Annotated in this window: 54 protein-coding genes (2 of these 54 cut by a window edge); 34 read left to right on the forward strand and 20 right to left on the reverse strand. The window is 70.4% G+C overall.

Features of this window, described 5'->3' with window-relative positions; genetic code table 11:
- On the reverse strand, positions 1–913 hold the 5' portion of the coding sequence (locus ABZT04_RS03835) for a pyridoxal phosphate-dependent aminotransferase (RefSeq protein WP_356052581.1). It extends 281 nt beyond the left edge of the window; the window shows 913 of its 1194 coding nt (coding positions 1–913); its start codon is at positions 911–913; the stop codon falls past the left edge of the window.
- A 129-nt stretch (positions 914–1042) separates the two neighbouring features.
- Between ABZT04_RS03835 and ABZT04_RS03840 the strand changes: the two genes are divergently transcribed.
- The 11 genes from ABZT04_RS03840 (at position 1043) to kynU (ending at position 12604) form a co-directional block, all read left to right on the forward strand.
- Positions 1043–1342 (forward strand): hypothetical protein, encoded by a 300-nt coding sequence (locus ABZT04_RS03840; protein ID WP_356052584.1) that lies wholly within the window; start codon positions 1043–1045, stop codon positions 1340–1342.
- A gap of 333 nt (positions 1343–1675) precedes the next feature.
- Positions 1676–2212 (forward strand): DUF2617 family protein, encoded by a 537-nt coding sequence (locus tag ABZT04_RS03845; RefSeq protein ID WP_356052586.1) that lies wholly within the window; start codon positions 1676–1678, stop codon positions 2210–2212.
- A 103-nt stretch (positions 2213–2315) separates the two neighbouring features.
- Complete coding sequence (locus tag ABZT04_RS03850) at positions 2316–3956, forward strand: polyamine aminopropyltransferase (RefSeq protein WP_356052588.1); 1641 nt, start codon at positions 2316–2318, stop codon at positions 3954–3956.
- A 68-nt stretch (positions 3957–4024) separates the two neighbouring features.
- Positions 4025–4810 (forward strand): SRPBCC domain-containing protein, encoded by a 786-nt coding sequence (locus ABZT04_RS03855; protein WP_356052590.1) that lies wholly within the window; start codon positions 4025–4027, stop codon positions 4808–4810.
- Positions 4811–4831: 21 nt separating this feature from the next.
- Positions 4832–5620, forward strand: coding sequence for an aldose 1-epimerase (locus ABZT04_RS03860; protein WP_356052592.1), 789 nt, complete (start codon positions 4832–4834; stop codon positions 5618–5620).
- Between the two features lie 10 nt (positions 5621–5630).
- Positions 5631–6179, forward strand: coding sequence for an orotate phosphoribosyltransferase (gene pyrE, locus ABZT04_RS03865; RefSeq protein ID WP_356052594.1), 549 nt, complete (start codon positions 5631–5633; stop codon positions 6177–6179).
- A gap of 184 nt (positions 6180–6363) precedes the next feature.
- A complete protein-coding gene (gene fbaA / locus ABZT04_RS03870; RefSeq protein WP_356052596.1) occupies positions 6364–7395 on the forward strand; it encodes a class II fructose-bisphosphate aldolase in 1032 nt (343 codons plus the stop codon).
- Between the two features lie 61 nt (positions 7396–7456).
- Positions 7457–8935 carry an MFS transporter gene (locus ABZT04_RS03875; protein ID WP_356052598.1) on the forward strand — a complete coding sequence of 493 codons (1479 nt, stop codon included), beginning with the start codon at positions 7457–7459 and terminating at the stop codon, positions 8933–8935.
- A 1070-nt stretch (positions 8936–10005) separates the two neighbouring features.
- Positions 10006–10419, forward strand: a complete 414-nt coding sequence (locus tag ABZT04_RS03880; protein WP_355917830.1) for a DUF3151 domain-containing protein — start codon at positions 10006–10008, stop codon at positions 10417–10419.
- Positions 10420–10575: 156 nt separating this feature from the next.
- Positions 10576–11415 (forward strand): tryptophan 2,3-dioxygenase family protein, encoded by an 840-nt coding sequence (locus ABZT04_RS03885; protein WP_356052600.1) that lies wholly within the window; start codon positions 10576–10578, stop codon positions 11413–11415.
- Positions 11408–12604, forward strand: a complete 1197-nt coding sequence (gene kynU, locus ABZT04_RS03890; RefSeq protein ID WP_356052602.1) for a kynureninase — start codon at positions 11408–11410, stop codon at positions 12602–12604. The genes ABZT04_RS03885 and kynU overlap by 8 nt, the downstream gene beginning before the upstream one ends.
- On the opposite strand, the gene ABZT04_RS03895 is transcribed toward kynU, so the two are convergent.
- Complete coding sequence (locus tag ABZT04_RS03895) at positions 12593–13225, reverse strand: TetR/AcrR family transcriptional regulator (RefSeq protein WP_356052604.1); 633 nt, start codon at positions 13223–13225, stop codon at positions 12593–12595. The two genes, kynU and ABZT04_RS03895, sit on opposite strands and share 12 nt — an antisense overlap.
- A 210-nt stretch (positions 13226–13435) precedes the next feature.
- Here ABZT04_RS03895 and ABZT04_RS03900 point away from each other — a divergent pair, with 210 nt between their 5' ends.
- The 3 genes from ABZT04_RS03900 to ABZT04_RS03910 all read left to right on the forward strand — a co-directional run bounded on the left by ABZT04_RS03900 (position 13436) and on the right by ABZT04_RS03910 (position 16472).
- Complete coding sequence (locus tag ABZT04_RS03900; protein WP_356052606.1) at positions 13436–14320, forward strand: alpha/beta hydrolase; 885 nt, start codon at positions 13436–13438, stop codon at positions 14318–14320.
- 119 nt (positions 14321–14439) lie between these two features.
- Complete coding sequence (locus ABZT04_RS03905) at positions 14440–15807, forward strand: histidine kinase (protein WP_356052608.1); 1368 nt, start codon at positions 14440–14442, stop codon at positions 15805–15807.
- Complete coding sequence (locus ABZT04_RS03910; RefSeq protein ID WP_356052610.1) at positions 15804–16472, forward strand: response regulator transcription factor; 669 nt, start codon at positions 15804–15806, stop codon at positions 16470–16472. Before ABZT04_RS03905 ends, ABZT04_RS03910 begins: the two co-directional genes overlap by 4 nt.
- Positions 16473–16501: 29 nt before the next feature.
- Here ABZT04_RS03910 and ABZT04_RS03915 read toward each other — a convergent pair whose 3' ends face one another.
- From ABZT04_RS03915 to ABZT04_RS03925, 3 genes are all read right to left on the reverse strand, one after another.
- Positions 16502–16816, reverse strand: a complete 315-nt coding sequence (locus tag ABZT04_RS03915; RefSeq protein ID WP_356052612.1) for a hypothetical protein — start codon at positions 16814–16816, stop codon at positions 16502–16504.
- The gene (locus ABZT04_RS03920; RefSeq protein WP_356052614.1) at positions 16813–17103 is read right to left on the reverse strand and encodes a hypothetical protein; all 291 of its coding nucleotides are present in this window, start codon (positions 17101–17103) and stop codon (positions 16813–16815) included. The genes ABZT04_RS03915 and ABZT04_RS03920 overlap by 4 nt, the downstream gene beginning before the upstream one ends.
- A 65-nt stretch (positions 17104–17168) precedes the next feature.
- Positions 17169–17567, reverse strand: coding sequence for an ATP-binding protein (locus tag ABZT04_RS03925; RefSeq protein ID WP_356053055.1), 399 nt, complete (start codon positions 17565–17567; stop codon positions 17169–17171).
- 201 nt (positions 17568–17768) lie between these two features.
- Between ABZT04_RS03925 and ABZT04_RS03930 the strand changes: the two genes are divergently transcribed.
- On the forward strand, positions 17769–18620 hold the full coding sequence (locus tag ABZT04_RS03930) for a helix-turn-helix transcriptional regulator (RefSeq protein ID WP_356052616.1): 852 nt from the start codon (positions 17769–17771) through the stop codon (positions 18618–18620).
- Complete coding sequence (locus ABZT04_RS03935; RefSeq protein ID WP_356052618.1) at positions 18620–18823, forward strand: DUF397 domain-containing protein; 204 nt, start codon at positions 18620–18622, stop codon at positions 18821–18823. The genes ABZT04_RS03930 and ABZT04_RS03935 overlap by 1 nt, the downstream gene beginning before the upstream one ends.
- Here ABZT04_RS03935 and ABZT04_RS03940 read toward each other — a convergent pair.
- Positions 18805–19701 (reverse strand): LD-carboxypeptidase, encoded by an 897-nt coding sequence (locus ABZT04_RS03940; protein WP_356052620.1) that lies wholly within the window; start codon positions 19699–19701, stop codon positions 18805–18807. The two genes, ABZT04_RS03935 and ABZT04_RS03940, sit on opposite strands and share 19 nt — an antisense overlap.
- Positions 19702–19849: 148 nt before the next feature.
- Between ABZT04_RS03940 and ABZT04_RS03945 the strand changes: the two genes are divergently transcribed.
- Positions 19850–21052, forward strand: a complete 1203-nt coding sequence (locus ABZT04_RS03945) for a cytochrome P450 (protein ID WP_356052622.1) — start codon at positions 19850–19852, stop codon at positions 21050–21052.
- Positions 21053–21399: 347 nt separating this feature from the next.
- On the opposite strand, the gene ABZT04_RS03950 is transcribed toward ABZT04_RS03945, so the two are convergent.
- Together ABZT04_RS03950 and ABZT04_RS03955 are read right to left on the reverse strand one after the other, a co-directional pair.
- A complete protein-coding gene (locus ABZT04_RS03950; protein WP_356052624.1) occupies positions 21400–23004 on the reverse strand; it encodes an ABC transporter permease in 1605 nt (534 codons plus the stop codon).
- Positions 23001–23924, reverse strand: coding sequence for an ABC transporter ATP-binding protein (locus ABZT04_RS03955; RefSeq protein WP_356052626.1), 924 nt, complete (start codon positions 23922–23924; stop codon positions 23001–23003). Before ABZT04_RS03955 ends, ABZT04_RS03950 begins: the two co-directional genes overlap by 4 nt.
- A 73-nt stretch (positions 23925–23997) precedes the next feature.
- On the opposite strand from ABZT04_RS03955, the gene ABZT04_RS03960 reads away from it, so the two are divergent.
- The 3 genes from ABZT04_RS03960 to ABZT04_RS03970 are packed head-to-tail and all read left to right on the forward strand — an operon-like array spanning position 23998 to position 25910.
- Complete coding sequence (locus tag ABZT04_RS03960) at positions 23998–24492, forward strand: MarR family transcriptional regulator (RefSeq protein ID WP_356052628.1); 495 nt, start codon at positions 23998–24000, stop codon at positions 24490–24492.
- A 60-nt stretch (positions 24493–24552) separates the two neighbouring features.
- Positions 24553–25179 (forward strand): SMI1/KNR4 family protein, encoded by a 627-nt coding sequence (locus tag ABZT04_RS03965; RefSeq protein WP_356052630.1) that lies wholly within the window; start codon positions 24553–24555, stop codon positions 25177–25179.
- Positions 25180–25223: 44 nt separating this feature from the next.
- Positions 25224–25910: an SDR family oxidoreductase gene (locus tag ABZT04_RS03970; RefSeq protein WP_356052632.1), complete on the forward strand. Its 687-nt coding sequence runs from the start codon at positions 25224–25226 to the stop codon at positions 25908–25910.
- A gap of 3 nt (positions 25911–25913) precedes the next feature.
- Here the strand turns inward: ABZT04_RS03970 and ABZT04_RS03975 are convergent, their stop codons facing one another.
- Complete coding sequence (locus ABZT04_RS03975) at positions 25914–26759, reverse strand: helix-turn-helix transcriptional regulator (protein ID WP_356052634.1); 846 nt, start codon at positions 26757–26759, stop codon at positions 25914–25916.
- Between the two features lie 101 nt (positions 26760–26860).
- Positions 26861–28372, reverse strand: a complete 1512-nt coding sequence (locus ABZT04_RS03980) for an APC family permease (RefSeq protein ID WP_356052636.1) — start codon at positions 28370–28372, stop codon at positions 26861–26863.
- A gap of 159 nt (positions 28373–28531) precedes the next feature.
- Between ABZT04_RS03980 and ABZT04_RS03985 the strand changes: the two genes are divergently transcribed.
- The 3 genes from ABZT04_RS03985 (at position 28532) to ABZT04_RS03995 (ending at position 31493) form a co-directional block, all read left to right on the forward strand.
- Complete coding sequence (locus ABZT04_RS03985) at positions 28532–29920, forward strand: ethanolamine ammonia-lyase subunit EutB (protein WP_356052638.1); 1389 nt, start codon at positions 28532–28534, stop codon at positions 29918–29920.
- Positions 29917–30726, forward strand: a complete 810-nt coding sequence (eutC, locus tag ABZT04_RS03990; protein WP_356052640.1) for an ethanolamine ammonia-lyase subunit EutC — start codon at positions 29917–29919, stop codon at positions 30724–30726. The genes ABZT04_RS03985 and eutC overlap by 4 nt, the downstream gene beginning before the upstream one ends.
- 101 nt (positions 30727–30827) lie before the next feature.
- Positions 30828–31493, forward strand: coding sequence for a DUF4232 domain-containing protein (locus tag ABZT04_RS03995; RefSeq protein ID WP_356052642.1), 666 nt, complete (start codon positions 30828–30830; stop codon positions 31491–31493).
- Positions 31494–31503: 10 nt separating this feature from the next.
- Here ABZT04_RS03995 and ABZT04_RS04000 read toward each other — a convergent pair whose 3' ends face one another.
- Entirely contained in the window at positions 31504–32382 is an 879-nt protein-coding gene (locus tag ABZT04_RS04000) for a diacylglycerol kinase (RefSeq protein WP_356052644.1), read from the reverse strand.
- A gap of 187 nt (positions 32383–32569) precedes the next feature.
- Here ABZT04_RS04000 and ABZT04_RS04005 point away from each other — a divergent pair, with 187 nt between their 5' ends.
- Positions 32570–33853 (forward strand): adenylosuccinate synthase, encoded by a 1284-nt coding sequence (locus ABZT04_RS04005; RefSeq protein WP_356052646.1) that lies wholly within the window; start codon positions 32570–32572, stop codon positions 33851–33853.
- A 162-nt stretch (positions 33854–34015) separates the two neighbouring features.
- Complete coding sequence (locus ABZT04_RS04010; protein ID WP_356052648.1) at positions 34016–35842, forward strand: 5'-nucleotidase C-terminal domain-containing protein; 1827 nt, start codon at positions 34016–34018, stop codon at positions 35840–35842.
- Here the strand turns inward: ABZT04_RS04010 and ABZT04_RS04015 are convergent.
- Together ABZT04_RS04015 and ABZT04_RS04020 are read right to left on the reverse strand one after the other, a co-directional pair.
- The gene (locus tag ABZT04_RS04015; RefSeq protein WP_356052650.1) at positions 35839–36072 is read right to left on the reverse strand and encodes a DUF397 domain-containing protein; all 234 of its coding nucleotides are present in this window, start codon (positions 36070–36072) and stop codon (positions 35839–35841) included. The two genes, ABZT04_RS04010 and ABZT04_RS04015, sit on opposite strands and share 4 nt — an antisense overlap.
- A complete protein-coding gene (locus ABZT04_RS04020) occupies positions 36069–36908 on the reverse strand; it encodes a helix-turn-helix transcriptional regulator (RefSeq protein ID WP_356053057.1) in 840 nt (279 codons plus the stop codon). Before ABZT04_RS04020 ends, ABZT04_RS04015 begins: the two co-directional genes overlap by 4 nt.
- Before the next feature lie 125 nt (positions 36909–37033).
- Between ABZT04_RS04020 and ABZT04_RS04025 the strand changes: the two genes are divergently transcribed.
- On the forward strand, positions 37034–37435 hold the full coding sequence (locus tag ABZT04_RS04025; protein ID WP_356052652.1) for a hypothetical protein: 402 nt from the start codon (positions 37034–37036) through the stop codon (positions 37433–37435).
- Positions 37436–37508: 73 nt separating this feature from the next.
- On the forward strand, positions 37509–37799 hold the full coding sequence (locus ABZT04_RS04030; protein WP_356052654.1) for a hypothetical protein: 291 nt from the start codon (positions 37509–37511) through the stop codon (positions 37797–37799).
- Here the strand turns inward: ABZT04_RS04030 and ABZT04_RS04035 are convergent.
- From ABZT04_RS04035 to ABZT04_RS04050, 4 genes are all read right to left on the reverse strand, one after another.
- Positions 37796–38446 (reverse strand): hypothetical protein, encoded by a 651-nt coding sequence (locus ABZT04_RS04035; RefSeq protein WP_356052656.1) that lies wholly within the window; start codon positions 38444–38446, stop codon positions 37796–37798. The two genes, ABZT04_RS04030 and ABZT04_RS04035, sit on opposite strands and share 4 nt — an antisense overlap.
- Before the next feature lie 65 nt (positions 38447–38511).
- On the reverse strand, positions 38512–40950 hold the full coding sequence (locus tag ABZT04_RS04040; protein WP_356052657.1) for a dolichyl-phosphate beta-glucosyltransferase: 2439 nt from the start codon (positions 40948–40950) through the stop codon (positions 38512–38514).
- A gap of 26 nt (positions 40951–40976) precedes the next feature.
- Positions 40977–41678, reverse strand: a complete 702-nt coding sequence (locus ABZT04_RS04045) for a GntR family transcriptional regulator (protein WP_356053059.1) — start codon at positions 41676–41678, stop codon at positions 40977–40979.
- Positions 41679–41819: 141 nt separating this feature from the next.
- The gene (locus ABZT04_RS04050) at positions 41820–43175 is read right to left on the reverse strand and encodes an aspartate aminotransferase family protein (RefSeq protein ID WP_356052658.1); all 1356 of its coding nucleotides are present in this window, start codon (positions 43173–43175) and stop codon (positions 41820–41822) included.
- Between the two features lie 200 nt (positions 43176–43375).
- On the opposite strand from ABZT04_RS04050, the gene ABZT04_RS04055 reads away from it, so the two are divergent.
- Together ABZT04_RS04055 and ABZT04_RS04060 are read left to right on the forward strand one after the other, a co-directional pair.
- Entirely contained in the window at positions 43376–45856 is a 2481-nt protein-coding gene (locus tag ABZT04_RS04055; protein ID WP_356052659.1) for a protein kinase, read from the forward strand.
- A gap of 95 nt (positions 45857–45951) precedes the next feature.
- On the forward strand, positions 45952–47484 hold the full coding sequence (locus ABZT04_RS04060) for a substrate-binding domain-containing protein (protein ID WP_356052661.1): 1533 nt from the start codon (positions 45952–45954) through the stop codon (positions 47482–47484).
- A gap of 27 nt (positions 47485–47511) precedes the next feature.
- Here ABZT04_RS04060 and ABZT04_RS04065 read toward each other — a convergent pair whose 3' ends face one another.
- Positions 47512–50289, reverse strand: coding sequence for an ABC transporter substrate-binding protein (locus tag ABZT04_RS04065; RefSeq protein ID WP_356052663.1), 2778 nt, complete (start codon positions 50287–50289; stop codon positions 47512–47514).
- 211 nt (positions 50290–50500) lie between these two features.
- Complete coding sequence (locus ABZT04_RS04070) at positions 50501–51217, reverse strand: SLATT domain-containing protein (RefSeq protein ID WP_356052665.1); 717 nt, start codon at positions 51215–51217, stop codon at positions 50501–50503.
- A 261-nt stretch (positions 51218–51478) separates the two neighbouring features.
- Between ABZT04_RS04070 and ABZT04_RS04075 the strand changes: the two genes are divergently transcribed.
- The 4 genes from ABZT04_RS04075 (at position 51479) to ABZT04_RS04090 (ending at position 54520) form a co-directional block, all read left to right on the forward strand.
- Positions 51479–51823 (forward strand): YbaB/EbfC family nucleoid-associated protein, encoded by a 345-nt coding sequence (locus ABZT04_RS04075; RefSeq protein ID WP_356053061.1) that lies wholly within the window; start codon positions 51479–51481, stop codon positions 51821–51823.
- Positions 51824–51894: 71 nt separating this feature from the next.
- Entirely contained in the window at positions 51895–52494 is a 600-nt protein-coding gene (gene recR, locus ABZT04_RS04080) for a recombination mediator RecR (RefSeq protein ID WP_356052668.1), read from the forward strand.
- A complete protein-coding gene (locus ABZT04_RS04085) occupies positions 52487–53149 on the forward strand; it encodes a DUF5063 domain-containing protein (protein WP_356052670.1) in 663 nt (220 codons plus the stop codon). The genes recR and ABZT04_RS04085 overlap by 8 nt, the downstream gene beginning before the upstream one ends.
- Before the next feature lie 1029 nt (positions 53150–54178).
- Positions 54179–54520 (forward strand): peptidoglycan-binding domain-containing protein, encoded by a 342-nt coding sequence (locus ABZT04_RS04090; protein WP_356052673.1) that lies wholly within the window; start codon positions 54179–54181, stop codon positions 54518–54520.
- A gap of 75 nt (positions 54521–54595) precedes the next feature.
- On the opposite strand, the gene ABZT04_RS04095 is transcribed toward ABZT04_RS04090, so the two are convergent.
- Positions 54596–55327, reverse strand: coding sequence for a sulfite exporter TauE/SafE family protein (locus ABZT04_RS04095; RefSeq protein WP_356052675.1), 732 nt, complete (start codon positions 55325–55327; stop codon positions 54596–54598).
- A 142-nt stretch (positions 55328–55469) separates the two neighbouring features.
- On the opposite strand from ABZT04_RS04095, the gene ABZT04_RS04100 reads away from it, so the two are divergent.
- Positions 55470–55569, forward strand: the beginning of a protein-coding gene (locus ABZT04_RS04100; protein ID WP_356052677.1) for an SgcJ/EcaC family oxidoreductase. 401 nt of this gene lie beyond the right edge of the window; 100 of the gene's 501 nt are visible here — the first part of the coding sequence; its start codon is at positions 55470–55472; the stop codon falls past the right edge of the window.

Raw genomic sequence — 55569 nt, forward strand, 5'->3', positions numbered from 1 at the left:
TGGTCAGCATGTCCGCGCGGAAGGCGTCGAAGTAGGAGTCGGGGAGGGATAGCGCTTCCGCCACCGCGTACTGGAACGGGCCCGAGGCGACGTAGGTCAGGAACTGCTTCGCCGACCGGACCGCCGTCACCAGCGCGGGCGTTCCCGTCACCCAGCCCACCTTCCAGCCCGTGAACGAGAACGTCTTGCCCGCCGAACCGATCGACACCGTGCGCTCCCGCATCCCCGGGAAGGTGGCGAGCGGGATGTGCTCGGCCGCGTCGAAGACCAGGTGCTCGTAGACCTCGTCGGTGATCACCAACAGGTCGCGTTCGACGGCCAGTTCGGCGATCGCGGCGAGTTCCTCGCGGGTGAGGACGGTGCCGGTGGGGTTGTGCGGGGTGTTGATCAGAAGGAGGCGGGTGCGGGGTGTGATCGCGGTGCGGAGTTCGTCGAGGTCGAGGCGGAACGTATCACCGTGCGGGCGCAGGGTGACCGGTACCCGGGTGCCGCCCGCCATCGCGATGCAGGCGGCGTAGGAGTCGTAGTACGGCTCCAGGGCGACGACCTCGTCACCGGGTTCCAGCAACGCCAGCAGGGCCGCCGCGATCGCCTCCGTCGCGCCCGCCGTGACCAGGACCTCGGTGTCGGGGTCGTAGGACAGGCCGTAGCGGCGCTCCTGGTGGGCGGTGATCGCGGCGCGGAGTTCGGGGACGCCGGGGCCCGGTGGGTACTGGTTGCCACGTCCGTCGCGCAGCGCGCGCACCGCCGCCTCGCGGATCTCCTCGGGGCCGTCCGTGTCGGGGAAACCCTGGCCGAGGTTGATCGACCCGGTGGTCAGCGCCAGGGCGGACATCTCGGCGAAGATCGTCGTCCCGAACTCGGCGAGCCGGCGGTTGAGGAGGGGGCGTGCGCTGGAGGTCATGCCCGTCATCCTGCGCCCAAGCTCTGGACTTGCTCAACTCTGCTTTGGCGGACGAACGGGCCGGGCATCCCTGCTTCACGCACCAACCGGGGCGCCCACGGGGGGCCGCTTCGGGGGAATCGGAAGGAGGGTGACGTCATGTTCTTCTTCGTCATCCTGGCGGTGATCGCGGTTGTCTTCGTGGGGGCCATCGCCTCCGCGGGCCGTAAGAGCAGGATCAGCAAGGGTTCGGGCCGGCGGGGCGGGGCGTTCGGGGGAAGCGCCGCCGGCACGAGCAGCAGTTGGTGGGCCGGGGACGGCGGTTCGTCGTCCGGGGGTGGGCACCATGGGGGCGGCCACCACTCCTGCGGCGGCGGGCACTCGTCCTGCGGAGGCGGCTCGTCGTGTGGTGGAGGGTCGTCCTGCGGGGGCGGAGGCGGCTGCGGCGGGGGCAACTGAGCACCGGGGAAAGGCCCGTGACCGGGGTCGCGACGCCCGCCGGGAGAGCTTTCCCGGCGGGCGCTCCGGCGCGCGCCTGACCCTCCTGGGCGTACGCCCTGGTTGAACAGTTGAGCTGTGGAGCCCCCTGAGGGATGGAAACCCCACGAAGTTGGGTAAAAACGCTGTGGTGGCGCCACCGCTCATGATTCCCTCTACATCACCAACGCGGCCCCTCGGACGTCCTGCGGACACTGTCTCCTGACTGGGCTGACCAGGCCGAACTCCCGGTGTCGACCGGGGTGCGCCGGACCCCCACACTCCCCTTTCTTTGCGTGCCTGCGGAGCCGATCCATGCTCACGACCCTGAAGACCTGTTACACCGATACGCGCGCGGCCGACCTCGCCTGGACCCTGGGGCGCGAGCCGCTTCCCGCCCTGGCCACGCTCGACCTCGAACTGACGGGTGCGAAGCTCCAGTTGAGACTGCTCGGTGCGTCCCACCAGGTACTCCTGGACGAGGAGCGGGGCGGTTGTTCGGAGACGGTCGCGTGCATCCCGGGTTCCAGCACACCGCTGCCGCTCGGGGTCGCCAAGCGGATCGGCGACTGGGAGTACGAGTTCGCGGCCCGGGTCGAGGTGCTGTCCCCGGGGCAGTTCGCGGGCCGCGCCCAGGAACTGCTCGCTCTGGTCGCCGACCATCCCAACGGACTGGCCGGGGTCTTCCCCGGCAGCCCGCACGCCTTCACCGCGATGCTCGCCCAGCGGCACGAGGGCCAGGTGCACTGGCGCACCTGGCACGCCTATCCACAGGACGGCCAACTGGTGGCGACCCGGACACGGGTGGGGGTACGGGTGCCGGCGGGGCGCTCGATGCTGTCCCCCGCCTGAGCCGCACGCGCCACCACAGGACGACACCGCCCCGGGCCGGTGTAAACACATTCCACACGTGTGGGTGACGAAGCGTGCCCGTTGTGTGACGTAACGTCGCAGCGTGATCGAACCGCACGCGCCGGCCCGGCCGGGCACCCAGCCGCCGTGGACAGCCCCCGCGCGGCTGCCCGTACGGCCGGACACGGGCCGGTTCCTGGTGCTCGCGGGTGTCTTCGTCTGCGCCGCCTGCGGACTCGTGTACGAACTCGAACTCGTCGCCCTCGCCTCGTACTTGATCGGCGACTCGGTCACCCAGGCGTCCGTCGTCCTGTCCGTGATGGTCTTCGCGATGGGCATCGGCTCGCTCGCCGCGAAGCGGCTGCGCCGGCACGCGGCGGCCGGTTTCGGCGCGGTCGAGGCGGCCCTCGCGCTGATCGGCGGATGCAGCGCGATGGCGTTGTACGCGGTCTTCGCCTGGACCGGGGACTGGGGCGGGCCGTGGGCGCAGGGCCCGCGCTGTCTCCTGGTCGCCTTCTCCCTCGCCATCGGCCTGCTGATCGGCGCCGAGGTCCCGCTGCTGATGGAGCTGATCCAGCGCATCCGCCGCCAGGACGCGGGCGGCGCGGTCGCCGACCTCTTCGCGGCGGACTACGTCGGCGCCCTGGTCGGCGGTCTCGCGTTCCCCTTCCTGCTCCTCCCCTTCCTCGGCCAGTTGACCGGCACCCTGCTCACCGGCACCGTCAACGTGGTGGCCGGCGGCTGTCTGGTCCTCGGCCTGTTCCGCCGCGACCTCAGCCGCCGGGGCCGCTGGCTCCTGGTGATCGCCAACCTCGCGGTCCTCGGCCTGCTCGCCTCCGCGGCCGTCCTGGTCGACGACTTCGAGCGGGCCGCGCGGCAGGCGGTCTACGGCGAGGACGTCCGCGTCGCGCTCCGGACCGGCGTCCAGGAGGTCGTCCTCACGGGCGGCGACCACGGCCGCCCCCTCGACCTCTTCCTCGACGGCCGCCTGAGGGTCGGCGGACGCGACGAGCGCCGGTACCACGAAGCCCTCGTCCACCCCGCGATGGACGGCCCCCACGCGCGCGTGCTCGTGCTCGGCGGCGGCGACGGCCTCGCCGCCCGCGAGGTGCTCCGCCACCGGGGCGTGCGCCGCGTCGACATCGACGAACTCGACGCGGGCGTCGTCCGGTTGGCCCGCCGCGACCCCGCCCTCGCCGCGCTCAACGACCACGTCTACGACGACCCGCGCGTCCACGTCACCACCGGCGACGCCTTCGACCTGCTGCGTGGAGTCCGCCCGGGGACGTACGACGTGGTGATCGCCGACCTCCCCGACCCCGGCATCACCGCCAGCACCAAGCTGTACTCCCAGGAGTTCTACGGCCTCGCCCGCCGCGCCCTCACCGAGCCCGGCCGGCTGGCCGTGCACGCCGGACCGGTCTCCTCCCGGCCCCGTGTCTTCTGGACCGTGGTCTCCACCCTCCGCGCGGCCGGCCTGCACCCCGCCCCCTACCGCGTCGGCGGCCGCGCCCCGGGCTTCGCCGCGGGCCCCGACCGCACGACCGACACATCCCGGGGCCCGCGCGACTGGGGGTTCGTACTGGCGACCCGGGGCGGGCGGCAGCCGGCGCTGCGGCTCGCCCCCCGGGGACCACGGCTGCGGACGCTGACGGAGACGGGCCTGGCGGCGGACGAGCGGGCGGCGGAGCGGACGCGGGTGCCGGGGCTGGCGGCCTCGACGCTGGTGCATCCGCGGTACTGAGGGGCCGCGAACCGAGGGGTGTGGTGCGCAGCCTCCGGAAGGCGCCCGCACTGGGTAGGCTCGGGTAGATGGAGCATGAGGTGTACCTTCCGGTTCCACCCGAGCGGCTGCGATCCGCGCTGAGCGACCCCGCCCGGGTCGCCCGCGCCGTCCCCGGCCTCCAGCAGGACGCCGGCACCGAACCCGTGGCCGGCCGGCTGAAGGTCCGCGTCGGCAGCCACTCCATCACCTACCGGGGAACCCTCCGTATCAAGGCCCACGACGACGGTTCCTACGCCGTCGACGGCGACGCGACCGAGGCCCGCGGCACCGGCTCCGTCACGCTCGCCCTCACCCTGCGCGTGCGCGAGACGGACGGCGCCTCCACCCTCGTCTTCGCCGGTACGGCGACGGCGGACGGCCGGGTGACCGAGCTGGCGCCGGACGCGGTGCGCGCGGCGACGACCCGACTGCTGGACCGGTTCGCGGAGAACCTGAGCGCGGAGCTCGAAGTGCCGGAGCAGCTCGCCGACGTAGACGCGGACGCCGACGTAGACGCCGACGTGGATGATGTCGACGACGTGGATCTGATCGACCCGGATGTGGAGATTCCGGACGTCATCGAGGAGCTCCACGTCTCCGAGACCTTCGACGAGGCCCCCCAGCCCCCCGCCGAAGCCGCGCACGCGCGCCGCACGATGATCGGCCGCAGCGCCGAGGAGGTCGACCACGCGCCGCCGCGCGGCCGTTACGCCCCCGTCCCCGCGCCGCAGGCCGTCTCGGCGAACGCCACCCTGCGCTGGGCGGCGCCCGCCGCGGCACTGGTCCTGGCGTCGGCGATCGTGGTGAACAGGGTGCTGCGCAAGCGCCGTTGATCCGCCCAGTAGGGTCGTGGCGTGAGTAACGAAGAGATCACGCTGACCGCGGGCGACGCGGAGGTGACGGTGCAGCCGGGCAACGGCGGCCGTATCGGAGGGCTCCGTGTCGGCGGCACCGAACTCCTGCGCCAGGGCGAGAAGTTCGGGTGCTTCCCGATGGTCCCCTGGTGCGGTCGGACCCGCGACGGCCGGTTCCTGGACGGCGGGACCGTCCACCAGCTGCCACTCAACTCCCCGCCGCACGCCATCCACGGCACCGTCCGCGACGGCGCCTGGCGCACCGCCCGCAGGACGGCCGACGAGGCGGTCATCACGTACGACCTCGTCGAGCCGTGGCCCTTCCCGGGCCGCGTCACCCAGGCCGTCGCGCTGACCGCCGACTCCCTGACGCTCACCATGGCGATCGAGGCGTACGAGGACTCGTTCCCCGCGCAGATCGGCTGGCACCCGTGGTTCCACCGCAACCTCGGCGGCGAGGACGTGCGGGTCGACTTCAGCCCCGCCTGGCAGGAGGAGCGCGGCGACGACCACCTGCCCACCGGCAACCGCGTCGACATCAAGCCCGGCCCGTGGGACGACTGCTTCGGCATGCCGGACGGCGTGGACGTCACGCTGACCTGGCCGGGGCAGGTGGAGCTGAAGGTGACGAGCCCGGAGCAGTGGGTCGTCGTCTACGACGAGCAGGAGGCCGCCGTCTGCGTGGAACCGCAGACCGGCCCGCCGAACGGCCTGAACACGCTGCCGCGCCTGGTCACCCCGATCGAGCCGCTGGAAGCCACGATGACCTGGGCCTGGACACGCCTTTAAGCTGACAGGCATGACGGACGTACGCGGCGCGCTGCTGCAGCAGATCAAGGACAAGGCCGTGGTGCACGGCAAGGTGACCCTGTCGTCGGGTCTGGAGGCGGACTACTACATCGACCTCCGCCGCGTGACCCTCGACGGGGAGGCCGCCCCGCTCGTCGGGCAGGTGCTGCTCGACCTGACCGCCGATCTCGACTTCGACGCGGTCGGCGGCCTGACCATGGGCGCCGACCCGGTCGCCACCTCGATGCTGCACGCGGCCGCCGCGCGCGGACAGAAGCTGGACGCCTTCGTCGTCCGCAAGGCCGCGAAGGCGCACGGCATGCAGCGCCAGGTGGAGGGCCCGGAGATCGCGGGCCGCCGGGTCCTGGTCGTCGAGGACACCTCCACCACCGGCGGCTCCCCGCTCACCGCCGTCGAGGCGGTGCGCGCGGCCGGTGCCGAGGTCGTCGCCGTCGCCACCATCGTGGACCGGGCGACCGGCGCCGCCGAGAAGATCCAGGCCGGGGCGGGAGTGCCGTATCTCTTCGCGTACTCCAAGGACGACCTGAATCTGGACTGACCGCGTCGGCCGGAGTTGTCCACAGGTCGTTATCCACAGGTCGAGACGCCAGGTCCGACCAACCGGCCATGTCTGGAAAGATGGGCACGACGACGACGTCGCACTCAAGGTCTAGGTCAGGGCCGTAGTACGCAGATCGCAGATCGCGCAGATCGCCAACCCGCACATACCAAGGAGCGGACAGATGCCCATCGCAACCCCCGAGGTCTACAACGAGATGCTCGACCGGGCGAAGGCAGGCAAGTTCGCCTACCCGGCCATCAACGTGACCTCGACCCAGACCCTGCACGCTGCGCTGCGCGGCTTCGCGGAGGCCGAGAGCGACGGCATCGTCCAGATCTCCACGGGTGGCGCCGAGTTCCTGGGCGGCCAGTACAGCAAGGAGATGGTCACGGGCTCCGTGGCCCTGGCCGAGTTCGCGCACATCGTCGCCGAGAAGTACCCGGTCACGGTCGCGCTGCACACCGACCACTGCCCCAAGGACAAGCTCGACGGCTATGTCCGTCCGCTGCTCGCCGTCTCCGAGGAGCGCGTGAAGGCCGGCGGCAACCCGCTGTTCCAGTCGCACATGTGGGACGGCTCGGCGGAGACCCTCGCCGACAACCTCGCCATCGCGCAGGAGCTGCTGGCCCGCGCCGCCGCCGCGAAGATCATCCTCGAGGTGGAGATCACCCCGACCGGCGGCGAGGAGGACGGTGTCTCGCACGAGATCAACGACTCCCTCTACACCACCGTCGACGACGCGATCCGTACGGTCGAGGCGCTCGGCCTCGGTGAGAAGGGCCGCTACCTGCTGGCCGCGTCCTTCGGCAATGTGCACGGCGTGTACAAGCCGGGCAACGTGGTCCTGCGCCCCGAGCTGCTGAAGGAGCTGAACGAGGGCGTGGCCGCGAAGTACGGTCAGCCGGCCGGCAGCAAGCCCTTCAACTTCGTCTTCCACGGCGGCTCCGGCTCCACCGCCGAGGAGATCGCCACCGCGCTGGAGAACGGCGTGGTGAAGATGAACCTCGACACCGACACCCAGTACGCGTTCACGCGCCCGGTCGCGGACCACATGTTCCGCAACTACGACGGTGTCCTGAAGGTCGACGGCGAGGTCGGCTCCAAGAAGACCTACGACCCGCGGACCTGGGGCAAGCTCGCCGAGTCGTCGATGGCCGAGCGCGTCACCGAGGCCTGCGCGAACCTGCGTTCCACGGGCACGCGGATCAAGTAACCGATCCTCTGCTGCGAGCCCGGCGCTGTTGATAGCGCCGGGCTCGCTGTATACCTGGGGCATGTCCGACGTCCGGCTCGCCTCGCCGCAAGGCAAATGGATCCTGCTGACCACGGTGCTCGGCTCCAGCATGGCCATGGTGGACTCCACCGTCGTCAATGTGGCCCTGCCCCGCATCGGCCGCGATCTCGACGCCGACCTGGCCGCCCTCCAGTGGACGGTCAACGCGTACATGCTCACGCTGGCCGGACTGATCCTGCTGGGGGGCTCGCTCGGCGACCGCTACGGCCGCCGCAAGATCTTCGTCCTGGGTGTGGTGTGGTTCGCGACGGCGTCCCTGCTGTGCGGGCTCGCGCCGAACGCGGGCGTCCTGGTCGCCGCGCGCGCCCTGCAGGGCATCGGCGGAGCGCTTCTGACCCCCGGCTCCCTCGCCCTCATCCAGGCCTCCTTCCACCCCGACGACCGGGCCAGGGCGGTCGGTCTGTGGTCCGGCTTCGGCGGCATCGGCGCGGCCGTCGGCCCGTTCCTGGGCGGCTGGCTGGTGGACGGCCCCGGCTGGCGCTGGGTGTTCCTGATCAATGTGCCGCTGGCCCTGCTCTGCGCCCCCATCGCCCTACGGCATGTCCCCGAGTCCGCCGACGGCCGCAAGCACGGCGGCTTCGACGTCCTCGGCGCGGCGCTGGGCGCCATCGCGCTCGCCCTGGTGACGTACGCGCTGATCGAGGCGCGGAACGGTTCGCTGGTGGTCGCGGTGACCGCCGTCGCCGGCCTGGCCGCGGGCATCGCCTTCGTCTACGTCGAGAAGCGCCGCCCCGACCCGATGATGCCGCTCGACATCTTCGCGTCCCGCCAGTTCACGGCGGTCAACCTGGTCACGGTCTGCGTCTACGCGGCCTTCAGCGGCTTCTTCTTCCTCGCCGCGCTCCAACTCCAGGTCGTGGCGGGCTACTCGGCGCTCCAGGCCGGCACGGCCCTGCTCCCGACAACGGCCCTGATGCTCCTCTTCTCGGCCCGCTCCGGCGAACTGGCCCAGCGCATCGGCCCCCGCATCCCGCTCACGGTCGGCCCCCTGCTCTGCGCGGCGGCGATGCTGCTGATGCTCCGCGTGGGCCCGGACGCCTCGTACCTCACCGACGTCCTGCCCGCCCTCCTGGTCATGGGCACCGGCATGGTCACCCTGGTCGCCCCTCTCACGGCCACCGTCCTCGCCTCCGTGGACACCGCCCGCGCGGGCCTGGCCAGCGGCATCAACAACGCGGCGGCCCGAGCGGCCGGCCTGCTCGCGGTGGCCGCGCTCCCGCTGCTCGTCGGCATGGGCCCGGAGGCGTACCGCTCGGCGTCCGCCTTCGATGACGCCTTCCGCCGGGCGATGCCGCTGTGCGCGGGCGTCCTGGTCCTGGGCGCGATCCTGGCCTACGCGACCGTACGGCGTCCGGCACCGGGTTGCCGCCGCCCGGAATGCCTTACACATGGGTCGATCACGGCTCCGCCGCTGGAGCCTCGGGTGGGGAAGGGGCGTCTGGGGGCGGAGGCGGGGTAGCGGCGTGGTGCTGGGCGACGGCCTGGATGCGGGGCAACGGCTTGATGTGGGGCGACGGCCGCTCGGAGTGCCGCACGCACGGGCGGCGATCACGGCTCCCCCGTCGGCACGGGTGGGGAAGGGGTGTCTGGAGGCGGGGTAGCGGCGTGGTGCCGGGCGAAGGCCTGGATGCGGGGCAACGGCTTGATGTGGGGCGGAGGCCGCCTGGAGTGCCGCCCGCACGGTCGGCGATCACGGCTCCGCCGTTGGCGCCTCGGGTGGGGAAAGGGCGTCCGGAGGCGGGGTAGGGACGTGGTGTCGGGCCAGGGCCTTGATGCGCGGCGTCGGCTATGTGTGGGGTGGCGGCCGTCCGGAGTGCCGCACGCACGGGCGATCGCCGCTCCGCCGCTGGAGCTGCGGCGAGGGAAGGGGCATCGCGGCGCGGGATAGCGGCGTGGTGCCGGGTCACGGCCTCGATCGGCGGCGACGGCTGGATGCGGGGCAACGGCCGCTCGGAGTGCCCCAAGCACGGGCGGCGATCACGGCTCCCCCGTTGGCACGGGTGGGGAAGGGGTGTCTGGAGGCGGGGTAGCGGCTCGGTGCCGGGCCATGGCCTCGATGTGGGGCGAAGGCCGACGTGGGGCGATGGCCGTCCGGAGTGCGTACCCACGGGTCGATCACGGCGCCACCGCTGGAGCCCTGGGTGGGGAAGGGGCGTCTGGAGGCCGGTTCGCGGCGCGGTGCCGGGGCGCGGCCTCGATGTGGGGCGATGGCCGTCCGGAGTGCGCGCGCATGAGTCGATCACGGCGCCTCCGTTGGAGCCGTGGGTGGCTCGGGGCCGGGTGGCGGCGTGATGCCGGGCGGCGCCCTCGACGTGGGGCGCTGGCCTGATACGGGGCGGAGGCCGCCCGGAGTGCCGCACGCACAGCACGATCACGGTTCCGCCGCTGGAGCTGCGGCTCGGGAAGGGGCATCGCGGCGCGGAACAGCGGCCCGGTGCGGGCGACGGTCTCGATGCCGGGCCATGGGCTGGATGTCGGGCCATGGCCTGGATGCCGTGCCATGGCCGTCCCTGGGGGAGACTGGAACCCATGACGATTCACGAGAACCTCCTCGGGGGCCCGCCCCCGACCCACCTCCCCGAAGACCCCGGCCCGCGTGACCTCCTCGCGGGCGGTACGGCGCCCGCCGATGTCGCCGCGAAGTATCCGACCTCCTCGCTGGCCTGGGCCCTGCTGGCCGACGACGCCTTCGAGCGGGGCAGCGTCGTCGAGTCGTACGCCTATGCGCGTACGGGCTACCACCGCGGACTGGACTCCCTGCGGCGCAACGGATGGAAGGGCCACGGCCCGGTCCCCTGGGAGCACGAGCCGAACCGCGGCTTCCTGCGCGCCCTGCACGCCCTCGCGCGCGCCGCGCAGGCGATCGGGGAGCAGGAGGAGTACCAGCGGTGCAGCCAGTTCCTGAAGGACTCCTCTCCGACGGCGGCCCAGACGCTGGGCTAGTTGCCCGGGGGTATTGATGCAGGTCCGCCTGGTGTGACCAGGCGGACCTTGCGGTCTCGGGGGACGATTGTGGAAGATGCCCGGTGGGGACCGGGGCCCCCGTGTCGGTAACGGCAGGGGCGGACCGCTACCCGGAGTACGCATCAGGAGACAGCGATGTCCCAACCGGCTCAGGAAACTCAGGAGCCCGAGGCCCCGCATCTCGACTTCCAGGGGACGACCCCGTACGAGGACTACGTCCAGGCGGACGTCCTCACCCACCTCCAAGCACTCCGCTCCGACGACCCCGGAGAGATGGTCTTCCTGGTCACCACCCAGGTGATGGAGCTGTGGTTCACCGTCATCGTGCACGAGTGGGAGACCGCCGCGCGGGCCCTGCGCGAGGACCGGGTGCCGGTCGCGATCGACGCGCTCAAGCGTTCCGTACGGGAACTGGAGGCACTGAACGCCTCCTGGCGGCCCCTCGGCCAGCTCACCCCGGCCCAGTTCAACTCCTACCGCTCCGCCCTCGGCGAGGGCTCCGGCTTCCAGTCGGCGATGTACCGCCGCATGGAGTTCCTGCTCGGCGAGAAGTCCGCCTCCATGCTCGTCCCGCACCGCGGCGCCCCCCGCGTGCACGCCGAGTTGGAGAAGGCCCTGCACGAACCGAGCCTCTACGACGAGGTGTTGAGGCTCCTCGACCGGCGCGGGCACGCGATCCCGGAGGCCGTGCTCACGCGTGACGTGTCGCTGCGCTACGAGCCGTCCGAGGCCGTCGAGACGGTGTGGACCGACCTCTACTCCGGTGACGCGGACGACGAACTCGCCCGGCTGGGCGAGGCGTTGACCGATGTCGCCGAGCTGGTGTGGCGATGGCGCAATGATCACCTCGTCGCCACCCGGCGCGCCATGGGTGCCAAGACCGGCACCGGTGGCTCCGCCGGAGTGGCCTGGCTGGAGAAGCGCGCGCAGAAGAACGTCTTCCCCGAGCTGTGGACGGCGCGCTCCCATGTCTGAACTCGCGGTCAAGGCAGAGAAGTTGGACGCGGCGGACGAACTCGCGAGCGTGCGTGCGCAGTTCATCCTCGATGACGTCGTCTACCTGGACGGGAACTCGCTCGGCGCGCTGCCGGTGTCCGTCCCCGGCCGGGTCGAGGACGTCGTCCGCCGGCAGTGGGGCGAGCTGCGTATCCGCTCCTGGGACGAGAGCGGCTGGTGGACCGCGCCCGAGCGGATCGGCGACCGGATCGCCCCGCTGGTCGGGGCGGCGGCCGGGCAGATCGTCGTCGGCGACTCCACAAGTGTCAATGTCTTCAAGGCACTTGTGGCGGCTGTACGGATGGCGGCCGGCTCCGGCCGTCGGGACGAGATCGTCGTCGATGCCACGACCTTCCCCACCGATGGGTACATCGCCGAGTCGGCGGCCCGCATGACCGGCTGCACGCTGCGCCCGGTGCCCCCGGCCGGCGTGCCGGATGTGCTCGGCGACCGTACGGCGGCGGTGCTCCTCAACCACGTCGACTACCGCACCGGCCGGCTGCACGACCTGCCCGGCCTCACCGCCGCCGTGCACGCGGCCGGCGCGCTCGCCGTCTGGGACCTGTGCCACAGCGCGGGCGCCCTGCCGGTCGGACTCGACGAGCACGGCGTGGACCTCGCGGTCGGCTGCACCTACAAGTACCTGAACGGCGGCCCGGGTTCACCCGCGTACCTGTATGTGCGCCGGGAGTTGCAGAGCCGCTTCGACTCACCGCTCCCCGGCTGGAACTCGCACGCCGAACCCTTCGGCATGCGGCCCGCCTACGAACCGGCGGCGGGCGCGCTGCGCGGTCGCGTCGGCACGCCGGACATCCTGTCGATGCTCGCCCTGGAAGCCGCCCTGGAGGTGTGGGACGGCGAGGGCGTCTCCGTGGACGCGGTCCGCGCCAAGTCCCTCGCCCTGACGGACTTCTTCCTGGAGTGCGTGGCGTCGTACGTCCCGTCCGGGCAGGTGGAGTCGGTGACTCCGGTGGACCACGCGGAGCGCGGGAGTCAGGTCGCGCTGCGGTGCTCGGACGCCGGGGACGTGATGAAGCGGCTGATCGAGCGGGGTGTGGTCGGCGACTTCCGGCACCCGGACGTGCTGCGGTTCGGCTTCACTCCGCTGTACGTCGGGTTCGGGGACGTGGAGCGGGCGGCCCGGGTACTGGGCGAGCTACTGAGGTAGGCCGTCCCCGGTCACGAACACCCCTGCCACGGCGGCGACTTGCGCGGCGCGCGCGGCCCGCTCCGCGGCGGGGGTGTCCGGGGCGGTGCCGGTGGTCAGCAACTCGTAGTAGAGGGGCGCCGATACGGCCCGTACGACCTGGGAGGCGTCGGTGCCGACGGGCAACTCCCCGCGTGCCACGGCCTGTTCGACACAGGGTGCCCACTCGGCGACGCGCACCTTGTAGAAGTGGCGCAGGGCAGCGGCCGTACGGGCGTCGCAGGTCGCGGCGGCGATGACGGCGCGGAACAGGGCGCCTTGGCGCGGATCGGCGAGGGTGCGCTGCACCAGCAGGGCGTTGGCGCGCAGGTCGCCGAGGAGCGAGCCCGTCTCCTGGCGGGGCAGCGACTGTTCGGCCATGTCGACGAGCAGGTCCGCGACCAGCGCGGTCACCGAACCCCAGCGCCGGTACACCGTGGTCTTGCCGACCTCCGCCCGCCGGGCCACGTCCGAGAGGTCGAGCCGGTCGACGCCCTGTTCGGCCAGCACATCACCGGCGGCCCGCAGCACCGCCGTACGGACGCGTGCGGTGCGACCGCCGGGGCGCAGGGTGCCGGGTTCGGGTCCGGATTCGACGGACATCGCGGTCTCCCTGGAGTGCTGGCGAGATGCTGGGACGGGCAGGGTGTCAGCGTAACGAAACAGCAGAACCGTTTAACCCTCACCGAGCGTGACAACCGGGGTCTCCGCGCACGTCACCGGCCTGATAGCGTCCCGCCAACGGCCGCAATCATCTCCAGGTCCGTCACTTCCGATCCGTTCAAATCCGTTCTGTCGCTGAGAGGTTGGAGCATGCCGGACGACGCCGCCGCCGCACGTGCCGCCGCAGAAGAGGAGTCCGCCTTCTCGCACCCCGCCGTCGACCCCGACAGCACCGCCGCGTACGGCGACCACCCCGACCAGGTGATCGACTTCTACGCCCCGCGCGGCGAGCGGGTACCGGCCGAGGCGGTCCCGTTGGTCGTCGTCCTGCACGGCGGCGCCTGGCGCGCGCCCTACGACCGCCGGCACATCACCCCGTTCGCCGACTTCCTGGCGCGCCGGGGCTTCGCGGTGGCCAATGTCGAGTACCGGCGCGGGGCGGCGCTGCCCGCACAGGGGGGCACGGGCCCGGTCGCGGGCCGCTGGCCGGACACCTTCGACGACATCGCCGCCGCGCTGGACGCGCTGCCCGCGCTCGTACGGGAGGCCTTGCCGCAGGCCGACCGGCGGCGCACGGTGATCACCGGTCACTCGGCGGGCGGCCATCTCGCGCTGTGGGCGGCGGCCCGGCACCTCCTCCCGAAGGACGCCCCCTGGCGCACCGACGCCCCCGCCGCGCTGCGCGGGGTGATCGCGCTCGCCCCGATCGCCGACTTCAAGGTCGCCGAGGAACTCGCGGTGTGCGGCGGAGCGGCCGGTCAACTCCTCGGCGGAGACGCCAAGTTCGCCGAGCGACTGCCGTACGCCGACCCCGTGCTCCTGCTCCCCACCGGCATCGCGACCGCGCTCGTGCAGGGCCGCGCCGACACCACTGTCCCGCAGGCGGTCGCCGAGTCGTACGCGGACGCGGCGGCCAAGTCGGGCGAGGTGGTCGGCCTTACGCTCCTTGAGGACGTCGGCCACTTCCCGCTGATCGACCCGGCGGCGGACGCGTGCGCGGTGGTGGCGGAGGAGATCGCGCAGTTGGCGTGGTGAGCGGAGCCCGGGCCCCCGGGCGTACCCGTAGTACCTACTTGTAGTACCTGAGACGGACGGGCGAAGACCCTTCTCACAGGTGACGACGGCGACGGAGAGCTCGGCCTACCGTTTCGAACGTGACCGAGACGACCCAGACGCAGACGACGCCGCCGGAAGGCGCGTTCGAGCCGTACAAGACGCGCAGCCCGGAGTTCCGGGCGGCAGCGGACGCCCTGCGCGGGCTGCGGCACGACCTGTTCCAAGACGCCTTCGCCTACCGCCCGTTGCCCCGCATGAGCACCGACGGCCCGCTCACCCGCAGGCTGCCGGGCCGGCCGCGCGAGTACGCGCCCTGGGCGCCGCACGCCCTGATCACCGCGGGCGGTCTCCTCGCGATGCTCATCGCCTCGAAGGACGGCTTCCGTGGCGCGGGTCCCAATCTGATCCTCGGCCTGCTCGCCCTGGCCCCGGTCCTGCTGACGATGGTGCGGCCGGTCATCGCGTTCTGGCTGTCGATGGCGGCGACGCCGGTCGCCACCTACCTGGGCAGTTCCTGGGGCGGCGAGTGGCCGTGGCGGCCCGGCAGTTTCGCCTGCCACCTGCTGGTGCTCACGATCGTGGCGATACGCACCAGGCTGCGCACGGCGGTGTGGATGTGGGTGCTGACGGCGGCGTACGGCATCCTGGCGCCGGCCGTCTTCCCGTACGGGGCCACCTTCGGTACGGACACCGTGGAGATGCTGTTCGTCTCCGCGCTGGCCCTCCTCGCCGTCACCATCTGGCACATCCGCCGCGAGGCCCACCAGGAGGTCACCGCGCAGCAGACGGTCACGGCCCACGAACGCTCCCGGCGCACGCTCCTGGAGGAGCGCACGACGATCGCCCGCGAGCTGCACGATGTGGTGGCCCACCACATGTCGGTGGTCGCCATCCAGGCGGAGGCCGCGCCCTACCGAGTGGAGAACCCGCCCCCGGAGCTGGAGCGCGCGTTCGTCACCATTCGCGAGAACGCGGTGGCGGCCCTGACCGAACTCCGCCGGGTCCTGGGCGTCGTACGCGCGGAGGACTACGAGGCACCGGACGCCCCGCAGCCCACCCTCGCCGACATCGACGCGCTGCTGGCCAATGTGCGGGATGCGGGGCTCGTCGTCGAGAAGGCCGTCACCGGAGCGGTGCGTGAACTCCCGCAGGGCGTCGAGCTGTCGGCGTACCGGATCGTGCAGGAGGCGCTGAGCAACACCCTGCGGCATGCGCCGGGCGCGAGTGCGCGCGTCGAAATCGGTTACGTGCTGGGCGGGTTGGGGTTGCGGGTCGTCAACGGTCCGATGCCGGAGCCGAGTTTGGTGAAGCCGTCGCCTGGTGCGGGGCACGGCATCACGGGGATGCGCGAGCGGGTCTCCATGCTCAACGGCGAGATGACGGCGGCCTCGACGGACGAGGGTGGCTACGAGGTGACGGTGTTCCTCCCGGTCCCGATGCCGGTTTCGAGCGAGGGCGACGCATGACGATCCGGGTCCTGATCGCGGACGACCAGATGATGGTCCGCGAGGGCTTCTCGGTCCTGCTGAACGCGATGCCGGACATCGAGGTCGTGGGCGAGGCGGTGAACGGGCGCGACGCGGTCGAGCGGGTGCGTGAACTCGCCCCGGACGTAGTCCTGATGGACATCCGCATGCCGGAGTTGAACGGCATCGAGGCCACCCGGGAGATCGTCGCGGCAGACGGCGCGGCAAAGGTGCTGGTGCTCACCACCTTCGACCTCGACGAGTACGTCTACCAGGCACTGCGAGCGGGCGCCTCCGGCTTCCTCCTCAAGGACGCCTCGGCCCGCCAACTGGCCGACGGCGTAAGGGTAGTAGCGGCTGGCGAGGCCCTGCTGGCCCCCTCGGTCACCCGCCGCCTGATCACGGAGTTCTCGAAGCTGTCGGAGTCACCTCGCCTGATCCCCACGGCCCAGCAGGCGGCGTACGGCGACCTCACCGAGCGCGAGACGGAGGTGCTGGTCCTCATCGCCCAGGGGTTGTCGAACGGCGAGATCGCCGAGCGGCTGGTGGTCGCCGAGTCGACGATCAAGACCCATGTCAGCCGCATCCTGGTGAAGCTGGGGTTGCGGGACCGGACACAGGCGGCGGTGTTCGCGTACGAGGCCCGGTTGGTTACGCCGGGGTGAGCTGCGCTTCGCTGCGAGTGGCTGGGCGTTCAGGCCCCGGTGCCGCCACCGGCGAGACGTACGGGTGACACGAGGGCGATGCGGATCAGGCCGGGTTCGGGCGGAGGGGCGTCGTGGACGTAGGTGACAGTGAGCGTTGGGCGGAGATCCGTGCCTTCGAGGCGAGTCGTGTAGATCTTCATGCCCCCGACGGCGCTCTGTGCCCTACGACCGAGCGTCGGATTCTTCTCCAACTCGGCTCGCAAGGCCTCGACGGCCTCAAGCGCCCCACCTCCGATGGCGAGGCAGCGGGCGTGGGCCTCGCGGGTGATCTCGGCGACGGTCGGCTGCTGGTCGTCGCTCACCGATCGTTTCCCCGAACCGAGCGGATTTCGGCGACTGCCGCGGCGACGGCTGAGTCGAAGGATGGGTCCTGGCGCGCGATGATCCGGCCGCGGAACTCCTCGACGAGGCGGACGACATCGGAGAGGTCCGCCGGGTCGGCATGGTTGATCTCGCGAGCGAGCTCGGCTTCGAAGTCGTCCGCGTCGCCGGGGAAGCCGTAGCCCATGGTGAGGGCGGCACGGAGCTCCCCGATGGTGCGCATGGGCGGGAGGTGGGGCTGGCCGGACTCTGCCGGGCGGGTGGTCATGGCGGCGGCTCCCTTTCGCAGTGTCGCTTTCACCGTACCTGGACGACTCCGGCACCGGTGGCGCCTCACGCCGCCGCCAATTCGCACCACACGTACTTGCCCCGGCTGCCGTTCCTGGACTGCGGCTGCCAGCCCCACTGGTCGGCGCAGGCGCGGACCAGGGCGAGGCCGCGGCCGTTCTCCTTGCTGGTGAGGTGGTCCCACGGCTGGGGTGGTTCCGGGGGTTCGGGGTTCGCGTCCCATGCGCCGAGGCGCAGGACGCCGGCCGACCAGCGGACGTGTAGCGCTGCGCGACCTTCCGTGTGTTGTACGGCGTTGGAGACCAGCTCTGTCGCGAGAAGCTCGGCGGTGTCGACGAGGGTGATCAGGCCGTGCATCGTGAGGATCAGGCGGAGGGTGCGGCGGCTGATCGTGACGGCGCGGGGGTCGTTGGGGATCTGGAGCGTGTACTCCCAGTCGGGCATGGGCATGGGGCAACTCCGGTCGGGTTGTGGGGAGTTCGCGCGGTGGCTCTGCCTCAGCCGTCCTGGCAGGACGGAGTGGTGCACTTCCGCAGCGTGTGCGGTGCGTCACCGACGGTAGAGGAGTAATTACTCCTGATGCAACCGATTGGCATAGTCTGACGCCCGAACGAGGCATCAGTGATGGGCTGTTGAGGAGGGCGCATGGCCCCGAGGAGTCACGCCACTGCGCGGCAAGTTCGCCTGGGTACCGAGCTGCGTCGCCTGCGGGAGGCGGCCGGCTTGAAGGCGCGCGAGGTGGCCGAGCTGCTGAATTCGACCTCGGCTCAGATAAGCCAGGTGGAGTTGGGCCTCTCCGGGGCCAGCGAGGAGCGGGTGCGACGGCTTGCGGCTCACTACGCCTGCACGGACGCGGAGTTGATCGACGCGCTCGTAGCGATGGCGACCGATCGCACTCGTGGCTGGTGGGAGGAGTACCGGGGAGTGCTGCCGTCGGTTTTCCAGGACACGGCAGAGATCGAGCACCATGCCACGTTCCTGCGCGAGGTCGCGATCACGCACGTTCCCGGCTTGTTGCAGACCGCCGATTACGCCCGCGCCGTCTACACGTACGTGCACCCCGGCCTGCCGGAGAGTGAGTTGACTCCTCGGGTGGAGCACCGGCAGATGCGGCGAGCCGTGATCGAGAGCGCCGACCCGACGCCCTACGAGACGCTCATCCATGAGTGCGCCCTGCGTATCCACGTGGGCGACCGGCGGACATCCGCGTCCCAACTTCGCCTCATCCTGGATGAGATCGAGCAGGGGCACGTGACCGTACGGGTCATCCCCTTGGCTCAGCACGGGTTCGGCGGTGCCGGAATCTCGATGATGTACGTGGGTGGTCCGGTGCGACGCTTGGACACCGGTCTTCGGGATGCTCCTACCGGCGTCGCATTTGTCGATGCGGAAGCTCAGTTGGAACAGCTTCGCGCGCTCTTCCTTAGGATGCGAGAGGCGTCGCTGGAGCCTGCCGCGTCGCGCGATTTCATCCACTGCCTGACAAAGGAGCTGTAATGAACTGGCGTAAGTCGACGTATTCGGGCGGCGGCGACGGCGACACCTGCGTGGAAATAGCCACCCTCCCCACCCGCACAGCCATCCGCGACTCCAAGCTCCCCACCCGAGCCACCCTCTCCTTCCCCATCCCCGCCTTCACCGCCCTCGTCGAGCACATCAAGGGCGGCGACGTCGACGTCGATCAGATGACCGCCGACTGAACCGTCAGGGTTCCCTCCGCCGTGTCGATCGTGGCCCGCGTGCCCAGCGGGATGGTCGGAGGGTGTGGGCCGTGGCCGGCAGGGAGGCCGCCGAGGACGGGAACGGCCAGGCGGGTCAGCCGGTCGCGCAGGACGTCGGCGATGCCCCAGCCTCCCAGGGTCGGGTCGTCGGAATCCTGGTCGAAGCCGGTGAACTGGCCGAGCGCGACCCCGCGCAGCCCGTCCAGGGCCCCGCTGCGGGTCAGTTGGGTCAGTGCGCGGTCGACCTCGCCCAGCCCTGTTCCCCTCTTGTGTTCGAGGAAGAGGATCGCCCCTCTCAGGCTCGGCAGGCCGGCTCCCGCCTCCGTGCGGATCGCGTCGAGGTTGCCGCCGACCAGGACACCGCTCGCGGTGCCCTCGACGGTGACGGCCGCACTCGCTTCACCGGTGTCCCGGTGGATGACGACGGGATCGGTGGTCATCAGTGCGCGGCGAACGGCCTCGGCCGATGAGGGCCCGCACCATTCGTCGCTCGCGTTGGGGAACGGGCCGTGCAGGCCGGACAGGCGGCATCGGGCCCACAGCGCGAGGTGGAGGTGGGTGATGTCGCTGAAGCCGACCACGGGTTTCGGGTCGCGGCGCAGCGCGTCGGTGTCGAGGTCGTCGACGATGCGGTAGGTGCCCTTGCCGCCCATGGCGGCGAACACGGCGCGGACCCCGGGGTCGCGGAACGCGGAGTTCAGGTCGGAGACACGGTCCTCGTCCCGGCCGGCCATGTACCCCCATTGGTCGAAGACGTGCTCACCCACCTCGGCCCGAAGCCCCCAGGACGTCAGTACCTCGACGCCGCGAGCGACATGTTCACGGCTGGGCGGGCAGGCCGGAGAGACGATGCGCACCCGGTCACCCGGCCGTAATCGCGGTGATCTCAGGGACGGGAGACTGCCCGAGGTGTCCATGCCGCGATGATCCCACCCCCGCCGAGCCGAAGCCGAGCCGCTGAGACACCCCTGGTCAGGACGGGGACCGTCGGCATAACGTCCGTGCATGGCAGCCTTCGATCCCTGGGACCCGGCGTTCCTCGCCGACCCCTACCCCGCCTACGCCGAGCTGCGTGCCCGGGGCCGTGTGCAGTACTTCGAGCCCACGAACCAGTGGCTGGTGCCGCGCCACGCGGACGTATCGGCGCTGCTGCGCGACCGCCGGCTCGGGCGGACGTATCAGCACCGGTTCACGCACGAGGACTTCGGGCGTACGGCACCGCCGAGCGAGCACGAGCCCTTCCACACCCTCAACGACCACGGAATGCTGGACCTGGAGCCCCCGGACCACACCCGCATCCGGCGCCTGGTCTCGAAGGCGTTCACCCCGCGCACGGTCGAGCAACTCAAGCCGTACGTCAGCCGGTTGGCCGGTGAGCTGGTGGACGGGCTGGTCGCGCGGGGCGGTGGCGATCTGCTGACGGATGTGGCGGAGCCGCTGCCCGTCGCGGTGATCGCCGAGATGCTGGGCATCCCGGAGTCGGACCGTGCCCCGCTCCGCCCCTGGTCGGCGGACATCTGCGGGATGTACGAGCTGAGCCCGTCCGAGGACACGGCGGCGAAGGCGGTCCGCGCGTCGCTCGAATTCTCGTCGTATCTACGCGAGTTGATCGCCGCCCGCCGCAAGGAACCCGGCGAGGATCTTATCTCCGGTCTCATCTCGGCCCACGACGACGAGGACCGCCTCACCGAGCAGGAAATGATCTCCACCGCCGTACTCCTCCTGAACGCGGGACACGAGGCGACCGTCAACGCGACGGTCAACGGCTGGTGGGCGCTGTTCCGTAACCCGGATCAGTTGGCGGCCCTCCGTGCGGACCACTCCCTGATCCCGTCCGCCGTAGAGGAGTTGATGCGCTACGACACCCCGCTCCAGCTCTTCGAGCGGTGGGTGCTGGACGAGATCGAGATCGACGGCACGACCGTCCCGCGCGGCGCGGAGATCGCGATGCTCTTCGGCTCCGCCAACCACGACCCGGACGTCTTCGCCGCCCCGGAGCGCCTCGACCTCACTCGCGCCGACAACCCGCACATCAGCTTCAGCGCGGGCATCCACTACTGCATCGGCGCACCCCTGGCCCGTATCGAACTCGCCGCGTCCATGGGCGCGTTGCTCGACCGCGCGCCCACCCTCCACCTCGCCCAGGAACCGGAACGCAAGCCGAACTTCGTGATCCGGGGGCTGGAAGGGCTCAGCGTCGAGATCTGAGGCATTGGAACCCGCCCAGGACCGCCGACGGCAGTTCGGCGTGGAGGACACTCCAGTCGGGCGCCCCCTCGAACGGCTGGAACCGGCCCTCGACGTCGTACGACCACATGGCGAGTCCAAGTCCCGCGCCCAGTAGGGCGGGCCGCCGCTGGTCAGGTCGTGAGGTCGCGTCGTCGTAGGCCTGCGAGCCCTGCCGCGACGCGCGTGGTGGCGATCGCGGTCAGGGCCACCTGAGGGGATGTTCAGTGTGGCGCCGATCCAGCGGAGCAGGAGGGCGAGCCCCGCCGCTCCCATGTCGGGGACGTACGCGGCCGGGTCGCCGGAGGTTCCCGGGCCGCCGCCTCCGGTCAGGTCGTGAGGTCGCGGCGGCGCAGGGCCGTGAGCCCGGCGGTGACCAGCGCGGTGGCGATCGCCGTCAGGATCGTCACCGGTGCCCAGTCCATCTCCCCGCCCGGCAGCTTCGGGAGGTGGCCGAAGGGGGAGATGTCCAGGACCTCCTGCGGGAGGTTCAGGGCCGGGCCGATCCAGCCCAGCAGCAGGGCGAGTCCCGCCGCTGCCCAGGACGCGGGGGACAGGCTTGGTGAGATTCCGTGGAGGAGGACCGCGAGCGCGCCCAGGGTCCAGATCGCCGGGACCTGGACCAGGCCGGCGGCGAGGATCGGGCCCGGTTCGGCGCCGTAGCCGAGGGTCAGGCCCGGGCCGCTCAGGAGCATGATCAGGGCCGCGCCGGCGAAGGCGATGGTCAGGTGGCCGGCCGCCCAGCGGAGGCGGCCCACCGCGTTGGCCAGGATCGGTTCGGCGCGCCCGCTCGTCTCCTCGTTGTGCAGCCGCAGGACGGAGGAGACGGCGTAGAGCGCGGCGAGCATGCCGAACATGCCGACCATCGTGGCCAGGAACGCGTCCTCGATGCCCGACTGGCCGCCCATCCGCTCGATGATCTCGCGGGTCTTGGCGTTGTCCCCGACCAGATCCGCCGCCCCGTTCGTAATGCCCCCGAACGCGACCCCGGCCGCGCAGAAACCGAGGCTCCAGCCCAGCACGCTGCCCCGTTGGAGCCGCCACGCGAGCGCGCCCGCCGTGCCGAGGCGGCCGTGGGCCGGTCCCGGTCGGGCGGCCAGGAAGCTCATGCCCACGTCCCGGCGTCCGGCCAACTCGTAGGCCACCAGGCCCTGGAGGACCGCTGCCGCCGCGAACAGGCCCAGTACCCACCAGCGTTCGGCCGCGAACGGGCGCAAGTTCTCCAGCCAGCCGATCGGGGACAGCCAAGTCCAGGGCGAGGAACCGTTGTTGGTCGTCGAGTCGCCGATCGCGCGCAGTACGAAGGCCACGCCCACCAGTCCGCCGGTCAGGCCCTTCGCCAGCCGGCCGCTGTCCGTGAACTGCGCGACGATCGCCGCCAGCGTTGCGAACACCATGCCCACTCCGCCGATGCCGAGCCCGAGCGCCAGCGCCCCCGCCGCACCCTGCCCGGCGAGACCGCCCGCGATCAGCAGCGCGAGTACGGCGTTGGCGACGAACGCCGTCGACAGGGCCGCCGTCAGCGGGGCGCGGCGGCCCACCATCGCCGAGGACACGAGTTCCTGCCGGCCGCTCTCCTCCTCGTCGCGGGTGTGCCGTACGACGACGACCAGGCTCATGATCCCGGCGAGGATCGCCGCGTAGCCGCCGATGCGCCAGGCGGTGAGGCCGCCGAGGGAGTCGCTGAACACCGGGCCGTAGGTGGCGCGCAGCGAGCTGTTGGTGAGCATCTGGCGGGCGATGTCGGCGCGTTCGGCGGGGGTGGAGTACACGCTCTTGAGCGAACCGGGGAGCGACAGCACCATGAGCCCCGTCACGGCCACCCAGGCCGGGATCACCACCCGGTCGCGGCGCAGGTTGAACCTCAACAGGGCGCCGGTGCCAGCGAGTTGGCGGGAGCCGCCGCTGCGGACGGCGAAGGCGGCGGCGGTCATCGGGACACCGCCCCTTCCGCGTCCTGTTCCTCGTCCTGGTAGTGGCGGAGGAAGAGTTCCTCCAGCGTCGGCGGTTTCGAGGTCAGTGACCGTACGCCCGAGTCGCTCAACGAGCGTAGTACGGCGTTGAGTTGGTCCGTCTCCACCTGGAGGCGCACGCGGTGGCCCTGTACGTCGAGGTCGTGCACGCCCGGGAGGGAGGCCAACCCGTTGGGCGAGCCGACCAGTTCGGCCGTCACGCTGGTGCGGGTGAGATGGCGCAGGTCGGCGAGTGAACCGCTCTCCACCGTGCGTCCCTTGCGGATGATGCTCACCCGGTCGCAGAGCTCCTCCACCTCACTGAGGATGTGCGAGGACAGCAGAATGGTCCGACCCCGATCGCGCTCCTCCTCCACGCAGCGCTGGAAGACCTCCTCCATCAACGGGTCGAGGCCCGAGGTCGGTTCGTCCAGGATCAGCAGGTCGACGTCGGAGGCGAACGCGGCGACGAGGGCGACCTTCTGCCGATTGCCCTTGGAGTAGGTGCGGCCCTTCTTGGTCGGGTCGAGTTCGAAGCGCTCGATGAGCTGGGCGCGTCGGGCCGTGTCCAGGCCGCCGCGCAACCGGCCGTAGAGGTCGATGACCTCGCCCCCGGAGAGGTTGCGCCAGAGGGTCACGTCACCGGGGACGTAGGCGACCCGGCGGTGCAGTTCGACGGCGTCGGTCCACGGGTCGCGGCCCAGGAGCTGGGCGGCGCCCGAGTCCGCGCGCAGCAGGCCGAGCAGGACGCGGATCGTCGTGGACTTCCCGGAGCCGTTGGGACCGAGGAAGCCGTGCACCTCACCGGTCTCGACGGCGAGGTCGAGGCCGTCGAGAGCGTGCGTCGCGCCGAACGACTTGTGGAGTCCGGATACCTCGATGGCGGGGTTGGCCTTCGTCATGGTTCAGAACGTACGCTTCTTTCAGAAATTTGTGAAGTTAAGGAAGCGTGTGAAGCCCGGATAGGATGGGGCCATGACGGAAACAGCCGGTGGGCGGGACGCGGAGGCCGTGTCGAAGTTCGTCGAGTCCTTCGCGGCGCAACTCGTCGAGGCCGGTATGCAGCGCATGCCCGCCCGGATCTTCGCCGCACTGCTCTCCTCCGACGAGGGTGCGATGACCTCCGGCGAACTGGGCGAGCAGCTACGGATCAGCCCGGCCGCGGTCTCCGGCGGAGTGCGCTATCTCGCGCAGCAGCACATGGTGTCGCGGGAGCGCGAACCCGGTTCCCGCCGGGAGCGCTACCGGGTGCAGGGCAACCAGTGGTACGAGGCCCTCACCAACCGCGAGGCCGTCATCAAGCGATGGGAGACCGCCCTGAGCGAGGGCGTCACCAGCCTCGGCGCGGACACCCCGGCGGGCCGCCGCATGGCCGAGACCCTGGCCTTCTTCGAGTTCGTCGAGGGGGAGATCTCGGCCATGATGGAGCGGTGGCGGGTGCATCGGGAGCGGGTGTTCGGGGCGGGGTGAGGTTGCGGCCCGGGGCATCTGACAGGGGCCGGGTGGCCTTGTCGTTGTTACGGTCGCTGGATGGAGAGCTGGGACGGGGACGGCGTACGCGCTCGGATACGGGAGATGGCCGCACAGGACCGGGGACTTGAGCGCTTCGGGGCGGACACCCACCGGTACGCGTTGACGCCGCCGCTGTCGGAGGCGGAGATCGGTGCGTTCGAGGAAGCCCACGGCGTTGAACTGCCGGTGGAGTACCGGGCGTTCGTCGCGAGGGTGGGAGACGGCCCCGCCGGTCCTGGGCACGGGTTGATGCCGTTGGCCGCACCGAGGCAGGGAGGCGGCGACGAGTGGGCCGTGGACGACGAGTGGGAACAGGACCGACTGCCGGGTCGACTCGCCGAGCCTTTTCCGCTCGCCGAACCCCTGCCCGGCCGGATCGGCACTCCGGCCGATGCGCTGACCCCGGGCACACTCATGGTGGCTGACCAGGGCTGCGGGATCTACGTCCGGCTGGTCCTGAACGGCCCACGAGCGGGCGAGGTCTGGCAGCTCGACCCGGACTGGGGCGGCTTCGTCCCGGCGAGCACCGGCTTTCGCGCCTGGTACACCGAGTGGCTGCGTAGCCCGCACATACGCCCCAAGGGGGTGCCCGGACCACCAGCATCAGGCGTGTCTGGATCGCCGCCCCCGGATTCCCGAGGCTGATGGGGCAAGCACAACACAGCCCTACGGAATCGGAGACGCACGCGATGCGCGTTGTGGTCATGGGTGGGACGTCCGGGATCGGTCTCGCGGCAGCCGAGCGGCTGACGGCAGGCGGTGCCGAGGTGATCGTGACCGGGCGGGACCCCGGGAAGCTGGCGGCGGTCAAGGACCGGGTGGCCGGTGCCGAACAGGTCGACGGTGTCTCGGAAGCGGAGGTGAGGGAGTTCTTCGAGCGGGTCGGCGTGATCGACCATCTCGTGCTGGCGTTCAGTCCGGGCGCGCTCGGGCTCGGGCCGCTCGCGGAGGTGAGCCCGGCCGATATCAGGGGCGCCTTCGACGGCAAGCTCTTCCCGTACCTGTACGCGATCCGGCGGGCCGACGTCACCGGCTCGGTCACGATGATCTCCGCGGCCACCGCGCGGGCCGCCCTGCCCGGCAGCGTGGCGCTCGCCGCGGTCAACGGGGCGATCGAGCGGATCGTGTCCCCGCTCGCCGCCGAACTGGCTCCGGTGCGGGTGAATGCCGTGTCCCCAGGGGCCGTTGACACTCCCTGGTGGTCGTTCCTGCCGGAGGAACAGCGTGCGGCCCAGTTCACCGCCGTGGCGGCGGACCTTCCGGCCCAGCGGATCGGACGGCCCGACGACGTCGCGCACGCGATCGCCTATCTCGTGGGGGCCGACTACGTGACGGGTACGATCCTTCCCGTCGACGGAGGCTTCACCGTCGCCTGACGGTCAGGTTTCGGGATTCCCGACGAATTTCAGGAACCGGCTCTCCACTTCCGAGCCCGGTGGCAGCAGATACGACACCAGCGTCTTGTCGTCGTTCGCCACATGCAGTTTGACGTAGTCGAGGGTGACCTCGCCGAGCAGAGGATGGTCGATCGTACGGGCCTGGGGCACGAACGGCGCCAGCTCCTTGCGTCGCCACAGGCGGGCGAAGTCGGGGCTGGCGTCGGTCAGTTCAGCGATGAGGGCGGTGATCCCGGGCGCCAGGATGCCTTCATTCGCCTGCGTGCGGAACAGTGCGACGGTGAGCGCGGCCTCCGACTCCCAGTCCCGGGACATCTCCCGCACCTCGGGCGAGGTGAACGTGAGCCACAGGACGTTGCGGCGCGCCGTGGGCAGGGCGCCCAGGTCGCCGTAGAGGAGTTCGCAGCCGCGGTTCCACGCCAGGATGTCGAACCGCGGGTTCACGATGAAGGCCGGGTTCGGGTCGAGGTGGGTGAGCAACAGCTCGTACTGGGGCGGCAGTTCGGGGCGGGAAGGCGGCCCGTCCGGAGGCGGTTCGTCGGCGAGCCGGAACAGGTGGACGCGCTCGACCTCGTCAAGTCCCAGGGCTGTGGCCAGACTTCCGAGGATCTGGCGCGAGACACGGATGTCGCGGGCCTGCTCCAGCCACGTGTACCAGGTGATGCTCACCCCGGCGAGTGTCGCGACCTCCTCGCGCCGCAGCCCTGGAGTGCGCCGCCGCCCGAAGGTCGGCAACCCCGCCTCCGCGGGAGTGCGGCGGGCGCGTCGGCTGCGGAGGAACTCGGCGAGCTCGCGCCGCCGGTCCTGTGTCGTCATCTCCGGGGACATCCGCGCACCTCCGGCCGCTCGGCCACCATAGAGTCCATGGACTCCATGGACTCTATGCCGATCGACCTTCCCAGCCCGGGCCGAGCCCAGCCGGCGTAGAGCTAGCGCTCCTTCGTCTCCTCCAACACAGTCCGCCCCAGCAGCGCGTACCGCTCAGGCGCCCGCCGCTTCAGGTACTGCGCGTAGCCGATCCCCGTCGCCGCGACCAGCGTCACCAGCCACGGAGTCGCTTTCAGGACCAGGGAGTCGGACTCCGCGCCCGCCGCGACGCTCATGTTGGAGACGAGGAGTACGACGACGGCGAGCATCGCGATGCCGCCGACCAGTGGGGCGGTGAAGGTGCGGAACCAGTGGCGGCTCTCGGGGTGGTTCTTGCGGAAGTAGGCCAGGACCGCGAAGGAGCAGACCGCCTGGACGATCAGGATCGCCATGGTGCCGAGGATGGCGAGGAGGACGTAGAGGGCGTTGGCCGGGTCCTTGCTCGTGAGCCAGAAGGCGACGATCAGGACCGCGCTGACCACCGTCTGCACCAGGCCCGCGATGTGCGGGGATCCGTGCTTGGCGTGGGTGCGGCCGATGGTGTTCTTGAGGGAGGGGAGGACGCCCTCGCGGCCCAGGGCGTACATGTAGCGGCTGGCGCAGTTGTGGAAGGCCATGCCGCAGGCCAGCGAGCCGGTGATCATCAGCCACTGCATGAGGTCGACCGCCCAGTGGCCGACGTAGTGCTCGGTGGGGTTGAAGAAGAGGGCCAGCGGGTTCGCGGACGAGGCGGCCTTGAGGGCTTCCGTCTCGCCGTTGCCGATGATCGCCATCCAGGAGACGAAGACGTAGAAGACGCCCACGCCGAGGACCGAGATCATCGTCGCCTTGGGGATGATCTTCTTCGGGTCGCGGGACTCCTCGCCGTACATCGCGGTCGACTCGAAGCCGACCCACGACCAGAAGGCGAAGAAGAGGCCGAGGCCGGCGGAGGTCCCCTTGAAGGCGTTGACCGGGTTGACCGGGCCGAAGGTGAAGCCGTGCGGGCCGCCGCCGTGCAGGGCGACCGAGATCGCCATCGCGGCGAGGACGGTCACCTCCGTGCCCAGGAGGACGACCAGCAGCTTCTCCGCGACCGAGACACCGAACCACGTGCCCGTCGCGTTGACGGCCAGCATCACCAGCGCGAACACCCACCAGGGGATGTCAACTCCGGTCTGGTCCTTGAACGTTCCGGTGGCGAAGGTCGAGAAGATGCCGATCAGCGCCGGCTCGAACACGGCGTACGCGAAGGTCGCCAGGAGGCCGGAGGCGAGTCCGGCGGTGCGGCCGAGGCCGTAGGAGATGAAGCCGTAGAAGGCGCCGGTGGAGGTGATGTGCTTCGCCATGGACGTGAAGCCGACGGAAAAGATTGCCAGGACGACCATTGCGACGAGGTAGCTCGCCGGGGCGCCTATGCCGTTGCCGGACGAGACCATGAAGGGCACGTTGCCGGTCATCGCGGTGATCGGGGCGGCGGTCGCGACCGCCATGAAGACCACGCCCAGCAGGCCGATGGCGTTGGGCTTGAGCCGGTGAACGGCCCCGTCCTCGCTTATGTTCGCCGCGGGGGCGACTCCCTCGTCCACTGCCATCGGATGGCTCCTCTCCTGCTGCTCGGGTCGTCCTACGGTGCGGAACTCTGTCGGCGGTATGAGTCGGGCAAGGGTTGCGGCGCGTTAAATGTTTGTCAACCAGACCTTTAGAAATCTGGCGAAATCTGCGGGCAACACGCGCCTCGTACGGTCGCCGCCATGAGCACGTACACCTCGACCCTCGGCGGCCACGGCTACCGCTTCGGCTCCCTCGCGCGTCTGCTCGCCGCCGCGAGCCCCGAGCGCTCCGGCGACCGGCTCGCGGGGCTGGCCGCCGCGTCCGCGCAGGAGCGGGTGGCCGCTCGCCTGGCGCTGGCGGACGTACCGCTGACGGCCTTTCTCGCCGAGCCGGTGATCCCGTACGAGACCGACGACGTGACCCGGTTGATTCTCGACACGCACGACACGGTGGCGTTCGCGCCGGTGGCCGGTCTGTCGGTCGGCGGGTTCCGGGAGTGGCTGCTGAGCGCGGAGAGCGCTCAACTCGCGGCCGTCGCACGCGGGTTGACGCCTGAGATGGTGGCGGCGGTGTCGAAGCTGATGGGCAACGCGGATCTGGTCGCCGTCGCGCGGAAGGTGCGGGTGGTGACGGCCTTCCGGTCGACCATCGGCCTGCCGGGCCGTCTCGCCACCCGCCTCCAGCCCAACCACCCCACCGACGACCCGGCCGGCGTGGCCGCGGCCCTGCTCGACGGTCTGCTGCTCGGCTCGGGGGACGCGGTGATCGGCATCAACCCGGCGACCGACAGCCCGAAGGCGGTACGGGACCTGCTGGAACTCCTCGACGGAGTGATCCGGCGCTACGCCATCCCCACCCAGTCCTGCGTCCTGTCCCACATCACCACGAGCATGGACCTCATGGCCCGCGGGGCACCCGTCGACCTCGTCTTCCAGTCCGTCGCGGGCACCCAGGCCGCGAACGCGTCCTTCGGCGTGACGCTGGGACTCCTCGACGAGGCGTACGAGGCGGCGCGGGCGCTGGGCCGGGGCACCGTCGGCTCGAACGTCATGTACTTCGAGACCGGGCAGGGCAGCGCGCTCTCCGCCGACGCGCACCACGGGGTGGACCAGCAGACCGTCGAGGCACGCGCGTACGCGGTCGCCCGCCGCTACGATCCGCTGCTGGTGAACACCGTGGTCGGCTTCATCGGCCCCGAGTACCTCTACGACGGCCGCCAGATCCTCCGCGCGGCCCTGGAGGACCACTTCTGCGGCAAGGTGCTCGGCCTGCCGATGGGCCTGGACATCTGCTACACCAACCACGCCGACGCGGACGACGACGACATCGCCACGATGCTCACCATGCTCGGCGTGGCCGGCGCGTCCTTCGTGATCTGCACACCGGGCGGCGACGACATCATGCTCAACTACCAATCCGCCTCATACCACGACGCGTTGTACCTCCGCGAGGTCCTCGGGCTGCGCCCGGCACCGGAGTTCGAGGCATGGCTCGACTCGATCGGACTGCTGGGCGCGGACGGCGCGATCAACGACGTGTCCGCCACGGCCCACCCGCTGACGGCGATCGGAAGGGAACTGGCCGCATGACGATCAGTCATCTGCCTTTGAGTGAGGGTGAGTTGTGGCCCGCCCTGCGTCGTCACACGCAGGCGAGGATCGGTCTGGGGCGGGCGGGCTCGGGTCTGCCGACCCATCACCGGCTGGAGTTGCAGGCCGCGCACGCGGCGGCGCGGGACGCGGTCCACTCGCCCTTCGAACCGGACGTGGTGGCGCGGGCGTTGCGGGGCGAGCCGACCGTACGGGTGCGCAGCGCGGCGCCCGACCGGCTGACGTATCTCCAACGCCCGGACCTGGGACGGCGGTTGGATTCCGCCGACCGGGCGCATCTGCCGGTGGGGGAGTGGGACGTCGTCTTCGTGGTCGCGGACGGGCTGTCCAGCCGGGCGGTGCACGAGCACGCGGCGGCGATGGTGCGGGCGACGACGGCGCTGCTGCCGGCTCAGTGGCGGGTCGCGCCGGTGGTGCTCGCGGAACAGGCGCGGGTGGCCCTCGGCGACGACGTGGCGTCGACGATGGGCGCGGAACTGGTCGTGGTCCTCGTCGGTGAGCGCCCCGGGATGTCGGCGGCGGACTCCCTGGGCGCGTATCTGACCCACCGCCCGAAGCCGGGAGTGACGACGGACGCCGACCGCAACTGCCTGTCCAACATCCGGCCGCCGCTGGGGCTGGCGTACGAGGTGGCTGCGGGGAAGCTGGCGGGGTTGATGGGCAGGGCACGGGAGTTGGGAGTGACGGGGGTGGCGCTGAAGGACGACTCGGAGGTGCCCGTGCTGGAGAAGCAGGGTTGCATCGCCTCGGGTCACGGATCTGTCCCAACGGATGGGTGCATGTAACAGGCATGTCTTGGGAGGCAGTTGGGTGGAACGGCCGACCGGGCCGGGGCGCTCCTGTAGATCGGAAACGCTCACTGCCGACCGATGTTGAGGAAATTACGATGCGCGTTCACAAGCTCACCTTCGCCGTCCTGGCCGTCACCGCCGGTCTCTCGCTCACCGCCTGCCAGAGCGGGAACGACGACGCGTCGGGCGTCCAGAGCGACCCGTCGTCCACCTCGACGTCCACGGTGGCGCCTGGTTCCGCCACATCGTCCACGACCGGCGGCTCGGGCTCGGGCGGCTCGACCGGGTCCGGTACGGCAGGGGGCTCCGGCACGGGTACCGGCTCGAACGCGAACGCCAAGGCCGGCAAGTGCCGTACCGCCGACCTGAAGATCACCGCGCAGGACAACACCATCGACGGAGACACCGACGGCACCGTCGTGGTCACGTTCACGAACGACAGCGGCAAGGACTGCAGGATCTCCGGGTACGCGGGCGTCGACCTCCAGACCAACGCGGGGACCGTGTCCGCGCAGCGCACCGGCCAGGCGGCGACCTCGGCCGTCCTCAAGAACGGCAAGTCGACGTACTTCCCCATCAGCTACCCGGTCAACAACACGGGCGGCTCCGGCGTCCGCATCACCGGACTCGTCGTCACCCCGCCGGACGAGACGAAGTCGGTCACCCTCGCCTGGCCGGGCGCCGCCTCCCTCCCCGTCTCGGACAGCGCCGGCACCCCGGTGAAGGTCGGCCCGGTCGGCAGCGCGGGCCAAGGCGGCTGAGCCAGACGACTCACCCCGGCAACGTAAGCCCCCAAGCCCCCTCCCGAACCACCCACGTCCGCGTCCGCACCGGACCGGCCACCACCGCGTCCGCCCGGTAGCGGAAATCCGTCCCGGACACGGTCACGGTTCGGCCGCTCGCGCACAGGGGTGACGCCTCGGCGCCGACCGAGACCGGTCGGACCTCCACCTCGGCCAGCCCCGACGCTCCCGGTGTCACCGAGATGCCCTCCACCGGCTGGTCCAGGTCCACCAGGGTCATTCCGTCGACCTCGACCCGTAGACGCGCGGGACCGGTCTGCCGGGGCAGTGTGGAGGAGAGGGATTCCCGGGAGGTGCGCGCGGGCACCAGGGTCCGTACCAGTGACTGGCACGTCCGCAGCCACAGATGCCCGCCACCGGAGGCCGCCGCCACCGCCTCCTCCGGCGGGGCCTCCCGCAGGAGCAGCGGGGGAATCCGCAGCGCCCCCAGCACCACCCCGTCGCTGTCGTCCACCAGCAGATCCATCCGCCGTACGACCCCGTCGAGCACCGCGCGTGCCGCCGCCACCGTGCCCGTGGGCACCCCCAGCGCCCCCGCCAGGGCCAGCGCACCCCCCACCGGCACCATCGCCAGGGCGCATCCGGCCAGCTCCCGCCGGCGGTGCAGGAGGGACACCGCGCGCAGCAGTGCCCGGTCGTCGCCCACCACCACGGGCCGGCGTGAACCCCGCCGGGACAGCACCCGGGCGAATTCCTCGGGCCCCTCCGGCATGCACACCTTCGTCGCCGCACCCGCGCTGAGCACGTCTTTCGCGATACGGACGGACTCTCCGTCGGTGCGCCGGGCGAGGGGATCGATGACGACCAGGAGCTGATCGGAAGTCGCGAAAGTCGCCACCTCGGCCATGCCTCGCTTCCTCGGGTAGCATCTTTGTGCAAGAGCCCCTTGCGCTATTGCGCCAGGGGCTTCGTCTATTCCGGGGCATCCGGTCCGACGGGTCGCGACCGACGAGGGTCGCAGGTGTACGAGGCACACGCTGTGCCGCGTACGCCCCTGACCTTGGACATGCCCCGCCCGGAAGGGGTGTACGCGCGTGCCCGCACTTGTGCTGCTCGGTGCTCAGTGGGGTGACGAAGGCAAGGGAAAGGCGACGGACCTGCTAGGTGGGTCCGTCGACTATGTGGTGCGCTACCAGGGCGGCAACAACGCCGGCCACACGGTAGTCGTGGGCGATCAGAAGTACGCCCTTCACCTGCTCCCTTCCGGGATCCTCACACCGGAGTGCACTCCGGTCATCGGCAACGGTGTCGTCGTCGACCCGTCGGTCCTGTTCTCCGAGCTGAACGGGCTGAACGAGCGCGGCGTCGACACGTCCAAGCTCCTGATCAGCGGTAATGCTCACATCATCACGCCCTACAACGTGACGGTGGACAAGGTGACGGAACGCTTCCTCGGGAAGCGGAAGATCGGCACCACCGGCCGCGGCATCGGCCCGACCTACGCGGACAAGATCAACCGCGTCGGCATCCGGGTCCAGGACCTCTACGACGAGTCGATCCTGACGCAGAAGGTCGAGGCGTCCCTCGACATCAAGAACCAGATGCTCACCAAGCTCTACAACCGCCGCGCGATCGCCATCGAGCAGGTCGTCGAGGAGCTGCTGTCCTACGCGGACCGCCTCAAGCCGTACGTCGCCGACACGGTCCTGATCCTCAACCAGGCCCTCGACGACGACAAGGTGGTCCTCTTCGAGGGCGGCCAGGGCACGCTCCTGGACATCGACCACGGCACGTATCCCTTCGTGACGTCGTCGAACCCGACCGCGGGCGGCGCCTGCACCGGCGCGGGCGTGGGCCCCACCAAGATCAGCCGGGTCATCGGCATCCTGAAGGCCTACACGACCCGAGTCGGCTCCGGCCCCTTCCCGACGGAGCTCTTCGACGAGGACGGCGAGGCCCTGCGCCGCATCGGCGGCGAGCGGGGTGTGACGACGGGCCGCGACCGGCGCTGCGGCTGGTTCGACGCGGTCATCGCCCGCTACGCGACCCGCGTCAACGGCCTGACCGACTTCTTCCTCACCAAGCTCGACGTCCTCACCGGCTGGGAGCAGATCCCGGTCTGCGTGGCCTACGAGATCGACGGCAAGCGCGTCGAGGAACTCCCGTACTCCCAGAGCGACTTCCACCACGCGAAGCCGATCTACGAGACCCTGCCCGGCTGGAGCGAGGACATCACGAAGGCCAAGACCTTCGCCGACCTCCCGAAGAACGCGCAGGCGTACGTCAAGGCACTGGAGGAGATGTCCGGGGCGCCGATCTCCGCGATCGGGGTCGGCCCGGGCCGCACGGAGACGATTGAGGTCAACTCGTTCATTTAGGGCGCCGGTTGGTGGCCGCACTTGGGCCGGTCTTGGGAATCCTTGACCGGCCCTTGGGCTTTCCGTGGTTACGCCGGTAACGGGAGCGGGTCAGCATCTACGCGGGTAGCCCGCCGCGTCCCGCATGCCACATCGCCCTCTGTGCCCTTTCAGGAGCCCCGAATGCCCGTCAATCCCATGAACCGCCGTGAGTTCGTGCAGAAGTCCGCCGTCACCGGAGCGGCCGTGGCCGTCGCGGGAACCGTCGGTGCGGGCAGCGCGCAGGCCGCCGAGCAGGGCCACGGCAAGCCGCCGAAGGCGCCCAAGACGTGGAGCTTCTCCATCCTCGGCACCACCGACCTGCACAGCCACGTCTTCAACTGGGACTACTACACCAACGCGGCCCCGGTGGACTCGAAGGGCAACACCTACGGCATCGCCCGGATCGCCACCCTGGTGAAGAACATCCGCAAGGAGAAGGGCGCGGGCCGGGTCCTCCTCGTCGACGCCGGTGACATCATCCAGGGCACCTCCCTCGCCTCGTACTACGCCAGCGTCGACCCGATCACGGGCAAGGACGGCAAGCGCGGCCCCAAGCACCCCATGGCGATCGCCATGAACGAGATGCGCTACGACGCCGCCGCGCTCGGCAACCACGAGTTCAACTACGGCATCGAGGTCGTCCGCACCTTCGAGAAGCAGTGCAAGTTCCCGCTGCTGGGCGCCAACGCGCTGGACGCGAAGACGCTGAAGCCGGCCTTCGAGCCGTACACCGTCAAGCACATCAAGGTGCCCGGCGCCCCGGACATCAAGGTCGGCATCCTCGGCCTCACCAACCCCGGGATCGCCCTCTGGGACAAGGACAACGTCAACGGCAAGATGACCTTCACGGGTCTGGTCGAGCAGGCGAAGAAGTACGTCCCGCGACTCCGCGCCCTCGGCTGTGACGTCGTCTTCCTCACCGACCACTCCGGCCTGGACGGCTCGACCTCCTGGGGCGACTCGCTCCCGTACGTGGAGAACGCCTCGAACCTCGTCGCCCAGCAGGTCCCCGGCATCGACGCCATCCTCGTCGGCCACACCCACGTCGACGTCCCGACGTACACGGTGAAGAACGAGACGACCGGCGAGGACGTCCTCCTCTCCGAGCCGTACTGCTACGGCTACCGCCTCTCCGTCTTCGACTTCGAGCTGGAACTGGAGCGCGGCTGCTGGAAGATCACCAGCAAGACGGCCACGACCCTCAACAGCAACACGGTCCAGGAGGACCCGCGGATCACCGAACTCCTCACCGCCGACCACAACTTGGTGGTCAAGTACGTCAACACCGCGATCGGCACCTGCACGACCGCGATGTCGACGGCGGAGGCGTGCTGGAAGGACGTCCCCGCCATCGACTTCATCCAGCAGGTGCAGATGGACGCGGTCAAGGCGGGGCTGTCGGCGGCCGACGCCGCGCTCCCGCTGATCTCGGTCGCCGCGTGCTTCAGCCGTACGGCCACCATCCCGGCCGGCGACGTGACGATCCGCGATGTCGCGGGCCTCTACGTCTACGAGAACACCCTCTACGGCAAGAAGCTCACCGGCGCCCAGCTCAAGGACTACCTGGAGTTCGCGGCGAAGTACTACCACCAGGTCCCGGTGGGCACGGCGGTCGACACCGCCACCCTCACCAACGCCAACAGCTTCTGGGACTACATGTACGACATGGCGGCCGGCGTCGACTACGAGATCGACATCGCCGCCGCCGAGGGCTCCCGCATCAAGAACCTGAGCTACAACGGCACGGCGGTCGCCGACGACCAGGTCTTCGTCGTCGCCGTCAACAACTACCGCGCCAACGGCGGTTCGGGCTACCCGCACATCGCCGCAGCGGAGATCGCCTACGCCTCGACCAACCAGGTCCGCGACCTGATGGTCGCCTACGCCACGGCCAAGGGCAGCATCGACCCGTCGACCTTCTCAGCGACCAACTGGAAGCTGACGCAGGGCGGGACGCCGGTCTTCTAGAACCTCCGGAGAAACGCGGCCCAGGCCTCGCCGGAAACGGTGAGGGTTGGGCCGTCCGTCATCTTGGAGTCACGGATGTGGAGGGCGGTGGGGCAAGCGGCGACTTCGAGACACTGTCCGCCGCTGTCGTTGCTGTACGACGACTTGCGCCAGTCGTAGGCGACTTCGAGGCAATCGCCGCCGCTGTCGTTGCTGTAGCTCGACTTGAACCACCGCAAGGTGCTGGTCATGTCCGCTCTTCTCCCGCCAACTTCTGGATGAGGCTCAGAGAGTCGTCCGGACTCAGAGCCTGTGTGCGGATCTTCGCATAGCGGTGCGAGAGTTGGGCGACCTTGGTGGGATCGCTGACCAATACACTCTCGTCCTCCATCTCCAGATAGACCACGTGGTGGTGTTCCTTCGTCTCAACAAGTTTCATGTCGCCGCGAGCGCCCGCGTGACCGCCACGCAGTGCGCGTTCCAGTGGCACCACCTGGACGCTTACATTGTCCCGCTCCGCGTCCTCCGCGAGTGAGCGCAACTGCTCACGGTGGATGTCCCAACTCCCGAACGGCCGCCTCAGCACAGCCTCGTCGAGGATCAGCTCGATCATGGCGGTGGGGTCGCGATCGAAAAGTTTCCTGCGGGCCCGTCGCGCCTCGACCAGTTCCTGCACCTTGGTGTCGGCGAGCTTCGGATAGCCGCCGCCGATCAGGGCGCGGGCGTACTCCTCGGTCTGGAACAGACCGTCGACGACGTATGTCTGGTACGAAGACAAGGTCACGGCCTCCGCCTCCATCAGCGAGAAGTCTTTGAACTGTGGCGGGTACTTGTCCAGCAGCACGTACTTGCGCGCCTTCTGGAAGATGCCGAGCCCGGCTCCGATCTTCTCCTCCAGCTTGACGAGCATGTCGTCGCTCGCGGGCTGCGCGCAGGTCTCCATCGCGCTGATCGCGGACCCGGTGTAACCGGTAATCTTGCCCAACTCGACCTGCGTGAGGCCCTGTTGCTCACGCAGCGCCTTTGCCAGGGCGGCCACGAGATGTGCCGTGCCGCTCGCCCCCGCCTTGTTCTCGGCCCGCGCCATCGCGGTCACCCCCGGACTCAACCGAACTCAACCAGACACCAGCACTCCGCGCCCGTACCCGACTGTCGTGGACGGTCGACACAGAGTTATGGAAGAAGGTAACCGGACCAGCCGACACTGTTCGCATGAATACGGAAAGTGATGAGGTAAACCTCGACTGGGTTCCGGCCCGGGGCATCCAACTCCGCAAGGCGGGCGTCCAGTTCGAGGCGGTTCGGGTCGACGGTGAGAAGGGGCGTGCGCTCGCGGACCGGCTCGCGGCGATGACGGGTGGTGACCCGGGGCCGGTGGTCGAGGAGGCGAGTGGGAGCAGGGCGGTCTACTTCCTCGTGCCCGTCGGGAGCACCGGACACCGCGCGTGGCCCGACGGGGTCACCCGCCTGACGGCCGGCCCGAACCGCGTCTCGTTCATCCCGGTGCCTGCGCTCGACGGCACGACCTGGCCGCTGAGTTGGCGCTACCCGCCCACCGGGTCCGACCGCCTGGTCCACGCTCTGCTCCTGCATGCCGCGCTGGCGGACGACTGAGCCGTACACCAGCACGACGTAATGCGCATATCGGGCATATCCTGAACATGCCCTAAACGAGAAGGTGAGTGCAATGCGCATGTTGTTGAAGGCGTGCATGGACACCGAGAAGGGGAACGAAGCGATCCGTAATGGGACCCTCGGGAAGTTGATGGAGGAGTCCATGGCGCAGATCAAGCCCGAGGCGGCCTACTTCACCGCGGACGGTGGCAAGCGCACCGCGTTCCTGGTCTTCGACCTGAAGGACCCCTCCGACATCCCGTCGATCAGTGAGCCGTTCTTCCTCAACCTGGGTGCCGAGATCACCTACACCCCGGTGATGAACGCGGAGGAAGTAGGCACGGGACTCTCCAAGCTCCGCTAGCTGAACACGATCATCGAGCCCTGGGCCAGGCTCCGGGTCGCCGCCGCGTGCAGGCCGAGCCACACGTGCCGCTCGCGCGCGAACGGGCTGGGGTCGTACGGCGGGGGGACGGCCGGTTCCTCCAACTCCGTCGGAGCGGAGGGAGGTTGGGGAGGCGTCGGAGGGTTCGCCGGGTCGATGCCGATCGTCGACGCCACGAACTCCAGCTCGCGCAGCAGGGTCTGGGACGAGCCCAACGGGCCGCCGCCGGCGAGGAGTTCGTCGTTGGCCAGCGGGTGCGGGAAGTCGACCGGGACGTAGGCGCCCGCGTGGTCGTAGTGCCAGACCAGGTGGGACTGCTGGGCTGTGGTCTCGAACATCTCCAGGAGCTGCTCGTAGTCACCGCCCAGTTCGTCCACCGGTGTCACCGGGAGGCCGCAGACCTGGAGCAGATACGCCCGGCGCAGGAAGTGCAGCGCGTCGTAGTCGAAGCCCGCCACCGGGGCGACCTCGCCGGACAGTCCCGGCATGTACTGGTACACCGGCACCGGCGGTAGCCCCGCCTCGGCCAGCAACGAGTTGTAGAGCGCGAGTTCGTCGGCGAAGGGATTGTCGGGGGTGTGGCACAACACGTCGACGAGCGGGACCAGCCACAGGTCACAGGCCAAAAGAGGCTCCTCGGTCACTCGGTCACAGAAAAGAGTAGGGGGAAGCGTAGTCGGTGCGGCCCGGGTCAGCTTCCCTCGTGCAGGTCCCATACCCACACGCCGTCCACCCACTTACCGGGTTTGCCGACCAGCTTTTCCACAGCGGTGCGGAGCTTGTCGTCGTTGGGCTGTGGCGCGACCACGAGGGCGCCCGCGTGCCAGTACGCGAAGTCCACCTTGGCCTGCGCCCGCCAGTTCTTGCCGATGGTGGGGATGACACCGGTGTAGCGCACGTCCCGCAGCATGTTGGAGGTGTAGCGGGGCGAGGCGCCGTAGATGCCGACGCGGTCCTCGCCGTAGGGGCCGTTGAAGTAGCCGCCCGGCATCTTGAAGCCGAGGCCGGCGGCCGTCTGCCAGTGAAGGGGCTCCGCGGCGCCCGGGTCGGCAAGGGGGAGCGGGACGAGGGATTCGCCTGCGCGGACGTACGACTTGTAGGTGCCGTCCGTGAAGAAGGCGGGTACGGCGGCGCGGTCCACGGCCTTCAGCGGGGCCGGGATGATCGGGATGAGGGCCATGCACACGGCGAGCAGACCGACGTACTGCGTGCCGATCTGCCGGGTCGCCGCCAGGCGCTCGACCGCGATCGCCAGCATCATGCCCAGCGCGGGGGCGCAGATCATCGCCACCCGGCCCTCGATCACCGACTCGAAGAGCGGCTTGTGCGCGAGCAGTGCCCAGGGGCCCGGGTAGACCGTGTTCGTGAGCGGGATACGGATCTTGGGGCCCATGGAGAGGATCGCCGCCGCGACCGCCGTGAACGCGAGCGCCTTGACGAGGGCGTGCTCCCACAGCCGTACGACGATGGCGAAGGCGAGGGCGACCAGCGGCCAGCCGTAGAACGCGTTCTGCTCGGTGGGGTTGAGGGAGAGGGAGCCCGCCCGGACCTCGTTGCCCGCGATCAGCGAGCGTTCGGCGAAGGAGAGCAGGGCCAGGGGGCTGTTGCCCGCGTTGTCGCCGTGCAGGACGCTCTTGTAGCTCTGCGGGCCCGCGAACTGGTACCAGAGCGGGATCAGGATGATCGGCGCGCAGACCGCCGCCGCGATGCCCAGGCCCTTGAGGAGCGGGCGCCAGGCCGTCTTCACGACATCCCTGTGCAGGACCCCGTACGAGACCGCGAACAGGACCATGCCGATCGACGCCAGGAGCAGCGGCTCCTCGCCGAGGAAGATCTGGTAGGCCGTCATCAGGCCCAGCACGATCCCGTCCCGGACGACCCGGGTGCCCGCGCACAGGCGCAGGGCGCGGTCGATGATCAGCGGGACCATGAAGAGGATGACGAAGTTCGGGTGCGCGTTGGCGTGGCTGACCATCGGCGGGGCGAAGGCCGCGAGGGAGGCGCCGACGAAGGCCGCGGCCCGCTGCCGTACGACCCGTTTCACGATCAGCCAGTACCAGGCGGCGGCCGTGGCCGCGAGGCCCAGCGCCATGCAGACGCTGAGGGAGACGGCGGGTCCGGCCAGCAGGGTGAGCGGCGCGAAGGGGACCGACAGGCCCAGCATGACCGTGTTGGCCATGAGGTTCACGCCGTCGGGGAAGCCCTGGAGGTTCGAGAAGAACGGGTTGTGGAGGTGGGCCACGTTGTCGGCCGTGACCGCGAAGAACCACTCCCACTGGTTCTGGTCCTGGAGCGAGTCGACCAGGTAGCGGTGGGACGGATCGAAGAAGCGGCCCGAGTAGAGGCCGATCGACATCAGCAGGAAGAGGACGGTGACCAGGATGTCGACCGGGCGCAGGGAGCGGGCGCGGAGGCGGGCGAGTTCGGTGAGGACCCGGGCGTAGTCCAGGGGCCGTACCTTCGAGCCGGACTGGTGGGCCCAGCGCACCGGCACCTCGGCGACCTCCCAGTCCGCGCGGCGGAAGTGCTGGAGGACCTCCACGTCGATGCCCCAGCCGTTGATGCTGGAGGCGGCGAAGGCCTCGCGGGCGCGGTCGCCCTCGAAGAGCTTGAAGCCGCACTGGGTGTCGCGTATGCCGGGCACCGCGGCCTTGCGTATGAGGAAGTTGCCCGCGCGGCCCAGGAGTTCACGGACCGGATGCTGGTGGCTCTCTATGGTCGCGCCCGGCGCCGCCCGCGAGCCGATCGCCGCCGCGTGCCCCTCGCCCAGCTCCTTGTCGAGTTTCTCCAACTCCTCGATGGGCGCGGCCAGATCGGCGTCGGTGACCAGGACCCGGCGTCCACGCGAGGCCGCGACCCCGAGGCGCAGGGCATGGCCCTTGCCGCGGTTGCGGGGGCTGGTGACCAGCCGCACCCGGGCATCGGTGCGGGAGGTGACGACCTCCCGGGTCCCGTCGTCGGAGCCGTCGTCGGCGACGACGATCTCCCAGGCGCCGAAGCGGCTCTCGTTGTCGCTCAGGTAGGTGGTGATCGCGTCGAGGGTCGGGCCGAGCCTTCGCTCCTCGTTGTAGGCGGGCACGACGACGCTCAGGTCCACGAGGTCTATGGGGTTCGGGGCACTGACATCCACGGCCGGAGCGGCCCTTTCCGGTCCGGTCACCGGGCGGCCAGCCGCTCGATGAGGTCGAGGGAGTGCTTGTTGTACGCGAGGACGATCGAGCGCGCGGCCGGAGTGTCGCGGCGCGCCAAGGCGTCGACCAGTTCGGTGTGTTGGGACCACAGCCGGCCGCGCAGATCGGTCAGCCGGCGCAGATGCTGCACCGTGCACACCCAGGACTGGACGCGCAGCCGGTGCAGGAAGTCGCCGAGGTAGGGATTGCCGAACATGGCGCTCAACTCGCGCCAGTAGCGCAGGTCGTAGCCGATCAGCACGGTGAGGTCACCGGCGTCGGCGGCGCGTCGCGCCTCCTCGCCGCGGCGGCGGACACCGGCGAGCGCGGCGATCGTGCGCGGGTCCTCGGTCCGGTCGAAGACGCGGTGGCCGCCGGCCAGGGCCAGGAACATGCCCTCGGTGACCAGCGAGCGGGCCTCGATCATGCCCCGGTGGTCGGCCACCGAGTACTCGTGGACGCGGAAACCGCGATGCTGGTCGGCCTCCAGGAGGCCCTGCGCGGAGAGATCGACGAGGGCTTCCCGGACCGGGGTCGCGGAGACGCCGTACTGCTCGGCGATCTCCTTCACCGTGAATTCCTGACCGGGCTGGAGCCGGCCGGCCAGGACCTCGTCGCGAAGCGCGTCGGCGATCTGCTGCCGCAGGGTGCTGCGGGTCACGGCGCCGTTGCCGCTGCTTCCGGGCATCGTCGGAGCGTCTCCCTCGTCGCGTTCGATGGCGTACTCGTATATGTCTACGAGCACGCCACCTTACGCGTTCGGGTTCCCGCTCTGCCCGGTTGCGGGCACCCGCCGAGCGGACCCTCTCCCTCCGTCTTTATGTCACCTTTATTCCGTGTACTCGTCGGCGACGGAGAGCGCCGTGTCGAGGGCGGCGAGACCCTCCTTCAGCTCGGCCTCGGACACGTTGAGCGGCGGCACGACATGGGTGCGGTTCATGTTGATGAACGGCCACAGCCCCTGCCGCTTTGCGGCGGCCCCGAACGCGGCCATCGCCGCGTTGTCCGCTCCGGCCGCGTTGTACGGCACCAGCGGCTCGCGCGTCTCCCGGTTCCGCACAAGGTCGAGCGCCCAGAACATGCCGACCCCGCGCACCTCGCCGACGCTCGGGTGCCGCTCGGCCAGCGCGCGCAGGGCGGGCTCGACGACGGTGGTACCGAGGTGCTTCGCGTTCTCCACGACCCCCTCCTCGGCCATCACGTTGATCGTCGCGACGACCGCGGCACAGGCCAGCGGGTGCCCGGAGTACGTCAGCCCGCCCGGGTAGGGCCGCTTGCCGAAGGTGTCCGCGATCGCACCGGAGACGGCGACCCCGCCGAGCGGCACGTATCCGCTGTTCACGCCCTTCGCGAAGGTCATCAGGTCCGGTACGACGTCGAACAGGTCGGCCGCGAACCACTCACCGGTCCGCCCGAACCCGGCCATCACCTCGTCGAGGACGAAGACGATCCCGTACCTGTCGCAGATCTCACGGACCCCGGCGAGATAGCCGGGCGGCGGCACCATGATCCCGGCGGTCCCGGGGATGGTCTCCAGGACGATCGCGGCGACGGTGGCCGCCCCCTCGAAGGCGATCGTCGTCTCCAGGTGTTCGAGCGCCCGCGCACACTCCTGCTCCTTGGTCTCCGCGTAGAAACGGGAGCGGTAGAGGAACGGCGCCCAGAAGTGCACGACACCGGCGGACGCGCTGTCGGAGGCCCAGCGCCGGGGATCACCGGTGAGGTTGATCGCCTGCTGCGTACCCCCGTGGTACGACCGATAGGCCGACAGCACCTTGGGCCGCCCGGTGTGCAGCCGAGCCATGCGCACCGCGTGCTCGACGGCGTCGGCGCCACCATTGGTGAAGAAGATCTTGTCCAGATCCCCCGGCGTCCGCTCGGCGATCAGCCGCGCCGCCTCCGACCGGGCCTCGATCGCGAACGCGGGCGCGAAGGTCGTCATCGTCGCGGCCTGCTCCTGGATCGCGGCGACGACCTTCGGGTGCTGGTAGCCGATGTTCGTGTAGACGAGCCCGCTGGTGAAGTCCAGGTAGCGCCCGCCGTCGTAGTCCCAGAAGTACGACCCCTCCGCGCCGGCCACGGCGAGCGGGTCGATGAGCTCCTGCGCTGACCAGGAGTGGAACACATGCGCACGGTCCGCGGCCTTCACGGCGGCGCCGGCCTGGGGGTTGGGCTGAGGGGTCATGGGGGTGAGCGTAAAAGTCCGCGATACGGAAACGATATCGGCGACTTGTCTGTGGTCGGGGGCTTTCCGCGACAGGTTGTCGGGGGTGGCTCCCCCTCGTTACGGAACCGTAGACACCGCTCGGGCCATCGTGTCGTAGCCCCGCACTATTCTCGGTTCGCAGGCGGGGGCCGGGGACATCGGGGGAGGCGGGGGCGGTCGTGGAGAAACTGGGGGCGGGCGATCCGCAGCGGATCGGGGCGTACCGGCTGCTGGCGCGGCTCGGGGCCGGGGGCATGGGGCATGTGTATCTGGCCCGGTCGGACCGGGGGCGCACGGTCGCCGTGAAGCTGGTGCGGGAGGACCTGGCCGCGCGGGAGGAGTTCCGGGCGCGGTTCCGGCAGGAGGTGCGGGCCGCGCGCCGGGTCGGGGGGTACTGGACGGCGCCGGTGCTGGACGCGGACACCGAGGCGGAGGTGCCGTGGGTGGCCACCGGGTATGTCGCGGGCCCGAGCCTCCAACAGGTCGTGGGCCATGACCACGGGGCACTTCCCGAGCGCTCGGTACGCATCCTCGCGGCCGGCCTCGCGCACGCGCTGCGGGACATCCATGCCGCCGGGATCGTCCACCGCGACCTCAAGCCGTCCAACGTGCTGGTGACCATCGACGGCCCCCGGGTCATCGACTTCGGCATAGCGCGGGCCCTGGAGACCGTGGCCGGGGACGGGCTCACCCGCACCGGTTCACTGGTCGGCTCGCCCGGTTTCATGGCGCCGGAACAGGTGCGGGGCGACCGCGTCACCCCGGCGAGCGACGTCTTCTGCCTCGGTTCCGTCCTCGCCTACGCCGCGACCGGCACGCTTCCCTTCGGGGCGGCCAACAGTGGTGTGCACGCCCTGATGTTCCGCATCGCCCAGGAGGAACCCGACCTCTCCGCCGTCCCCGAGGGCATCACCGACCTGATCCGAGCGTGCCTCCGCAAGGACCCCGCCGCCCGCCCAACGCTCCACAACATCCTCGACCGCACGGGCGCGGAGGACACACTCTCCGACGGCCGCGCCCGCGATCCCTGGCTCCCGGGCGCGCTGGTGGCTCAACTGGGGCGGCATGCGGTGCGGTTGCTTGATACGGAGGATCCGGAAACGGTGGGGATGGAGCGGGGTGCGCTGGGGGCTGTGGGGGCGGGGAGCGGTGGTTTGGGGAGTGGTGGGGCGGGAGGCGTTGCCTCTGGCGGTGGTTCGGGTGAGGGCGGTTCTGGGAGTGCCGGTTCGGAGAGCGGTGGTTCGGGGAGCGGCGGTTTGCACAAGGGCGGTTCGGGGAGCGGTGGTTCGGGAGGCGCTGGCTTCGGGGGCGCCGGGACGGAGAGTGGCGGTTCCGGGAGCGGTGGTTCGGACGGGGGCGGTTCGAAGAGCGGTGGTTCGGACAAGAGCGGTTCGGGGAGCGGCGGTTCGGACAAGAGCGGTTCGGTGAGCGGCGGTTCGGAGAAGGTCGCTCTGGAGAAGGGTGTTCCGGAGGCGGGGGACTCGGAGGCGCAGGGCGCGGAGACGACCGCAGGGGCGGCGGACCCGGAGACGGTTGGTCCGGAGGCGGCTTCGGGTGGTGCTCTAGTTCCGGGTCCGGGTCCGGGTGCGGGTGCCAAGGAGACGAGTGCCTCCGCCGCCGTCGCCGTAGAAACGCCTGCGGAAACGCCTGTCGTAGAAATGCCTGCCGTTGTGGAGCGGCACCCCGCCCCCGCCTCCGAAGCCTCCCCCGAGCACGCCCCCGCCTCCGACGACTCCTCTCCCGCACCGCCCGCCGGTGCGCAGGCCGATCGCGTCCCGACGATGGTCGAGGGCCGGCCCGGAACCACCAACACCCCACCCCCGCCCACCCCGCACCCGGCCTACGGCTACCCCCAGCAACACCCCCAGCCCGCCGCCGACCACGGCTACCCACCCCAGCCCGCGCAGCCGACCGCCGACTACGGCCCCCCGCCACAACCCGCTCAGCTCGCCCCCGACTACGGCAACCCGCCCCAACCCGCCCGCCAACTCGTCGGCTGGGGCGGGCAGGTGCCGTACAACCCCTACCCGCACAATCCCGGCCTCGGCTCCACCCCGCCCTACGGCCCGGGGCCCTACACGGAGCCGGGCCAGGAGGCGCGTAGGAACGGGCGGTCGACCATGCTGCTGGTCGTGGTCGCGCTGGTGGTCGCGCTGGGGGCGGGGGGTTCGGTGTACGCGCTGATGAAGGGCGGGGGTGACAGTGGAAGGACGACGACCGGTTCGGGCGGCGGGGCCACCAGTGCCGCGCCCACGACCCCGGGTCCGACCACCGCGGAGCCGTCGCCGACCGACTCACCGTCGCCGACCGGCGAGGGCGCCGTACCGAGCGGATATCTCGGCACCTGGAACACGTCCATCGACAACTCCACGGGACACAACACCCGTCAACTCACCATCCGTCAGGGCAAGGTGGGGGACCCGGTGCTCACCCTGATCGCGGACGGGCCCGGCTACCACTGCGAGTTCAGCGCCGACCTCGCCCAACAGCCCGGCGGCGAGAGCCCGTTGGCCATCGGCCCGTCCACCGTCACCTCCGGCAAGCCGCTGTCGACCTGCAACCCGGGCGCGGCCACCGAGATCACCCTGCTGTCGGGCAGCACCCTGGAGCGGGTGAACACCAGCAGCGGGGAGAAACTGACGTACACGAAGTCGGGCTGAACTCCCTTCACATCAGGGTCGGTTGAACGTCACCTGGACTTCGGGCGAGGGCCTTACCGTGACCCCACGATCCGGCTGGGGAGCGGGGGCCCACAGTGGAGTGGCTGAGCGCGGAGAACGTCGTCGCCGTGGGTACCGCGCTGCTCGGTATCGTCGCGTCCGGCGTGATGGTCTGGTACGAACGCCGAGTGCCGCGCCGCAAGCGGATCGGCTACCGCGTGCAGATGGACAACCCCATCGGCGACGACGTGCGTTCGGGCCGCGCCAACAGACGCCTCGGCCTCTTCGACGAGGCGCCCGGCATGAGCGACGCCACCCTCGTGCTGCTGCGCATCGAGAACGACGGTTCGCAGAGCATCGCCGACAACGACTACACCGGCCGTGAACTCCACGGCCTCACCGCGGTGTTCACCGACCGCACGATCCGCGGCGTCTCCGTCACCCAGCCGGTCGGCACCGACCATCTCATGGACCACTTCACGCCGTCGGCCGGCCTCGGCTACGAGGGCAACACCCTGCGCATCCCACGCGTCCCGCTCAACCGCGGCGACCACTTCAAGCTGCTGGTGCTGCTGTCCGGCGGTGACGTCGGCTGCGGCATACGGCTCATCGGCGGCATCCGCGACGGCGAGGTGCACCCCAACCGCAGCGCGACCCCGGACGAGACGCTGCCCCTGTTCAGCCGCGCCTCCCGGCTGATCACCATCATGCTCACGGTGTGCGTGGTGACCCTGGCGACGATCGTCGTGGCCCGCGACGACAATCCGCCCCCGATCGGCTGCGCGCAGGGCACCCTCACCGTCACCGGTTCGACCGCGTTCGCGCCGGTCGTGGAGGAGGTCGCGAAGAAGTACGAGCGGGACTGCGCGGGCGCGACAGTCGTCGTCGACCCGCACGGATCGACAGCGGGCGTACGGGAGTTGGAGGCCACCGGGCTCGCGACGAAGAAGGGCTCACCGGCCGTCGTGGCCCTGTCGGACGGCCCGAAGCCGAGCGACATGCCCCAACTGCGCGAGAACCGGGTCGCGGTGTCGGTCTTCGCGATCGTCGTCAACGACGACATCCATCTGAAGAACCTGTCCATCGCGGACGTACGGCGCCTGTACCGGGGCGAGATCAAGAACTGGCGGGAGCTGGGCGGCCCGAACGTGGCCGTGCACCTGGTCAGCAGGGACGCCAACTCCGGTACACGGCAGGTGTTCCAGCGCCGGGTGCTGAAACGCGGCGAGATCGCCAACTCCTCCGTCGACTGCGTACACAAGGACGATCCGACGGCACCCGTCATCCGCTGCGAACTCGACTCCACGGACCAGGTGTTGACCCAGGTCGCCCAACTTCCCGGCGCGATCGGCTACAGCGAACTCAACCTCGCCTCCGGCGCCAAGGGCCTGCATGTGCTCACGCTCGACGGCCACACCGCGTCCGTGGACGCCATCGAACACGGCACGAGCGCCTACCCGTACCGCGAGATCGAGTACGCCTACACGTACGGTCAGCCCCCGGCCGACTCCCTCGCGTCGAGCTTCCTGACCTATCTGTCACGGGGCAACGGCCAGGACGTGATCCGCACCCACGGCCACATCCCGTGCTGGACACCGGAGGGGCTGCGGCTGTGCGCGGTCGATTGACAGCCGCTCGAGTCGACTGGGAGTCACTCACCGGGCAGCGTCGCACGGGACTCCCTGCTTCTTGTACGCCTCGCCCTTCCGGTACGCCCCGCAGGCCACCACCGCCTCCGGCTGGTCCGCCACCTGCCGGAGCAGGACGAGGGTCTTGTCGGTGGGCGGGGCGTTGACGTCCTTGCCGTAGGAGACGTACCCGGTGGCCCCGTCGAAGGTGATGCCGTCCTGGAGACGCCCCAGCACGGACGCCCGGCTGACGGTGGGATCCGCCAGCCGGGCGGCGGTCACCGCCTGGGAGAGGACGTGGAAGGCGTCGTAGGAGACCGCCGAGTGGCCGTCCTGCTTCCAGGGATCGGTGCCCGTGGCGGTCTGCTTGACGAACGCCGTGTACTCCGCCACGAACTGGCGGGTCTTCGCACTGGCATCCTTGTCCGTGGACGGGAGCCGGTGCGCGGAGTAGTAGAGGCGCAGCCAGTCCTTGTTCGCGAAGACGCCGGTCTGCGCCACGTTGGTGAGTTCGTTGCCGCCGAGGACCGTGATGTCGTGGTCGGTGCAGGTGCCCGACCGGTCCATGGCCCCGACGAACGCGCTGAAGTCCTTGGCCCGGGCCGACCAGTACACGACCGAGTCGGGCTGCTGCCGCAACTCGCCGCAGATCAGCTCGGTCAGCGTGTCGGCACTGGACGTCTTCGCCGTGACGCGCGCCCCGGGCGCGAACTCGTTGGCCTGGTTGAAGTCGAACACCGGCTCGGTACCGGGAAAGCGCGCGGTGAACTTGGCGGCGAGACTGCGGCTGTAGAGGTCGGTGGAGCTCTCGATCACGATGGCGTGCCCGGAGGGAGCGCACTGGGTCTCGGAGCCGCCGCGGGCCACGATGTTCTTCTCGCTCGCGAACTCGGCCTCGACGGCGGCCTCCTTCGAGTTGTTCGGAGTGAGCGGCCAGTAGCTGAGACGGGCGCTGTCCTGCATCTCGTCGGCGGTCGCGGTGGTGCCGATGGCCGGGATCCTCGCCTGGTCGAGCACCTGGAGCGCGGCCCTGGTCGACTCGCGGCTCTGCGCGTACCCGAGGACGCCGACGACCTTCTTGTACGGAGGTTTCCCCGTTTCGTCGCGCACTTCGGCGACCAGTTCCCTGGCCTTGGCCTCGGCGTTCTCGAACGACTCGCCGGTGGTGCGGACATCGACGAGCAGCGGCACCAGGGAGGTGTCGGCGGACGCGTCGTCGTTCAGGTCCCGCTGCCACAGCGCGATGCCGCGCAGCTCGGGGATGATGCCGTCGAAACGGGTCTCGTCCACGCTGGTGGGCGGTTCGGAGACGAAGGCGACGACGGTCCGTACGGTCCGGCCCTGACGGTAGTAGTCCATGGCGCGCGCGTTCTGCCGGTCGATCTGCTTCCGGGCCGACGTGTACCAGTCCGAGGCGTGCACGGGGATCGGGGCATTGGCGTCCTCGGCCACGGACCGGGTGCCGCCGACACACTCGTAGGAGACGGCCGGGGTGGCGAAGACCTGGTACGCGCCGATACCGAGCAGGAGCGAGAACAGGCCGGTACCGGCGACCAGCGTGGTGGCGACGGTGCGTCCGCCCAGCCGGAACGTCGGCGGGAGGCAGTGCCGTACGACGATTCCCTCCCGGCCGAAGGGCTCGTCCCGCAGCTTCACCAGGACCGGGCCGGTGACCGGCTCCGGCTCGTTGAGCAATCGGCCCGCCTGCCCGAAGCCGATCGCCGTCGGGTTGCCCAGGTCCGTGAGCAACCGCGGGGAGGGCCGGCCGATCGCGACGACGAGCGGACCGGGCCGGTTCGCGGTGTGGCCGCGCTCCTCGTGGAACGCGCGCAGGAACCGTTCGGCCGCCGCCGCACCCGGTGTCCCCTCCCGGGGCATCGGAACCAGCAGCAGGGGCCGGGCCGTCCGGCGCCGCCGCCGTGGCAGCCGGCCGCCGACCGGGGGGTCGGCGAGGTCTTCGAGAAGCGCCCGGGTCAGCAGCTTTTCCAGGGCGAAGAGGGATTCCTGGTGCCGCTCGTGCTCCGGGGGCTGGCCGAGCCGGGGCAACTGCCGGTCCGCGACCTCGTCCATGACCTCGAACACGGTCTCGGAGCCCCTGGTCATGCCCAGTGCCTCGCCGAGCCAGCCCGGCCGTCTGCGGCGCGCGAGGGGGCCGGGGCGCACCAGCCGGCGGGTCTTGTGCCGCTCCCAGCACCAGCGCGGGAACGTACGGGTGATCCCGTGCCAGAACGAGCCCAGCAGCCAGCCGCGCAACCCGCCGACCGGGGGCGAGTCCCCGCCGCCGAGCGCCCAGAGGGAGACCTGCGCCCGTCCCTCGCGGCGCTGACGTCGGTTGCGACGCAACTGTTCGTGGGCGTGGTCGCGCAGGACGTGGGCGCCGGGTGCGCCGGCCGACGTGGCCTCCGTGGTGAGGGTCCGTATGTACGAGACGGAGTCACACAGGGGCCAGAAGCCAGGAAGACGGTCCGGCGTCATGTTCCTGGGCAGGCCGAAGAAGAGACCGCGGGCGGCGGTGCCGCTGAGCAGTTCACCGTCCTTCGGGGCGGTGACGAGGGCGTACGGGACCGTCGCCTGGTCCTGGTCGTTCCGCGAGGCCCGCTCCAGCGCCTCGACCACGCGGCGCACGCGGGTTTCGTACTCCGCCCCCTCCGCCGCACCGTCTTCGACGTCGAGGACGACGAGCGGTGGGGTGTGCGCCAGCGACTCCCGCTCGGCGGGCGCCAGGACCTGCCGAAACATTCGTACGAAGTCGTCGGCTCCCTCGTCGTCCGGGAAGCCCATCAATGCGAGCGGCGGTGGGGGCACGGAAAAACCTCTTCGGGTTCTGGCATCGCGGCCAACTGCACCTGATGGCAAGGGAAATGAAGAGTAATCACAGCGGACTGTGCGTCACAACGGATTCCGGAAGCGCTTCGATATCGATCGTGTGCGCGCCCCGTGTGCCTTTTTCAGGCGTCACTTCCGCGACTTCCGCCACTTCCGCCACTTCATTCACGGCGGCGAACCGCGCCTCACTTCATCTCGGCTCCGGCGGCCGCTGCCGGGGCATGTTCGGCCGCGTGCCGCCGCCACCGCCCGGCCCCGGGGGCATCGGAAACCTGCCCGGTACGACGTTCCCCTCCTGTCGCCCCCCGGCAGCGGCCGCCGACTGGATCCCGAGGGGCGCCGACCCCGTCCGGAACTCCACCATCCAGTCGGCCGTCTCCATCCGCACCAGCTCCGTCACATCGTCGGAGAAGCGCCGCAGCACCCCAAGGCACCGGTCCGCGGCCTCGCTCGCGGTGCCCTCCGCCGGTCCCAGGAACTCCCGCACACCCTCCGACGCCCAGTCGAACTGGAGCACCTGAAGACGCCGCTGCACGGCCTGCGCCGTAGCCACGTCCCTTATCCACCCGGACGTCATCCCGAAGAACCGGTCCCCGGCCACGCACGCCGCCCCGAGCAGCAGCGCCAGATAACCCCAGGCGGCCAGCCCGGCCACCGCCCCGGTCAGGTCGAGCAGCGGCAGCGCGGCCCCCGTCACCGCGCCCAGGGCCGCGCCGGTGCGCAGGGCCCGCGCCCCGCGCCGCTTCCACACCCGGTCGGCCAGATACCAGGCCGCCGTCTCCAGCGCCCCGCGCTCGGCCCACCGGTACAGCTCGTCCAGCCGGGCCGCGGGCTCGCCCCAGTCCCCGAGCGGAAACGCCCGCCCGGCCAGATCGCCACCCTCGGGCTGAATCTCCGGCTGACCCACCCGGCACTCCCTTACGTCGTGTGACACCTGATGCTGATGTGCCGGACCCTTCCTACCGCCCAATGGGTGGCGAAGAAGAAGGTTTCATCACTTTTCCGCCCGGAAGTGGGTCTTGATCAGGTATAGGACGCGAGAAAGACTCACTCGAAAGAGTGCTGGAGCGATGACTGCCCGGACCACGTAGGCTCGTGCCGAGCGGGGAAAACCCTCGCCCGGACAGCCGTACCCATGACTGACAGCCGTACGAACCAGGAGCTGATCGTGATTCCCGGTGGTGGCCAGCCCAATATGCAGCAGTTGCTCCAGCAGGCCCAGAAGATGCAGCAGGACCTGGCGAACGCGCAGGAGGAGCTGGCGCGGACCGAGGTCGACGGACAGGCCGGCGGCGGCCTGGTGAAGGCCACCGTCACCGGCTCCGGTGAGCTGCGCGCGCTGAAGATCGACCCGAAGGCGGTCGACCCGGAGGACACCGAGACCCTCGCCGACCTGATCGTCGCGGCCGTCCAGGCGGCCAACGAGAACGCGCAGACCCTCCAGCAGCAGAAGCTCGGCCCGCTGGCGCAGGGACTGGGCGGCGGCAGCGGTATCCCCGGTCTGCCTTTCTAAGACAGGCCGCGGCCAACTACGGTACGTGGATACGCACCGACCGCACGACTCCAGGGAAGGCAGGCAGTCCGTTGTACGAAGGCGTGGTCCAGGACCTCATCGACGAGTTGGGGCGGCTCCCCGGCGTCGGTCCCAAGAGCGCGCAGCGGATCGCCTTCCACATCCTCCAGGCGGAGCCGACGGACGTGCGCCGGCTCGCGCAGTGCCTGATGGAGGTCAAGGCGAAGGTCCGCTTCTGCATGACCTGCGGCAACGTGGCGCAGGAGGAGCTGTGCGGCATCTGCCGCGACACCCGCCGCGACCCCTCCGTCATCTGCGTGGTCGAGGAGCCGAAGGACGTCGTGGCGGTCGAGCGCACCCGTGAGTTCCGGGGCAGGTACCACGTCCTGGGCGGGGCGATCAGCCCGATCGAAGGTGTCGGACCCGACGACCTGCGTATACGAGAACTTCTCGCGCGGTTGGCCGACGGTACGGTCACGGAACTGATCCTGGCCACGGACCCGAATCTCGAAGGCGAGGCCACGGCCACGTACCTCGCCCGCATGATCAAGCCCATGGGCCTCAAGGTCACCCGCCTGGCCAGCGGCCTCCCGGTGGGCGGAGACCTGGAATACGCGGACGAGGTGACCCTCGGCCGCGCCTTCGAGGGGAGACGACTCCTAGATGTCTGACGCCACACTGCACGCGACCGACCCGGACCCCGACGACTTCGCGGTCCAGATCGCCGACCAGGTCGAGAGCTTCCTGGTGGCCGTGTCGGAGGTAGCGAAGGGCGAGGACCCCGACTCCGCGGTCCCCTTCCTCCTCCTGGAGGTGTCCCAACTCCTCCTGGCGGGCGGCCGGTTGGGCGCGCACGAGGACATCGTCCCGGACGAGCGCTACGAGCCCGACCTGGGCCCGGAGCCGGACGTGGACGAACTCCGCGAGCGCTTCGCGGTGATGCTGGAGCCGATCGACGTCTACTCCGAGGTCTTCGACCCCTACGAGCCGCGCAAGGCCCCGGTCCCGGCCCGCATCTCCGACGACCTCGCCGACCTCATCACCGACCTCCGCCACGGCATGGCCCACTACCGCGCGGGCCGCACCACGGAGGCCCTGTGGTGGTGGCAGTTCTCCTACTTCTCCAACTGGGGCTCCACCGCGTCGGCGACCCTCCGCGCCCTCCAGTCGGTCGTGGCCCACGTCCGCCTCAACCAGCCCCTCGCGGAACTGGACGGCCTGGACACGGACCAGGGCACGATGGGCGACGAGACGCTGGAGTTCGAGGCGGGCAAGGTGATGCTGGAGGAGATCGGCGAGCCGCTGGGGATTCGGCCGGCGAAGTAGGCGAGCCCTGTGCGGCCTGGTTCGGGCCGCGCAGCAGAGCTGTTCCCAGGGGCGTGATGGTGTGCAGTACCCGGGAGCCGTGGCGGTAGCTGGTGATCAGTCCCGCATTCCGCAGCGCCGTGGTGTGCTGGCTCGCCGCCGCGGCGGAGACACCGGCGGCGCGGGCCAGCCCGCCCGTCGTGGCCCCGCCGGCGGTGACACCCAGCATCAGGGCCCGGGTGCGCCCCAGCAGGGCGCTGAGCGGTGCGGTGGAGGAGAACAGACCGGGTGAGTCCAGCGTTTCCCGGTGTGGAGAGTAGACCAGGACCTGAGGCAGCGCCGGGTCTCCCAGACACACAGGCGCGCCCCAGCAGAAGTAGGACGGCACGAGCAGCAGCCCTCGGCCGCCCAGCCACAGATCGCGGTCCTCGACCGGATACCTCACGTGCAGGACCGGCGGTGCCCACCGCATGTGTGGCCCGAGGTTGGCCAGCAGCCCGTCCGGGCCGCCGTGCAGCACGGCCTGGCCCAGAACGGCACGTTCGGCGTCCAGGCATGTGCGCGAGTAGTCGTAGTACGGCGCGATGGCGGCCTCGTAGTACTGCCGCAGGCCGTCCGCCACCTCCTCGCGCATCCGGCGTTCGGCGAGCCGCGGTGCCCACGTCGGGGCGGCCCCCTGCGCGGCGAAACGCCGGACCTCTTGTTGTATCCGCTCCGGTGGCGTGTCGACGATCGCGGTAACTCCTGCGGTCAGTCCTCCTTGCGCTTCGAAAGGGTTCAGGAAGTCGGGGTAGTAGGCACCCTTTGCGAAAATGGGCAGCAGGAGTTGCGTGACGACCTTCCCGAGATCTTTTTGGACCAGCCCCTTTTGTGCGTCACGGAACCAGTCGGCGTACGCCCACCGCCCTCCCGGATCTTGGAGGCGGTGCAGGCTGAGCGCGATCTCCCACAGTGGATCCGGCGCCGGCCCTAATGTGCGCCGCTGGCAATGTTGCCTCAGTCTTCAACGGACTGTTGAACTGGGGGTAAGAGATGTCTTTCAGGACCCAAGTGGCGGCCGGTGTCACGGCCGCACTCATCGTCGCGGGACTGCACGTCAACGACGTCGGCTCGACTGCGACCGGCCCGGCTCCCATTGCCGACGGTACGACGCTCACACGGGAGGGTGACCTCGGGGCCCGGGTGCGCGAGGTGCAATGCCTTCTGGCTTTCCGGGGCTGGTTAGGTACCACCGCGAACGGCCGCTACGAGAACAGCGTTTACCTCGCCGTCCGGGCGTTCCAGTCCTGGGACGATCTCCGAGGGTGCGCCATCCCCCTTAAGGTCGACGGGATCGTCGACCCGCGTACATGGAACGCATTGCATTCCGGCGACGGGTGCCCGACTGACTGACGCACAATGGTCATTTCACAGTGGAGCGGGATTGGCTCGACAAGCCCGACGGCTATACCGCCGCCGGAATTCTGATCACCACCCCCACACCCCCCAACTCCCCTTCCCCACCGCCGTAACCCCACCCGCCAACGCCAACGACAACACCAGCAACCGGGCCCGCGGCTCGGGTATCCGCCCCGCGAGCCCCCGCCCGATCACCGCCCCCATGATCAACGCGCTTACGACAACGGCCCATTGGGTCGTACGAAGGCTCGGTACACCGTTCGCCGCCACGGAGAACGCGTTGACCACGACCCCGTAGAACTGCGCGTTCGGCACGAACTCCCGTACCGTCCAACCCGCGTTGACGGCGTACAGGGAAATCGGCGGCCCACCGACCCCCGCCGCCGCGTTCATGAACCCGCCCGCCGCGCCTGCCGCGACCGCGCCCCTCGTGCCGCGCAGGGCGGGGACTCGGGCGCCGCGCATGACCAGCAGCACGGCTGCCGTCACCAGGCCGCCCATCACCAACATCAGGGCGGGCGTGGGGAGTTGGCGGGTCAGCCACGCGCCCGCCGGTACCGTGCAGGCCGCCGCCGCGCACAGCGGGACCATCGCCCGCGCCCGCACCTGTCGCCAACCGCCCGCCAGGCCTACGACACTGATCGCGCCGGCGGCGCAGTTGGCGAGGACGACTCCCTGGGCCGGGCCGAGCAGCAGGACCAGGGCGGGTACGGCGACCAGGGCGAAGCCCATGCCGGTGAGCCACTGGACGCTCGCGCCGAGCAGCACGATGCCGGCCAGCAGTATGTCGCCGCCCGTCATGACGTCCCACCGTGATCAGGTAGTCGCAACACGTTAATTGGCTCGGCCCTTCCTCGGTCCTGTACGTCCCCTGCACGGACGCTAACCGCCCCGAAGCCAGTCTGGAGTCATCCCAAAAAGCACCAGTACAACTGGAGTTGAGATGACCCGCCGGTCCATGAGCAAGCGCGCAGCCGTCGTCACCGTCACCACCGTCCTGGCCCTCGGCACCGTCGGTACCGTCGCCGCGACCGCCGGTCCGC

It is taken from the genome of Streptomyces sp. NPDC005492 (assembly GCF_040605995.1).
In the GTDB taxonomy this organism is placed as follows: domain Bacteria; phylum Actinomycetota; class Actinomycetes; order Streptomycetales; family Streptomycetaceae; genus Streptomyces.

What these genes read in the sequence shown, in the direction of transcription:
- ABZT04_RS03840 (WP_356052584.1), top strand. Translation starts at nt 1,043, where the DNA reads ATGTTCTTCTTCGTCATCCTGGCGGTGATCGCGGTTGTCTTCGTGGGG.
- ABZT04_RS03845 (WP_356052586.1), top strand. Translation starts at nt 1,676, where the DNA reads ATGCTCACGACCCTGAAGACCTGTTACACCGATACGCGCGCGGCCGAC.
- ABZT04_RS03855 (WP_356052590.1), top strand. Translation starts at nt 4,025, where the DNA reads ATGGAGCATGAGGTGTACCTTCCGGTTCCACCCGAGCGGCTGCGATCC.
- pyrE (WP_356052594.1), top strand. Translation starts at nt 5,631, where the DNA reads ATGACGGACGTACGCGGCGCGCTGCTGCAGCAGATCAAGGACAAGGCC.
- fbaA (WP_356052596.1), top strand. Translation starts at nt 6,364, where the DNA reads ATGCCCATCGCAACCCCCGAGGTCTACAACGAGATGCTCGACCGGGCG.
- ABZT04_RS03875 (WP_356052598.1), top strand. Translation starts at nt 7,457, where the DNA reads ATGTCCGACGTCCGGCTCGCCTCGCCGCAAGGCAAATGGATCCTGCTG.
- ABZT04_RS03880 (WP_355917830.1), top strand. Translation starts at nt 10,006, where the DNA reads ATGACGATTCACGAGAACCTCCTCGGGGGCCCGCCCCCGACCCACCTC.
- ABZT04_RS03885 (WP_356052600.1), top strand. Translation starts at nt 10,576, where the DNA reads ATGTCCCAACCGGCTCAGGAAACTCAGGAGCCCGAGGCCCCGCATCTC.
- kynU (WP_356052602.1), top strand. Translation starts at nt 11,408, where the DNA reads ATGTCTGAACTCGCGGTCAAGGCAGAGAAGTTGGACGCGGCGGACGAA.
- ABZT04_RS03895 (WP_356052604.1), bottom strand. Translation starts at nt 13,225, where the DNA reads ATGTCCGTCGAATCCGGACCCGAACCCGGCACCCTGCGCCCCGGCGGT.
- ABZT04_RS03900 (WP_356052606.1), top strand. Translation starts at nt 13,436, where the DNA reads ATGCCGGACGACGCCGCCGCCGCACGTGCCGCCGCAGAAGAGGAGTCC.
- ABZT04_RS03910 (WP_356052610.1), top strand. Translation starts at nt 15,804, where the DNA reads ATGACGATCCGGGTCCTGATCGCGGACGACCAGATGATGGTCCGCGAG.
- ABZT04_RS03920 (WP_356052614.1), bottom strand. Translation starts at nt 17,103, where the DNA reads ATGACCACCCGCCCGGCAGAGTCCGGCCAGCCCCACCTCCCGCCCATG.
- ABZT04_RS03925 (WP_356053055.1), bottom strand. Translation starts at nt 17,567, where the DNA reads ATGCCCGACTGGGAGTACACGCTCCAGATCCCCAACGACCCCCGCGCC.
- ABZT04_RS03930 (WP_356052616.1), top strand. Translation starts at nt 17,769, where the DNA reads ATGGCCCCGAGGAGTCACGCCACTGCGCGGCAAGTTCGCCTGGGTACC.
- ABZT04_RS03935 (WP_356052618.1), top strand. Translation starts at nt 18,620, where the DNA reads ATGAACTGGCGTAAGTCGACGTATTCGGGCGGCGGCGACGGCGACACC.
- ABZT04_RS03945 (WP_356052622.1), top strand. Translation starts at nt 19,850, where the DNA reads ATGGCAGCCTTCGATCCCTGGGACCCGGCGTTCCTCGCCGACCCCTAC.
- ABZT04_RS03950 (WP_356052624.1), bottom strand. Translation starts at nt 23,004, where the DNA reads ATGACCGCCGCCGCCTTCGCCGTCCGCAGCGGCGGCTCCCGCCAACTC.
- ABZT04_RS03955 (WP_356052626.1), bottom strand. Translation starts at nt 23,924, where the DNA reads ATGACGAAGGCCAACCCCGCCATCGAGGTATCCGGACTCCACAAGTCG.
- ABZT04_RS03960 (WP_356052628.1), top strand. Translation starts at nt 23,998, where the DNA reads ATGACGGAAACAGCCGGTGGGCGGGACGCGGAGGCCGTGTCGAAGTTC.
- ABZT04_RS03965 (WP_356052630.1), top strand. Translation starts at nt 24,553, where the DNA reads ATGGAGAGCTGGGACGGGGACGGCGTACGCGCTCGGATACGGGAGATG.
- ABZT04_RS03970 (WP_356052632.1), top strand. Translation starts at nt 25,224, where the DNA reads ATGCGCGTTGTGGTCATGGGTGGGACGTCCGGGATCGGTCTCGCGGCA.
- ABZT04_RS03975 (WP_356052634.1), bottom strand. Translation starts at nt 26,759, where the DNA reads ATGTCCCCGGAGATGACGACACAGGACCGGCGGCGCGAGCTCGCCGAG.
- ABZT04_RS03980 (WP_356052636.1), bottom strand. Translation starts at nt 28,372, where the DNA reads ATGGCAGTGGACGAGGGAGTCGCCCCCGCGGCGAACATAAGCGAGGAC.
- ABZT04_RS03985 (WP_356052638.1), top strand. Translation starts at nt 28,532, where the DNA reads ATGAGCACGTACACCTCGACCCTCGGCGGCCACGGCTACCGCTTCGGC.
- eutC (WP_356052640.1), top strand. Translation starts at nt 29,917, where the DNA reads ATGACGATCAGTCATCTGCCTTTGAGTGAGGGTGAGTTGTGGCCCGCC.
- ABZT04_RS03995 (WP_356052642.1), top strand. Translation starts at nt 30,828, where the DNA reads ATGCGCGTTCACAAGCTCACCTTCGCCGTCCTGGCCGTCACCGCCGGT.
- ABZT04_RS04000 (WP_356052644.1), bottom strand. Translation starts at nt 32,382, where the DNA reads ATGGCCGAGGTGGCGACTTTCGCGACTTCCGATCAGCTCCTGGTCGTC.
- ABZT04_RS04010 (WP_356052648.1), top strand. Translation starts at nt 34,016, where the DNA reads ATGCCCGTCAATCCCATGAACCGCCGTGAGTTCGTGCAGAAGTCCGCC.
- ABZT04_RS04015 (WP_356052650.1), bottom strand. Translation starts at nt 36,072, where the DNA reads ATGACCAGCACCTTGCGGTGGTTCAAGTCGAGCTACAGCAACGACAGC.
- ABZT04_RS04020 (WP_356053057.1), bottom strand. Translation starts at nt 36,908, where the DNA reads ATGGCGCGGGCCGAGAACAAGGCGGGGGCGAGCGGCACGGCACATCTC.
- ABZT04_RS04025 (WP_356052652.1), top strand. Translation starts at nt 37,034, where the DNA reads ATGAATACGGAAAGTGATGAGGTAAACCTCGACTGGGTTCCGGCCCGG.
- ABZT04_RS04030 (WP_356052654.1), top strand. Translation starts at nt 37,509, where the DNA reads ATGCGCATGTTGTTGAAGGCGTGCATGGACACCGAGAAGGGGAACGAA.
- ABZT04_RS04045 (WP_356053059.1), bottom strand. Translation starts at nt 41,678, where the DNA reads ATGCCCGGAAGCAGCGGCAACGGCGCCGTGACCCGCAGCACCCTGCGG.
- ABZT04_RS04050 (WP_356052658.1), bottom strand. Translation starts at nt 43,175, where the DNA reads ATGACCCCTCAGCCCAACCCCCAGGCCGGCGCCGCCGTGAAGGCCGCG.
- ABZT04_RS04085 (WP_356052670.1), top strand. Translation starts at nt 52,487, where the DNA reads ATGTCTGACGCCACACTGCACGCGACCGACCCGGACCCCGACGACTTC.
- ABZT04_RS04095 (WP_356052675.1), bottom strand. Translation starts at nt 55,327, where the DNA reads ATGACGGGCGGCGACATACTGCTGGCCGGCATCGTGCTGCTCGGCGCG.